The 57,671-nt window shown below is 44.8% G+C and carries 54 protein-coding genes and 1 pseudogene (1 of these 55 running past the window's edge); 36 read left to right on the top strand and 19 right to left on the bottom strand.

Going from position 1 to position 57,671, the window contains the following annotated elements; all coding sequences use genetic code 11:
• Window positions 1-14, bottom strand: the start of a protein-coding gene (locus tag AB6C75_RS02450) for a carboxylate/amino acid/amine transporter (protein WP_017103435.1). The gene continues 865 nt to the left of window position 1, outside the view; the window shows 14 of its 879 coding nt (coding positions 1-14); its start codon is at window positions 12-14; its stop codon lies beyond the left edge, outside the window.
• 52 nt (window positions 15-66) lie between these two features.
• Window positions 67-501, bottom strand: a complete 435-nt coding sequence (gene uspA, locus AB6C75_RS02445) for a universal stress protein UspA (RefSeq protein ID WP_009848061.1) — start codon at window positions 499-501, stop codon at window positions 67-69.
• A 189-nt stretch (window positions 502-690) separates the two neighbouring features.
• Here uspA and ftnA point away from each other — a divergent pair, with 189 nt between their 5' ends.
• From ftnA to AB6C75_RS02425, 4 genes are all read left to right on the top strand, one after another.
• Window positions 691-1,218 carry a non-heme ferritin gene (gene ftnA / locus AB6C75_RS02440; protein ID WP_004735556.1) on the top strand — a complete coding sequence of 176 codons (528 nt, stop codon included), beginning with the start codon at window positions 691-693 and terminating at the stop codon, window positions 1,216-1,218.
• 68 nt (window positions 1,219-1,286) lie between these two features.
• Window positions 1,287-1,610: a universal stress protein UspB gene (uspB, locus tag AB6C75_RS02435; protein WP_009848060.1), complete on the top strand. Its 324-nt coding sequence runs from the start codon at window positions 1,287-1,289 to the stop codon at window positions 1,608-1,610.
• 235 nt (window positions 1,611-1,845) lie between these two features.
• Window positions 1,846-3,039, top strand: coding sequence for an NAD(P)/FAD-dependent oxidoreductase (locus AB6C75_RS02430; protein ID WP_102257540.1), 1,194 nt, complete (start codon window positions 1,846-1,848; stop codon window positions 3,037-3,039).
• A gap of 130 nt (window positions 3,040-3,169) precedes the next feature.
• Complete coding sequence (locus AB6C75_RS02425; RefSeq protein WP_009848058.1) at window positions 3,170-3,577, top strand: hypothetical protein; 408 nt, start codon at window positions 3,170-3,172, stop codon at window positions 3,575-3,577.
• A 148-nt stretch (window positions 3,578-3,725) separates the two neighbouring features.
• Here AB6C75_RS02425 and AB6C75_RS02420 read toward each other — a convergent pair whose 3' ends face one another.
• Window positions 3,726-4,619, bottom strand: coding sequence for a DMT family transporter (locus AB6C75_RS02420; RefSeq protein ID WP_372106722.1), 894 nt, complete (start codon window positions 4,617-4,619; stop codon window positions 3,726-3,728).
• Window positions 4,620-4,757: 138 nt separating this feature from the next.
• On the opposite strand from AB6C75_RS02420, the gene rmuC reads away from it, so the two are divergent.
• The 8 genes from rmuC (at window position 4,758) to AB6C75_RS02380 (ending at window position 11,340) form a co-directional block, all read left to right on the top strand.
• A complete protein-coding gene (gene rmuC / locus AB6C75_RS02415; RefSeq protein WP_372106721.1) occupies window positions 4,758-6,290 on the top strand; it encodes a DNA recombination protein RmuC in 1,533 nt (510 codons plus the stop codon).
• A gap of 65 nt (window positions 6,291-6,355) precedes the next feature.
• Window positions 6,356-7,135, top strand: a complete 780-nt coding sequence (ubiE, locus tag AB6C75_RS02410; RefSeq protein ID WP_029222994.1) for a bifunctional demethylmenaquinone methyltransferase/2-methoxy-6-polyprenyl-1,4-benzoquinol methylase UbiE — start codon at window positions 6,356-6,358, stop codon at window positions 7,133-7,135.
• Between the two features lie 98 nt (window positions 7,136-7,233).
• The gene (locus AB6C75_RS02405) at window positions 7,234-7,839 is read left to right on the top strand and encodes an SCP2 domain-containing protein (RefSeq protein ID WP_017631979.1); all 606 of its coding nucleotides are present in this window, start codon (window positions 7,234-7,236) and stop codon (window positions 7,837-7,839) included.
• On the top strand, window positions 7,836-9,470 hold the full coding sequence (gene ubiB, locus AB6C75_RS02400; protein WP_009848053.1) for a ubiquinone biosynthesis regulatory protein kinase UbiB: 1,635 nt from the start codon (window positions 7,836-7,838) through the stop codon (window positions 9,468-9,470). The genes AB6C75_RS02405 and ubiB overlap by 4 nt, the downstream gene beginning before the upstream one ends.
• A 49-nt stretch (window positions 9,471-9,519) precedes the next feature.
• Window positions 9,520-9,768: a Sec-independent protein translocase subunit TatA gene (gene tatA / locus AB6C75_RS02395; RefSeq protein ID WP_371707189.1), complete on the top strand. Its 249-nt coding sequence runs from the start codon at window positions 9,520-9,522 to the stop codon at window positions 9,766-9,768.
• A 3-nt stretch (window positions 9,769-9,771) separates the two neighbouring features.
• Window positions 9,772-10,179, top strand: coding sequence for a Sec-independent protein translocase protein TatB (tatB, locus tag AB6C75_RS02390; RefSeq protein WP_371707188.1), 408 nt, complete (start codon window positions 9,772-9,774; stop codon window positions 10,177-10,179).
• A gap of 131 nt (window positions 10,180-10,310) precedes the next feature.
• Window positions 10,311-11,051, top strand: coding sequence for a twin-arginine translocase subunit TatC (gene tatC, locus AB6C75_RS02385; protein ID WP_371707187.1), 741 nt, complete (start codon window positions 10,311-10,313; stop codon window positions 11,049-11,051).
• Entirely contained in the window at window positions 11,041-11,340 is a 300-nt protein-coding gene (locus tag AB6C75_RS02380; protein ID WP_371707186.1) for an SHOCT domain-containing protein, read from the top strand. Before tatC ends, AB6C75_RS02380 begins: the two co-directional genes overlap by 11 nt.
• 259 nt (window positions 11,341-11,599) lie before the next feature.
• Here AB6C75_RS02380 and AB6C75_RS02375 read toward each other — a convergent pair whose 3' ends face one another.
• Entirely contained in the window at window positions 11,600-12,361 is a 762-nt protein-coding gene (locus tag AB6C75_RS02375) for a TatD family hydrolase (RefSeq protein ID WP_372106718.1), read from the bottom strand.
• A gap of 208 nt (window positions 12,362-12,569) precedes the next feature.
• Between AB6C75_RS02375 and hemB the strand changes: the two genes are divergently transcribed.
• From hemB to polA, 3 genes are all read left to right on the top strand, one after another.
• Window positions 12,570-13,613, top strand: a complete 1,044-nt coding sequence (gene hemB / locus AB6C75_RS02370) for a porphobilinogen synthase (RefSeq protein ID WP_009848049.1) — start codon at window positions 12,570-12,572, stop codon at window positions 13,611-13,613.
• Between the two features lie 81 nt (window positions 13,614-13,694).
• Window positions 13,695-14,135: a GNAT family N-acetyltransferase gene (locus AB6C75_RS02365; RefSeq protein WP_372106716.1), complete on the top strand. Its 441-nt coding sequence runs from the start codon at window positions 13,695-13,697 to the stop codon at window positions 14,133-14,135.
• A gap of 693 nt (window positions 14,136-14,828) precedes the next feature.
• Entirely contained in the window at window positions 14,829-17,630 is a 2,802-nt protein-coding gene (gene polA / locus AB6C75_RS02360) for a DNA polymerase I (RefSeq protein ID WP_372106714.1), read from the top strand.
• Between the two features lie 507 nt (window positions 17,631-18,137).
• Here the strand turns inward: polA and AB6C75_RS02355 are convergent.
• Both AB6C75_RS02355 and yihA read right to left on the bottom strand, forming a co-directional pair.
• Window positions 18,138-18,743: a GTP-binding protein gene (locus tag AB6C75_RS02355; protein WP_372106712.1), complete on the bottom strand. Its 606-nt coding sequence runs from the start codon at window positions 18,741-18,743 to the stop codon at window positions 18,138-18,140.
• Between the two features lie 230 nt (window positions 18,744-18,973).
• Complete coding sequence (gene yihA, locus AB6C75_RS02350; protein ID WP_102541737.1) at window positions 18,974-19,633, bottom strand: ribosome biogenesis GTP-binding protein YihA/YsxC; 660 nt, start codon at window positions 19,631-19,633, stop codon at window positions 18,974-18,976.
• A gap of 148 nt (window positions 19,634-19,781) precedes the next feature.
• Here yihA and AB6C75_RS02345 point away from each other — a divergent pair, with 148 nt between their 5' ends.
• From AB6C75_RS02345 to hemN, 5 genes are all read left to right on the top strand, one after another.
• Window positions 19,782-20,399, top strand: a complete 618-nt coding sequence (locus AB6C75_RS02345; RefSeq protein WP_009848044.1) for a cytochrome c — start codon at window positions 19,782-19,784, stop codon at window positions 20,397-20,399.
• A gap of 557 nt (window positions 20,400-20,956) precedes the next feature.
• Window positions 20,957-21,595 (top strand): class I SAM-dependent methyltransferase, encoded by a 639-nt coding sequence (locus AB6C75_RS02340; protein WP_004735576.1) that lies wholly within the window; start codon window positions 20,957-20,959, stop codon window positions 21,593-21,595.
• Window positions 21,595-22,152 carry a Der GTPase-activating protein YihI gene (gene yihI, locus AB6C75_RS02335; protein ID WP_004735577.1) on the top strand — a complete coding sequence of 186 codons (558 nt, stop codon included), beginning with the start codon at window positions 21,595-21,597 and terminating at the stop codon, window positions 22,150-22,152. The genes AB6C75_RS02340 and yihI overlap by 1 nt, the downstream gene beginning before the upstream one ends.
• Window positions 22,153-22,158: 6 nt before the next feature.
• A complete protein-coding gene (locus AB6C75_RS02330; protein ID WP_372106709.1) occupies window positions 22,159-22,647 on the top strand; it encodes a DUF2489 domain-containing protein in 489 nt (162 codons plus the stop codon).
• 346 nt (window positions 22,648-22,993) lie between these two features.
• Window positions 22,994-24,385, top strand: coding sequence for an oxygen-independent coproporphyrinogen III oxidase (gene hemN / locus AB6C75_RS02325; RefSeq protein ID WP_269336499.1), 1,392 nt, complete (start codon window positions 22,994-22,996; stop codon window positions 24,383-24,385).
• A gap of 125 nt (window positions 24,386-24,510) precedes the next feature.
• On the opposite strand, the gene AB6C75_RS02320 is transcribed toward hemN, so the two are convergent.
• The 5 genes from AB6C75_RS02320 to glnA all read right to left on the bottom strand — a co-directional run bounded on the left by AB6C75_RS02320 (window position 24,511) and on the right by glnA (window position 32,169).
• A complete protein-coding gene (locus AB6C75_RS02320) occupies window positions 24,511-27,084 on the bottom strand; it encodes an EAL domain-containing protein (RefSeq protein ID WP_372106707.1) in 2,574 nt (857 codons plus the stop codon).
• Window positions 27,085-27,191: 107 nt separating this feature from the next.
• The gene (gene glnG, locus AB6C75_RS02315) at window positions 27,192-28,595 is read right to left on the bottom strand and encodes a nitrogen regulation protein NR(I) (protein WP_372047666.1); all 1,404 of its coding nucleotides are present in this window, start codon (window positions 28,593-28,595) and stop codon (window positions 27,192-27,194) included.
• A 110-nt stretch (window positions 28,596-28,705) separates the two neighbouring features.
• Entirely contained in the window at window positions 28,706-29,782 is a 1,077-nt protein-coding gene (gene glnL / locus AB6C75_RS02310) for a nitrogen regulation protein NR(II) (RefSeq protein ID WP_017099571.1), read from the bottom strand.
• Window positions 29,783-29,950: 168 nt separating this feature from the next.
• Window positions 29,951-30,520, bottom strand: a complete 570-nt coding sequence (locus tag AB6C75_RS02305) for a DUF4124 domain-containing protein (protein WP_135380890.1) — start codon at window positions 30,518-30,520, stop codon at window positions 29,951-29,953.
• 239 nt (window positions 30,521-30,759) lie between these two features.
• On the bottom strand, window positions 30,760-32,169 hold the full coding sequence (gene glnA, locus AB6C75_RS02300) for a glutamate--ammonia ligase (protein ID WP_009848037.1): 1,410 nt from the start codon (window positions 32,167-32,169) through the stop codon (window positions 30,760-30,762).
• 563 nt (window positions 32,170-32,732) lie between these two features.
• On the opposite strand from glnA, the gene typA reads away from it, so the two are divergent.
• Window positions 32,733-34,565 (top strand): translational GTPase TypA, encoded by a 1,833-nt coding sequence (gene typA / locus AB6C75_RS02295; protein ID WP_009848036.1) that lies wholly within the window; start codon window positions 32,733-32,735, stop codon window positions 34,563-34,565.
• A 192-nt stretch (window positions 34,566-34,757) separates the two neighbouring features.
• On the opposite strand, the gene AB6C75_RS02290 is transcribed toward typA, so the two are convergent.
• Both AB6C75_RS02290 and AB6C75_RS02285 read right to left on the bottom strand, forming a co-directional pair.
• Complete coding sequence (locus AB6C75_RS02290) at window positions 34,758-35,288, bottom strand: AAA family ATPase (protein WP_372106703.1); 531 nt, start codon at window positions 35,286-35,288, stop codon at window positions 34,758-34,760.
• A gap of 20 nt (window positions 35,289-35,308) precedes the next feature.
• Window positions 35,309-35,949: pseudogene (locus AB6C75_RS02285) on the bottom strand (DUF2959 domain-containing protein).
• 205 nt (window positions 35,950-36,154) lie between these two features.
• Between AB6C75_RS02285 and AB6C75_RS02280 the strand changes: the two are divergent.
• Genes AB6C75_RS02280 through AB6C75_RS02270 form a run of 3 tightly spaced genes read left to right on the top strand, consistent with a single transcriptional unit; the run spans window position 36,155 to window position 38,454 of the window.
• A complete protein-coding gene (locus AB6C75_RS02280) occupies window positions 36,155-37,096 on the top strand; it encodes a virulence factor BrkB family protein (RefSeq protein WP_012603002.1) in 942 nt (313 codons plus the stop codon).
• On the top strand, window positions 37,068-37,502 hold the full coding sequence (gene dtd, locus AB6C75_RS02275; RefSeq protein ID WP_004735590.1) for a D-aminoacyl-tRNA deacylase: 435 nt from the start codon (window positions 37,068-37,070) through the stop codon (window positions 37,500-37,502). The genes AB6C75_RS02280 and dtd overlap by 29 nt, the downstream gene beginning before the upstream one ends.
• A 16-nt stretch (window positions 37,503-37,518) precedes the next feature.
• Complete coding sequence (locus AB6C75_RS02270; protein ID WP_372100552.1) at window positions 37,519-38,454, top strand: YiiD C-terminal domain-containing protein; 936 nt, start codon at window positions 37,519-37,521, stop codon at window positions 38,452-38,454.
• A gap of 39 nt (window positions 38,455-38,493) precedes the next feature.
• Here AB6C75_RS02270 and AB6C75_RS02265 read toward each other — a convergent pair whose 3' ends face one another.
• The 4 genes from AB6C75_RS02265 to hslR form a co-directional block, all read right to left on the bottom strand.
• Entirely contained in the window at window positions 38,494-40,464 is a 1,971-nt protein-coding gene (locus AB6C75_RS02265) for an AsmA family protein (RefSeq protein WP_372106700.1), read from the bottom strand.
• A 155-nt stretch (window positions 40,465-40,619) separates the two neighbouring features.
• Entirely contained in the window at window positions 40,620-42,245 is a 1,626-nt protein-coding gene (gene pckA, locus AB6C75_RS02260; protein WP_009848030.1) for a phosphoenolpyruvate carboxykinase (ATP), read from the bottom strand.
• Between the two features lie 337 nt (window positions 42,246-42,582).
• Entirely contained in the window at window positions 42,583-43,476 is an 894-nt protein-coding gene (gene hslO / locus AB6C75_RS02255) for an Hsp33 family molecular chaperone HslO (protein WP_009848029.1), read from the bottom strand.
• A gap of 18 nt (window positions 43,477-43,494) precedes the next feature.
• The gene (hslR, locus tag AB6C75_RS02250) at window positions 43,495-43,881 is read right to left on the bottom strand and encodes a ribosome-associated heat shock protein Hsp15 (RefSeq protein ID WP_012603005.1); all 387 of its coding nucleotides are present in this window, start codon (window positions 43,879-43,881) and stop codon (window positions 43,495-43,497) included.
• A 279-nt stretch (window positions 43,882-44,160) separates the two neighbouring features.
• Here hslR and gspC point away from each other — a divergent pair, with 279 nt between their 5' ends.
• The 12 genes from gspC (at window position 44,161) to AB6C75_RS02190 (ending at window position 55,734) form a co-directional block, all read left to right on the top strand.
• Window positions 44,161-45,084 carry a type II secretion system protein GspC gene (gene gspC, locus AB6C75_RS02245; protein ID WP_372106697.1) on the top strand — a complete coding sequence of 308 codons (924 nt, stop codon included), beginning with the start codon at window positions 44,161-44,163 and terminating at the stop codon, window positions 45,082-45,084.
• Between the two features lie 41 nt (window positions 45,085-45,125).
• Window positions 45,126-47,150, top strand: coding sequence for a type II secretion system secretin GspD (gene gspD, locus AB6C75_RS02240; protein WP_372100560.1), 2,025 nt, complete (start codon window positions 45,126-45,128; stop codon window positions 47,148-47,150).
• Entirely contained in the window at window positions 47,150-48,652 is a 1,503-nt protein-coding gene (gene gspE, locus AB6C75_RS02235) for a type II secretion system ATPase GspE (protein ID WP_009848025.1), read from the top strand. Before gspD ends, gspE begins: the two co-directional genes overlap by 1 nt.
• 1 nt (window position 48,653) lies before the next feature.
• Window positions 48,654-49,874: a type II secretion system inner membrane protein GspF gene (gene gspF, locus AB6C75_RS02230; RefSeq protein ID WP_009848024.1), complete on the top strand. Its 1,221-nt coding sequence runs from the start codon at window positions 48,654-48,656 to the stop codon at window positions 49,872-49,874.
• An 88-nt stretch (window positions 49,875-49,962) separates the two neighbouring features.
• Window positions 49,963-50,406, top strand: coding sequence for a type II secretion system major pseudopilin GspG (gene gspG / locus AB6C75_RS02225; protein WP_009848023.1), 444 nt, complete (start codon window positions 49,963-49,965; stop codon window positions 50,404-50,406).
• 78 nt (window positions 50,407-50,484) lie between these two features.
• Complete coding sequence (gene gspH, locus AB6C75_RS02220) at window positions 50,485-51,078, top strand: type II secretion system minor pseudopilin GspH (protein ID WP_009848022.1); 594 nt, start codon at window positions 50,485-50,487, stop codon at window positions 51,076-51,078.
• Window positions 51,065-51,460: a type II secretion system minor pseudopilin GspI gene (gene gspI, locus AB6C75_RS02215; protein ID WP_017099560.1), complete on the top strand. Its 396-nt coding sequence runs from the start codon at window positions 51,065-51,067 to the stop codon at window positions 51,458-51,460. The genes gspH and gspI overlap by 14 nt, the downstream gene beginning before the upstream one ends.
• A complete protein-coding gene (gspJ, locus tag AB6C75_RS02210) occupies window positions 51,447-52,214 on the top strand; it encodes a type II secretion system minor pseudopilin GspJ (RefSeq protein ID WP_372106693.1) in 768 nt (255 codons plus the stop codon). Before gspI ends, gspJ begins: the two co-directional genes overlap by 14 nt.
• Window positions 52,198-53,247, top strand: a complete 1,050-nt coding sequence (gene gspK, locus AB6C75_RS02205; RefSeq protein WP_372106691.1) for a type II secretion system minor pseudopilin GspK — start codon at window positions 52,198-52,200, stop codon at window positions 53,245-53,247. Before gspJ ends, gspK begins: the two co-directional genes overlap by 17 nt.
• Window positions 53,216-54,445, top strand: coding sequence for a type II secretion system protein GspL (gene gspL / locus AB6C75_RS02200; RefSeq protein WP_372106690.1), 1,230 nt, complete (start codon window positions 53,216-53,218; stop codon window positions 54,443-54,445). Before gspK ends, gspL begins: the two co-directional genes overlap by 32 nt.
• 19 nt (window positions 54,446-54,464) lie before the next feature.
• Entirely contained in the window at window positions 54,465-54,947 is a 483-nt protein-coding gene (locus tag AB6C75_RS02195) for a type II secretion system protein M (RefSeq protein ID WP_009848017.1), read from the top strand.
• A gap of 7 nt (window positions 54,948-54,954) precedes the next feature.
• Window positions 54,955-55,734: a type II secretion system protein N gene (locus tag AB6C75_RS02190; protein ID WP_372106689.1), complete on the top strand. Its 780-nt coding sequence runs from the start codon at window positions 54,955-54,957 to the stop codon at window positions 55,732-55,734.
• A 137-nt stretch (window positions 55,735-55,871) separates the two neighbouring features.
• On the opposite strand, the gene cysQ is transcribed toward AB6C75_RS02190, so the two are convergent.
• The gene (gene cysQ, locus AB6C75_RS02185; protein ID WP_009848015.1) at window positions 55,872-56,699 is read right to left on the bottom strand and encodes a 3'(2'),5'-bisphosphate nucleotidase CysQ; all 828 of its coding nucleotides are present in this window, start codon (window positions 56,697-56,699) and stop codon (window positions 55,872-55,874) included.
• A 36-nt stretch (window positions 56,700-56,735) separates the two neighbouring features.
• Window positions 56,736-57,287, bottom strand: coding sequence for an ADP compounds hydrolase NudE (gene nudE / locus AB6C75_RS02180; RefSeq protein WP_009848014.1), 552 nt, complete (start codon window positions 57,285-57,287; stop codon window positions 56,736-56,738).
• Between the last annotated feature and the right edge of the window lie 384 nt (window positions 57,288-57,671).

Below are 57,671 nucleotides of genomic sequence, written 5' to 3'. Positions count from 1 at the left end.
GCTAAATAGCTCATATAAAAACTTCGTTAATAAGATATGAGCTGTATGTTACCTAACCTTAATTCATTAGTCTTCTGAATCTCTTAGAGGCACGACCAGCATATCAACCGGCGAGGCATTGATCAGTTGTCGTGTTGAAGAGAGCAATTTGCTCCAGAAGTCTTGATGGTGCCCACAAACCACTAAATCAACATTGAATTCATTGATGGTGTCACACAGTTCATGACTCAGGTCGCCGCTGCCCACTAAGGTGTGGGTAATAGGGTATTGAGCGTGTTCTGCAAAATTTTGTAGCTGAACTCGAGATGCTTCCATCGCGTTGTGCTGGGTTTCTGCCATGTTGATATCAATAAGGCCGGTATAGAGCTCTGCATAATTAATATCGATATGGATAAAAGAGACTTTGGCTTCCAATGGCTTAGCCAATGCTACCGCTTTATCCACAAGTAATTTGCTGTCATCTGATAAATCGACTGCGACCAAAATATGTTTGTAACTCATATCGCTACCTCTTCTATTCATTGCCTAACTAAAGACTAGCACTATGCAATGCCTTTTTTTGCTGAAGTGATCTCATATCCACTGTCTTGCGTAATGTTTGCTCGAAATATTGGTTAACTAATGGCCTGCGAGATATTCATAAAATAGTGATATAGTAGAGAAAACTGAAGATGTAATTAGGAGTCTTAAATGCTATCAAAAACTATGGTAGAGCAACTGAACGATCAAATTAATCTAGAATTTTTCTCATCCAACCTATACTTACAAATGAGTGCTTGGTGTGAAGATAAAGGATTTGAAGGTGCAGCAGAGTTTCTGCGTGTTCATGCAGTCGAAGAAATGGAACACATGCAGCGTCTTTTTACTTACGTAAGTGAGACAGGTGCAATGCCAATTTTAGGTGCGATTGAAGCGCCAAAACATGAATTTGATAGCCTTGGGGCTGTGTTCCGTGAAACTTACGAACATGAGCAAATGATTACTCAAAAGATCAACAAACTGGCTCACGTTGCTTTCAGCACACAAGATTACTCAACCTTTAACTTCCTGCAATGGTACGTTGCAGAGCAACACGAAGAAGAGAAGTTGTTTAAAGGTGTATTGGATAAGCTAGAGCTTGTTGGTGAAGACGGTAAAGCATTGTTCTTTATTGATAAAGACTTAGCGCAATTGGCAAAAGATGGTTCATCTTCAATTATGGAAGCTCCTGCCGTATAGGTAGTACGAGAAAGACACTGATTATCTTTTTCTTTTGAGTTTTCTTATGAAGATGTAAGGAGGAAAGGATGATCAGCGGCGACACTATTCTATTTGCACTAATGGTTGTGACTTGTGTGAACTGGGCGCGTTACTTTACTGCGCTAAGAACACTCATTTATATTATGCGAGAAGCACACCCTCTACTATATCAACAAGTAGATGGAGGTGGTTTCTTCACAACCCATGGCAATATGACCAAACAGGTTCGCCTGTTTAGTTACATCAAAAGCAAAGAGTATCACCACCATCACGACGAAGTTTTTACGTCGAAGTGCGATCGTGTAAGGCAGTTATTCATACTCTCTTCTGCTCTGTTAGGTGTAACGTTGCTGTCTTCTTTCATCGTCTAAGTCATTTAGTACGATTGAAGTAGAGCTTCGGTTGTTGGTTCGCTAAGCCAAACCAAACAGTGGCTTGCTTATGTCTGTGAATTGTACAATTGAACATCAATTGCAAAGTTTAAAATTACCGCTAAAATAGCGAGCAATTAGTAAGGATGTGCTGTTTATGCACATCCTTTTTTATTGATGGCATTTCGAGAACAGGGCGTACTCGGGCTGCACAAGTGAAGAAAAGCAGAACCACATGAGTGAAAAATTTGATGTAATCGTAATTGGTGCGGGCGCCGCTGGCTTAATGTGTGCTGCGGAAGCGGGCAAACGCGGGCGACGAGTGCTGGTGGTTGATCATGCAAAGAAACCAGGCAGAAAAATTTTAATCTCAGGTGGCGGTCGTTGTAACTTTACTAACTATGATGTTTCAGCCAACAACTTCCTATGTAACAACCCTCACTTCGTGAAGTCAGCTTTATCTCAATACACCAACTGGGATTTTATCTCGATGGTGAGCAAGTACGGCATTGAGTTCGAAGAGCGCGATCACGGCCAGTTGTTCTGTGTGAATGACCACACAGCAAAAGACATCGTGAGCATGCTGCTTGACGAGTGTAAGCAAGCGAAAGTTGAACAGCGCTACCGTTGTGATGTTCACTCCATCGAAAAAACAGACGCAGGCTTCAAGATGCACCTCAATACCGACGAAGTTGAGTGTGACTCACTCGTTGTAGCGACAGGCGGTTTGTCTATGCCTAAGCTAGGCGCAACGCCATTTGGCTATAAGATTGCAGAGCAGTTTGGTTTGTCGGTACTGCCAACTACTGCAGGGCTAGTACCATTCACGCTGCATAAAGAAGACAAAGAAGCTTTCGCTGAGCTTTCTGGTATCGCAATTCCTGCTGAGATCACAGCGCAAGACGGCACTTTATTTAAAGAAGCGTTGCTGTTTACGCACCGCGGCTTATCTGGTCCTTCGGTACTGCAAATCTCTTCATTCTGGAAAGCGGGTCAATCGGTTTCTATCAACCTAGTACCTGAAGTAGACGTTGCCGAGTTGCTTGAAAATTCTCGCGAGAAACACCCTAATCAGAGCCTGAAAAATACCTTGGCGAAAGCACTACCAAAGCGTTTTGTGGAAGTGCTGATTGATCGTAAAGAGCTTGAAGACAAGCCGCTTAAACAGTTCAACGAAAAGCAGCTTAGTGGCATCGTTGAGCACCTAGAGAACTGGAAAATTGCACCCAATGGCACGGAAGGTTATCGAACAGCCGAAGTGACTCTAGGCGGAGTGGATACTGATCACCTATCTTCGAAAACCATGGAGTGTAAGAGTGTGTCTGGCCTATATTTCATCGGTGAAGTAATGGACGTAACGGGTTGGTTAGGGGGCTATAACTTCCAATGGACGTGGTCGTCTGGGTGGGTTGCAGGCCAAAACGTATAGCATACTGGCGATAGCACTGGCTAAGTTTATTCATTTAGAACATTTTCAGTCAGTAGAAAGAATGACTTCGTCACAAATGATAAAGATTATAAGTGATTGATGTTTTAATTATTTAAATGAGGGGTTTGCAATGAATCAGACAAAAGTAAAAAGCATTCTATTGGCAGCAGGAGCGATGAATGTTGGTGCTGTTTTACTGTTTTCACGCTTTTTTACGAATAGTGCCATTAACGAAGCCGATCCCGTTGTAATGTCCAACTTTGGACTGATTATGATCGTCGTTTGGGGTTTTGCGTACCTTGGGGCTGCAACAATCAATGCGAACATCAAATATCTTGCTGGTGCTTTCTTTATTGAAAAGTTGGTTTATGTGGTTGTTTGGGTGAATTGGCTTTCCAATAATACGCTATCACCAGTATATGAAGCGGATACGATGGCTGGCGTGTTTTACACAATTTATGGTGTAAATGATTTCATATTTATGGTCTTGTTTTTCATGATATTTAAGTCCAAATTTGATATGAAAAACAACGGTTGAATATCGAACGTTGAGACTTACAACTTAATGTTATCTTACAGAAAAATGGCGAGTCATATGACTCGCCATTTTTGTATCTAACATCTAATTGAGAAAATTCGACTATATCGATAGCTTTTCGTGCTCAATCGAGTCTTTTAGCTCTTATTTACGTAGGGTTTTTCTTTGAAAACTTGATCTGTTGAATCACCAAACCAGCAATAATCAGCATCAAACCAAACAGTGTCGCTGGGTGAATCTCTTCGCCAATGATGGTTGAAAGTAGCATTAACGAGATAAACGGTGAGGCAAAAATTAGGTTGCTGATACGCGCCGTATTGTTGGTTAGCTTTAGAGCTGATAGCCACAAGACAAAGGTAATGCCCATCTCGAACAGGCCAACATAAGTCACGGCCATCCAACCTTTCGCTGTGATTTGGCTAAAACTCTCGCCTTCGTAAACGGTTAAACCAATTGCGAATGGCAATGCCACTAAGAACCCAAGCAGTACACCCACCACAGGGTCAGCTTTATTTTTGGTATTGAGAATCCAGTAGCCCGCCCAAAGCAAGGTTGAAAGCAGAGCCAGTGCCACACCGAGTGGACTATCGAACTGCATGCCTAGCACATCGCCTTTGGTGGCAATAACTACAACACCCGCATAGCTGAAGGTACACGCAATCCAATCTTGTTTACGAATCTTTTGTCCCAGAAACACCGCAGCCATTAAGGTTAGCGTGATCGCCCAACTGTAGTTGATGGCTTGCGCTTGAGATGCAGGCAGCAGGTCGTATGCTTTGAATAGAATCAGGTAATAGGCCAGTGGGTTAACCAAACCGAGCAGTAAGTAATACCAAGGGTTTGAAAGAAACGTGGTACTCAGTTGAGAAAGCTTACCTTGAAACGCGCAAACGGCGATCAGCGCAATCGACGACACAATGCTGGCGATGGTCAGCATTTGAATCGGTGAAAACTCAGCAAGGGTCAGCTTAAAAGCAGTAGCGACTGTTGACCACAGTAATACCGCAGCAAGGCCAAAGCCCAAGGCACGACGTTCGTTCATAGCAACTCATTCTAATTTGATGGGGCAGAATAGGGAGCGCTTAGTCTATCTGTCGAATTTTAATACGGCAAACTGGACATTTATCCAGTATCAAAATACCATTTAATGAGTTATTTCCAATTAGGCTAAATCATTATCATGCAATGGATTATCGAACATCAGGCAACGCTTATCGCTGCAATTTCTGGCGCGCTCGTCAGCGGCGGTGTCGTGGGTTGGTGGATCAAACAGAAGTTCTCTTTTCAGCAGCGACTTCTTGAACAGCAACTAGAGTCCGACCGTTTGCTGCATGAGTCACAACAATCTCAGCTCAAATCCTCACTCGTAGAGGCGCAACAAGAGCTCAATGAGCTGGATGATGATCGAGATAAAGCGGCATTTGAACTTAAGCAGGCACATGGCAAGGTGATGGCTGCGATGGAGAAGCTGCGCTATTTTGAAGCCGTGAAGCAAGAACGTCAGCAGTATGCCGATGATATCAATGTTCTTAAGGAGCATAAGTCTGAGTTGGAGGCAGAGCTTCGCGAGCAAGAAGCTAGGCACGACCAAGAAAACCTCGCTAACAGTGAAAAACTGCAGCTGTTAGAGCAGGCAGAGTCCCGATTGAAGCAGCAGTTCGAACTGTTAGCGAATCAACTGTTTGAGAGCAAAACCGCCAAGGTCGATCAGCAGAACAAGCAGAGTCTTGAAGGTTTGTTATCACCGCTGAGAGAGCAGTTAGAGGGCTTTAAGAAGCAGGTTAATGATAGCTTCAGTCAAGAAGCCAAAGAGCGTCACACCTTAGTGCATGAGCTTAAAAACCTGCAGCGCCTCAATGAGAGCATGACGCGTGAAGCGGTTAACCTGACCCAAGCACTAAAGGGCGATAACAAACAGCAGGGGAACTGGGGCGAAGTGGTGCTGGCTCGCGTGTTGGCGGATTCAGGCTTACGAGAAGGTCATGAATACCAAACGCAAGTGAACCTACAAAACGATGCCGGCAAGCGTTACCAACCGGATGTGATCGTGCATTTGCCACAAGATAAGCAGGTGGTGGTGGATTCGAAAATGGCTTTGGTGGCATTTGAGCGTTACTTCAACGCTGAGAGCGATCAACAACGCGACGCAGCACTGCGTGATCATTTGGCTTCACTGCGAGCGCATATTAAAGGCTTGAGCCAGAAGGATTATCATCAGCTCAAAGGCATACAGAGCTTGGATTATGTATTGATGTTTATTCCGGTAGAACCTGCGTTTCAAGTCGCGATTCAAGCTGATCCTAGTTTGGTCAAAGACGCGATGGAACAAAACATTATCTTGGTCAGCCCTACGACCTTGCTGGTGGCACTGCGTACCATTGATAACCTGTGGCGCAACGAAAGACAGAACCAGAATGCACAAATCATTGCAGAGCGCGCGAGCAAACTTTACGACAAGCTGCGCTTGTTTGTTGATGATATGGAAGGTCTTGGTAGCTCATTAGACAGAGCCAACCAAAGTTACCAAGGTGCCATGAATAAGCTGGTGACTGGTCGTGGTAATGTGATTCGTCAGGCCGAAAGCTTTAAGCAATTGGGTGTTGAGGTGAAGAAACCTATCTCGGTTGGCTTGGCGGAAATCGCTCAAAATGAGGCTTTTTCAGAAAATGCCTCCTTAGTAGAAAGACAACCCGCTGAGGATAAAGTAAACTAATCGGCCGCAGCGCCTCTAAAGAGAGAGTGTACTGTCGATGAGAACTTACCATGGTAGATAACAGCATTATGGACACAAGCGTGCAGACAAATTCAGCAGTAGAGTCAGAAACCACACACTTTGGTTTCGAAACAGTCGCGAAAGACCAAAAAGTCGCGAAAGTAGCAGAGGTATTTCACTCTGTAGCCGCTAAATACGACATCATGAATGACTTAATGTCGGGTGGTGTTCACCGCTTGTGGAAGCGATTCACGATTGATTGCAGTGGCGTGCGCCCTGGTCAACGTATCCTCGATCTTGGTGGTGGTACTGGCGACCTTACTGCGAAATTCTCGCGCATCGTTGGTGAAAAAGGCCACGTGGTTCTTGCTGATATCAACAACTCAATGCTGAATGTTGGCCGCGATAAACTGCGTGATAGCGGTATTGTTGGCAACGTACATTATGTTCAAGCAAACGCTGAAGAACTGCCTTTCCCTGACAACTACTTCGATTGCATTACCATCAGCTTCTGTCTGCGTAACGTAACCGATAAAGACCAAGCACTGCGTTCAATGTACCGCGTACTTAAGCCGGGCGGTCGTCTGTTGGTTCTTGAGTTTTCTAAGCCAGTGCTTGAGCCTCTATCAAAGGTTTACGATGCATACTCTTTCCACCTATTGCCAAAAATGGGTGAGCTGATTGCTAACGATGCAGACAGCTATCGTTACCTTGCAGAATCAATCCGTATGCACCCTAACCAAGAAACCTTGGAAGGCATGATGCAAGAAGCGGGTTTTGAAAATACTAAATACTTCAACCTAACGGGCGGCATTGTTGCGCTGCACCGCGGTTACAAGTTCTAGTCGAACTTGGTAGCAGGCTCGTAGAGTGTGCTAAAAAATAAGAATAAAGATAGAACGGATAGGTTAACGCTTATCCGTTTTCAAAGGTAAGGACAGTCATGCCATTTGATCCATTGGTCACCGCGGTTATTGAAACCTCTTTAAATACTTTCGTGAACGATGATCCAGCTTTGGTTCGTCGTTTGTCTCGTTTAAAGGGGCAGATCATTCAAGTTAATTTGAAAGAGCTGAATAAAACTCTCACTTTCGTTTTTAGCCAACAAATCGATGTGTTGTCTGAATACGAAGGACAACCTGATTGCTACCTATCTTTGAACCTATCGGTACTGCCAGAACTGCGTGAGCAATCGAACATCACCAAACTGATCAAGCAAGATAAGCTGATCTTAGAGGGTGATATTCAACTGGCTCAGAAATTTGCTCAGCTAATGACAGACTGCAAGCCTGACTTGGAAGAGTGGCTATCGCGCGTGACTGGAGATGTGGTTGCCCATACCTTGGTACAAGGCGTTAAGAATGTTGGTGGCCTTGTGGCTAAGCAAGCGACTAAGCATCAAAACCATCTCGCTCAGGTATTAACTGAAGAGTGGAAGATTGCACCAGCGCCATTAGAAGTGGCACATTTTTGCGATCAGGTTGACGACGTGAAAAGCTCAGCTGCACGTCTTGAAGCTAAACTGAACGCTCTGTTGGAGAAAGCATGACCCCAACAGAACTGAAACGTCTTTATCATATTATCAAGGTACAGTTGGAATACGGCCTTGATGAGTTGATGCCTGAGCACCAGTTGACCAAGGCTCCTTTGCTGGCGAGAAAGTCACTGTTTTGGCTCAAGAACAAACATCAAGATAAAGAATTGGGTCATCGCTTGCGTTTAGCGTTGCAAGAATTAGGGCCTGTTTGGATTAAGTTTGGTCAGATGATGTCAACGCGTCGCGACCTATTTCCTCCTCATATCGCTGATCAGCTAGCACTATTGCAAGACCAAGTGGCGCCATTTGATGGTCAATTGGCTAAACGAGATATGGAAAAAGCGCTCGGTGGTAGCCTAGATAACTGGTTTACCGACTTTGATATCGAGCCATTGGCTTCTGCTTCTATCGCTCAGGTGCATACCGCAAAGCTCAAAGAGAGTGGTCGCGAGATTGTTCTGAAGGTTATTCGCCCTGATATTCGCCCGGTGATTGACGCAGATCTAAAACTGATGCACCGAATGGCGCGTATAGTCGCTAAGTCGCTTCCTGAAGCACGTCGTTTGAAACCGGTTGAAGTCGTTCACGAGTACGAAAAAACGTTACTTGATGAACTAGACCTGCGCCGAGAGGCGGCCAATGCGATTCAACTACGACGTAATTTTGAAGGCAGTGAAGAGCTGTATGTTCCAGAGGTTATCCCTGATCTAAGCAGCGAAACCCTGATGGTGTCAGAGCGTATCTACGGTATTCAAGTATCCGATATTGAAACGCTAAACGCCAACGGCACCAACATGAAATTGCTGGCTGAACGTGGCGTGACGGTATTCTTCACCCAAGTATTCCGAGACAGCTTTTTCCATGCAGACATGCACCCGGGCAACGTATTCGTTAACCCAGAGAATCCAGATAACCCTCAGTGGATTGGTTTGGATTGTGGCATTGTCGGCACGCTCAACAGTGAAGATAAGCGCTATTTAGCAGAGAACCTGTTGGCTTTCTTTAATCGAGATTACCGTAAAGTCGCCGAGCTGCACGTTGATTCGGGTTGGGTGCCACACGACACTAACGTCAATGATTTTGAGTTCGCGATCCGTATGGTGTGTGAGCCAATTTTTGCAAAACCACTTGGCGAGATCTCATTTGGCCATGTGTTGCTAAACTTATTTAATACAGCAAGACGTTTCAACATGGAGGTTCAGCCTCAGTTGGTACTTCTGCAGAAGACCTTGTTGTATGTGGAAGGCCTAGGTCGTCAGTTGTATCCGCAACTTGATTTGTGGGCAACCGCCAAGCCTTTCCTTGAAACCTGGATGATGAATCAGGTGGGGCCGCAAGCTGTGATCAACGCAGTAAAAGAGCGCGCGCCATTCTGGGCAGAAAAACTGCCAGAGCTGCCAGAGCTACTTTATGACAGCTTGCGCCAAGGTAAAGCGATGAACCACAGAATGGATCAGCTTTATCAAGGCTATCGAGATAGTAAGCGTCAGCAAGCAACTGGAAAGTTTTTGTTTGGCGTTGGAGCCACTTTAGTCGTATGCTCCGCAATATTAGTTTCAAGCCCTTATGAGCAGCTATCTATGGGCTGTGGCATCGCAGGTGTCACATTTTGGCTGCTAAGTTGGCGAGCTTACCGTCGTTAGACAGTAGACTCTTTTAAAATTTATGTGTAGATAGCCTGAGGAAGATATTATGATTGGTTGGCAACAGCTACTTATCATCGCCGTTATTGTGATTTTATTATTTGGTACAAAGAAATTACGTGGTGTTGGTGGTGATTTGGGTTCAGCGGTTAAAGGCTTCAAAAAAGCAATGAGCGATGAAGATAAGCCTGCAGATAAGAAAGACGCAGACTTTGAACCAAAGAATATTGAACAGCAAAAGACAGAAGCTAGTGCTGAAACAACTGCTGAAGCAAAGAAAGACAAAGAGCAGGTATAAAAAGTGTTTGATATCGGTTTTTGGGAACTGGTATTAATATCTGTCGTTGGGTTAGTGGTGTTAGGGCCTGAGCGTTTGCCCGTTGCAATTCGCAGTATCTCCCAGTTTGTTGGGCAAGCGAAAAGCATGGCAAACAGTGTGAAAGATGAACTTTCTCATGAGCTTAAGGTGCAAGAGCTGCAAGAAAACCTACGCAAGGCGGAAAAAATGGGTATGGAAGATTTATCTCCAGACCTAAAAGCATCAGTCGATGAACTCAAGCAGGCCGCTGCTGAGGTTCAACGTCCGTACGCTAAGCCTGAGTCTGATAAGCCAAGTGAGACTAAACCTAGTGTCACGGAAACTGTTGAATCTGAAACCATTCAGGTCAACAGCGAAGCTTCAGCGCCGTCAGATAAGAAAGCCGAATAGTTTCGCAAGGAGGAGTCGCCGGATACTTGAGTCGTTAGATGTTTAAGTCGTTAGATGTTTAAGTCGATAGCTATTCAAGTAGATAGATACACGCGCGGCTCCTTTCTATATTTCCTCATAAGAGTTTTGACATGTCCTCGACAGAGCAATCACAACCTTTAATCAGTCATTTACTAGAATTAAGAAACCGCTTGCTGAGAGTGATTCTAGCTGTTCTAGTTGTTTTTGTTGGCTTAATTTATTTTTCTAATGATATTTATGAATTCGTATCAGCACCTTTGGTAGATCGCCTACCGGAAGGGGCGACGATGATCGCAACTGATGTTGCGTCGCCATTTTTTACCCCGATGAAGTTAACCTTAATCGCGTCTATTTTTGTCGCGGTGCCGTTTATTTTGTATCAGGTATGGGCTTTTGTCGCTCCGGGCCTATACAAGCACGAGAAGCGTTTGATCATGCCGTTATTGGCTTCAAGTTCATTGCTGTTTTATTGTGGTGTGGCGTTTGCTTACTTCGTAGTATTCCCGTTGGTGTTTGGCTTTTTTACTGCAATATCATTGGGAGGGGTCGAGTTTGCGACTGACATATCGAGCTATCTTGATTTCGTATTGGCATTATTCTTTGCGTTTGGCGTTGCCTTTGAAGTGCCAGTCGCCATTATCTTGCTATGTTGGACTGGGGCTACGACTCCTCAAAGTTTGGCAGAAAAAAGAGCATATATAGTTGTTGCTGCTTTTGTCATAGGTATGCTTTTGACTCCTCCAGATATGATTTCACAAACCCTATTAGCAATTCCGATGTGTCTATTGTTTGAAGTCGGATTGTTTTTTGCGAAGTTTTATACAAGGAAGGATGAGGAAGATGGGGATTAGCATATGGCAGGCTTTAATAGTTCTTTTGATCGTGATTCCCCCCTTTATCCCTATTATTATTGCTCATAAAAAAAAGCATGCATATAGAGTTGCAATAACCATCTTGTCAGTCGTTGGTCTATTCATATTTTTATGTTGGGTTGCTGCTCTTATTTGGTGTTTTATAGAACCGGCAAGAAAGCAATACCCTATCTCCGATGAGCTTGAGAAATTATACGAGCTGAAGCAGAAAGGTGTCATAACTGATGATGAGTTCATAATGAAGAAAAAAGAACTTCTTCAGACATAATAAAAAAGCGGCCCTAGGCCGCTTTTTTATTATGTCTGTTTATCGAATCTTTAACTGATAACCACAGTTCTGACATATATAGAGCTCTTTGATGCCTCAAATTTTATGCCATAGAGTTCGATGTTGACGTTGTAAGTGTTGTGAATGATCACACATAATCAACTACCACCATATGCAGGCGGTTGATAGTATACATATCACATTGTTTTCTCAAATAAATTGAGGATAAATCCGTAATAATTACTTATTAATAGATTCATCATAGATTAAACAATGATTTAGCATTGATGGTGGTTATATTTTCGACTTCTTCAAGGGTAATTCCGCGTAATTCAGCGATGCGTTTTGCCACCAGTTCGGTGTACGCGGGCTCGTTACGTTTACCGCGATTCGGTGTTGGTGCTAAGTATGGGCAATCTGTCTCTAGGATGACGTAATTCATATCAAGATGTGGAATCACCTTATCCATCCCCGAGTTCTTAAAGGTCGATACGCCGCCTAAACCTAAATGAAAGCCTAGCTCGTTGATCGCTTGAGCTTCCTCTAAGCTGCTGCCAAAACAGTGGAATACGCCGCGTAAGCTGCCATCTTGTTCTTGGCGAAGCAGGGCAAGTGTCTCTTCAATAGAATCACGCGTGTGGATCACGACAGGTAGGTCTAGATCTTTTGCCCACTGCAGTTGGGTCACAAACGCCATCTCTTGTTCGGCCTTAAAGGTTTTATCCCAGTACAAGTCGATCCCAATCTCACCCACGGCGATAAAGTCATGTTTATCAAACCAAGCTCGAATGGTTTTCAGGGTTTGCTCGATATTCGCATCCACATAACAAGGGTGTAAGCCCATCATTGAACGACACACATCAGGAAACTGAGCTTCCGTCGCTAACATGGGCTCGATAGAATCTAAATCGATGTTCGGCAGTAGAATGGTATCAATACCTTGAACCAGTGCGCGCTGCACGACTTGTTCACGGTCTTCATCGAATTCGCTCGCGTAAATATGAGCATGGGTGTCGATCATTATTTTGTCCTGAAAGCAGTCTTTACTGAGTTGTCATGAGTATACGGCAGTGTGAGGAGAAGGTCATTTTTTGCCATTTATCCCTGTTTTTGAGTGGGTTTTATATTTTACTGCTAGCGTCCTGAGCCATCAGTGATATGCTTTTGCCTGTATTTAGCACTTTTCATATCTAAGCATTTCGGTGCTTAGACTAGGCAAGGAGAATCTAGTGTCTGTTTCAATTCAAGGTCAATTCCCAGGTCGCCGTATGCGCCGTATGCGTAAGCACGACTTTAGCCGTCGCCTAATGGCAGAAAATCAATTGTCTGTGGATGACCTCATCTACCCAATGTTTATCCTGATGGGTAAAGACCGCCGCGAGCCTGTCGAGTCAATGCCGGGTGTTGAACGCTTGTCGATCGATCTGATGCTTGAAGAAGCGGATTACCTGTCAAAATTGGGTGTTCCGGCGATTGCTCTGTTTCCGGTCGTGAACCAAGATGCTAAAAGCTTATGCGCGGCTGAAGCTCATAATTCAGAAGGCTTAGTGCAGCGTGCGGTACGTTCATTAAAAGAGCACGTGCCAAATATGGGTGTGATTACTGATGTTGCACTGGACCCATTCACTACTCACGGCCAGGACGGCATCATCGATGAAGATGGTTACGTGATGAATGATGAAACGACTGAAGTGTTGATTCAGCAGGCGTTATCGCATGCTGAAGCCGGTGCAGATGTGGTTGCTCCGTCGGATATGATGGATGGTCGTATTGGTAAGATCCGTGAAGCGTTAGAGGAAGCGGGTTATATTCATACTCAGATTATGGCGTATTCTGCGAAATACGCATCGTGTTATTACGGCCCATTCCGTGATGCAGTCGGCAGTGCTTCGAACCTGAAAGGTGGTAATAAGAAGAACTACCAGATGGATCCTGCCAACAGCGATGAAGCGATTCACGAAGTGGCAATGGATCTTAATGAAGGTGCGGATATGGTGATGGTTAAGCCTGGTATGCCTTATTTAGACATCGTGCGTCGTGTGAAACATGAACTTCAAGCACCAACGTATGCTTATCAAGTGTCTGGTGAGTATGCGATGCACAAAGCAGCAATTCAAAACGGTTGGCTAAAAGAACGCGACACCGTTATGGAATCACTGCTGTGCTTTAAGCGTGCTGGTGCTGATGGCATTCTGACTTACTTCGCTAAAGATGTTGCAGAGTGGCTTGCTGAAGACAATGCACAAGCAGCCAAGCACTTAAAAGAAAAGTAACAACTTAACGTTAACTTAAGTGATATTCAGTAAAAGGGTTGGCCATTGTGTCAGCCCTTTCGCTTATGAGGATGGAAGAAGATGTCAGTCATAGTACGTGAAGGTTCACTGGAAGAGGTTGTGTCTGTTGTCGAGCAGATCTCTGAGTTTGCTAGAAAAGAGAGTGTCGCTTCACTGGCAGCTCGGCTTGAAGGGAAAAAGAGCCTGATCTTAGTGGCTGAAGAGGCGAACGTGTTACTCGGCTTTAAAATTGGTTATGAGCTTAACTCAAATACTTTCTATAGTTGGTTTGGGGGTGTGTCACCGCTTGCAAGAAATAAGGGGGTCGCACAGGCTCAATTAGATGTTCAGGAGCTGTGGGCACAAGATCGGGGTTATGAGCAGCTGAAAGTAAAATCTCGTAACCAGTTCCCTGCGATGCTGTGTTTACTATTGAAAAATGGATATCGAATAGAAAAACTGGAAGAAAAAGAAGAGATTAATGAAAATCGAATCCATTTCATGAAGCAATTATCAGCTTAATGATTTGCTTTATCGGGGGGATAAATCATTTAAAATGAATTTAATGAGATTTATTATCATTTAGTTGTTGACTATTAAATGAGAATCATTATTATTAACCCTGTCTTAGGGAATGAGGAAATGTTCACAAGGATGTTAAGTACTCAAGTATCAACTTGGTTACCCAACAGAATTCTCGCGAACTTGTACTAAGTTCTTTTTGACACGACATTGCTCACATTGCTTCCAGTGTAATTTATAGCTTTTAGGTAAAGCTGTGGTATTCAATTTGAATGGCTTTACCAGTTTTTGCTAGGCGACATCTTCGGGTGTCGCTTTTTTTATACCTCCAATTCAACAATATGCATATTTAGTGGCACGTTTTTTTATGAATAAAACGCCATCAGCATTCTTTTCCACAATGCAGGATCGTAAAAAGATCGTTGATCATCTGCTCGATCTGTAAAATTATTCTTTATTTTCAATGTGTTGTTAGTGTTTTTTGATTTGTTAACCTTACTTCTCAACAGGGTGGATAAATAATATAAACAGAGTTATCCACAGAACGCTTGCGTCTAAGAACAAAAAATAACAACAAATCGATTATAACGAATACAACCGAGTGAACGGATACAGATCGACAACATGGAACCCAACCAACAGACGTGGCATTCTTAACAGATAATTTCTGTACTTACTGGATTCACAAATATTATGGCTCGTATTCCTGATAATCCATTGATTCTGATCGATGGCTCTTCTTACCTATATCGCGCGTTCCATGCTTACCCTGGCACCATGAGCAATGGTGATATCCCAACGAACGCTGTTTATGGTGTAGTTAACATGCTACGCAGCATGATGCGTCAATTTGCTTCTGATCGTATTGCGGTTATTTTTGATGCGAAAGGGAAAACGTTCCGTGATGACATGTACCCAGAGTACAAAGCAAACCGCCCACCTATGCCTGACGATCTTCGTTGCCAGATAGAACCATTGCACAATGTGATTCGTGCGATGGGTTTGCCACTTATCTCTATTCCTGGCGTTGAAGCAGATGACGTGATTGGTACGTTGGCTTCTCAAGCTTCTGCGATGGGGATGCCTGTACTTATCAGTACTGGTGATAAAGATATGGCGCAGTTAGTTGATGACAACGTTACTCTGATCAACACCATGACCAACGTGGTAATGGATCGCGAAGGTGTGATTGAGAAGTTTGGTATCCCGCCAGAACTGATCATCGATTATTTGGCACTGATGGGTGATAAAGTCGATAACATCCCTGGTGTTCCGGGTGTGGGTGACAAGACAGCGACGGCTTTGCTACAAGGCATTGGTAGTATCGAAAAGTTGTATCAGAATCTTGATGATATTGCGGCGCTTGGTTTCCGTGGTTCGAAGACGATGGCTAAGAAGCTGGCTGATAATAAAGCCAATGCTGACATGTCTTACGAGCTTGCAACAATCAAGCTAGATGTTGAGCTTGAAGAGACACCAGAATCATTGGTAAAAGCTCAACCCAATATCGATGAGTTGATCAAGCTATACGGCCAATTGGTTTTCAAATCTTGGCTGAACGAGCTCCTTGAAGGTGGCAGCGGCGTGGTTGAGGCGGATGAGAAATCTTCCGCAGCGGGAGCTGGATCAGTACGTAGCAGCGCTTCTACTGTAGAGATGAATACGTCTGCCGTAACGATTGATCGTAGCAACTACGAAACGATTCTAGATGAAGCGTCATTCAATGTTTGGTTAGAAAAGCTTAAAGCAGCTGAATTGTTTGCTTTTGATACTGAGACAGACAGCCTTGATTACATGGTGGCGAACCTGGTCGGTCTATCATTTGCGACGGACGAGGGCGTTGCCGCTTACGTACCGGTTGCTCATGATTACCTAGATGCACCTCAACAGCTGGATCGTGATTGGGTACTTGAACAACTTAAACCGATTCTTGAAGATGATGCTCAAGCTAAAGTGGGTCAAAACCTGAAGTACGATATGAGTGTGCTAGCGCGCTACGGTATCGAAATGAAGGGTATTAAACATGACACCATGTTGGCGTCTTACGTTTTCAATAGCGTAGGTGGCAAGCATGACATGGACAGCCTAGCGCTGCGTTTCCTTCAGCACAGCTGCATCTCATTTGAGCAAATCGCAGGTAAAGGTAAGAAACAGCTTACTTTCAACCAGATAGAACTGGGTGAGGCGTCTCCATACGCTGCAGAAGATGCTGACGTGACATTACGTCTTCATAACCGCCTGATGGAAAACATTGAGCAAGATGAAAAGCTAAAAACCATCTATGAAGAAATCGAAGTACCACTGATTCCTGTGATGTCTCGCATTGAACGCACAGGTGTATTCATTGATGACATGTTGTTAGGGGCTCAATCGCAAGAGATTGCGGTTCGTCTGGATGAGCTAGAGCAGAAAGCTTACGAGATAGCAGAGCAAGAGTTCAATATGAACTCGCCAAAACAACTGCAAGCGATCCTGTTTGAAAAAATGGGTCTGCCAGTTATCAAGAAAACGCCATCAGGTGCACCTTCAACCAACGAAGAAGTGCTTCAAGAGCTGGCGCTTGATTACCCGCTACCTAAGTTGATCATTGAGTATCGTGGTCTTGCGAAGCTTAAGTCGACGTACACAGATAAACTGCCGAAGATGATCAACGCTGAGACTGGTCGTGTTCATACGTCTTATCATCAAGCGGTGACCGCGACGGGCCGTTTGTCTTCGACTGATCCAAACCTACAGAACATCCCAATTCGTAATGAAGAAGGTCGTCGTATCCGCCAAGCATTCGTTGCACAGCATGGTTGGAAGATTCTAGCGGTCGATTACTCTCAAATTGAATTGCGTATCATGGCGCACCTATCGGGTGATAAAGCGCTGCTGGAAGCATTCCAACAAGGCAAAGATATCCACGCGGCAACGGCTGCTGAGATCATTGGTGTTGATATTGAGAGTGTGACCACTGAACAGCGTCGTCGTGCTAAAGCGGTTAACTTTGGTCTTATCTACGGCATGAGTGCTTTTGGTTTGGCTAAGCAGCTAGGTATTCCTCGTGGCGAAGCACAACACTACATGGATACTTACTTTGAGCGTTACCCAGGTGTGATGCAGTATATGGAAGAGACACGCAGCGCGGCTTCAGAGCAAGGCTTTGTTGAAACCATTTACGGTCGTCGTCTGCACCTTCCTGAGATTCAATCTCGAAATGGCATGCGTCGTAAGGCTGCTGAACGTGCGGCAATCAATGCGCCAATGCAGGGCACAGCAGCAGATATCATTAAGAAAGCGATGCTGTTGGTTGATGAATGGATTCAAGCGGAAGGCGATGGTCGTGTGAAACTGCTTATGCAGGTACACGATGAATTGGTGTTTGAGGTGGAAGAGTCAGCTTTAGCCGAAATTGAAAGTAAAGTACAAGAATTGATGGAATCTGCTGCAGAGCTAGAAGTACCGCTTGTCGCGGAAGCTGGCCACGGTGACAACTGGGATCAAGCCCACTAATCAGTTTTTGACCTTATTGAGTAAATTAGTATGAGCCAGTGCACAAACACTGGCTTTTTTTTGTCTCGAATAAAGTTAAGTCATAAGAAGATTTTGGGTGTTTTAATAAAACGTTCATGAAAAAAAACTACAAAAATGGTTTTCATTTCTGAGCAATTGTTGTACATTAAATCTTGTAGGGTACAGAGGTAAGATGTTCTATCTTTCAGACCTTTTGTTTCACGTTATTGGATTAGGCTGATTCAGCCGCCCCAGTCAGTATTTGACTGGGGCGTTTTTTCTTGTGCGAAAGAAAAATATCTCCAACCTACTATTCCCCCGTAAAATCTCCCATTTTTAGTGCCTTTTGTTACGTTTCCCCTAAGCACCGTGATAAACACTTGATTGCCTTAGATCTGGAATTCAATCAGCAATTGGTAATTTTAATCCGTCTCTAAGTGCATTGTTTTATTCTTGAAAATAACTTTTATTTTACAAGTGACTCATAATGCATTGATCGTTTACGTCTTATTTATCAGTACATTGAGTGGGTGAATGCTCAATGTAGTCCATGATTTCCTGTTGTTTCTCTGTGCTGTATTTCAGAGCTTCGGCCGTGATCTGGATAGATTGCGCCATAGAAGAGATATTGTTGGTCGCTTCCACCAAGGTTTGCTGCATGGGTTTTAGGATAAGTAGATAGATAGCGGTCAACGCGATAACAATGACAGTGATAACGGCTGCCAACGCAATAATGATTTTAGTTTGGATATCATCTAGCAGTAATTGACTGGTTTTCTTAAAGGCGAGTCGAGATTGGTCTAAGACTTGTGGGAGTTGATTGAGTGATGTCTTGGTGGAGCTCGCAAGCTGATTGATGCTTTCAACGGTTTGATTCAAGGCTTGTTGTTGGTCATTGCTGAGGTTGGGGTTGTTGACTATCGCCTGCAAAGATTGCGATATCACCTCAAGGGACTCACTCGCGTCTTTTGCATACTTTTCCATACCATCTAGGTCTAAAGTCATATCAACATTGACTAGAGCGGCCTCGGTCTTGGGCTGTTCCGCTTCAGATGCTACACCGGAAAATGAGATCAATATAAGTGCGATGGTCGCCAAGGGTTTTTTCCACATGAGTATTCCTTTCTCACTGTTTAGTTTGTTAAAGGTTTTCTTTTAGTATGGTTCACTTCTATCGCTTCTAACTGATTAATCTTGTCTTTAATTCTCAAGACTTAGGTTTAACTCACTAATTTTTGGGCAAAAAAATACCCCACCTATATAAGGCAGGGTATTGATAAGGCTAAATCACTTGCTGTAAGTGTTTTAGCCTCTAATTATAGATAAAGATCTATATAGAGGAATTACTCTGAGTCGTTTTGCTCTTCGTCAGCTAATTCATCAAGGATTTGATCGGCAAATACCGGAGCAAACCACTCATCCATCTTGGCACGCAGTTGGTCAACTCCGATGCCCTTCATTGAAGAGAAGACATCAACCGCTACATCACCACCGAAAGATTTCGCATCATTACGGATTTTCAGTAGCTGTGCTTTACGCGCACCGCTTTTCAGTTTGTCTGCTTTTGTTAACAAAACCTGTACTGGGATGCGGCTATCGATAGCCCAGTAGATCATTTGTTGGTCAAGGTCCTTCATTGGGTGACGGATATCCATCAATACCACTAAACCTTTTAGGCTTTCGCGTCGTTGTAGGTATTCGCCTAGCGACTTCTGCCATTTTTTCTTCATTTCAAGTGGTACTTGAGCGAAGCCATATCCCGGTAAATCGACAATATGACAGCCGTCGGTAACCTTAAATAGGTTAATTAGCTGAGTTCGACCTGGGGTTTTACTGGTTTTCGCCAAGCTTTTTTGGTTTGTAACGCGGTTTAGTGCGCTAGATTTACCAGCATTGGAGCGTCCTGCAAACGCAATTTCGATCCCTTCGTCTTCTGGTAAGTGACGAATATCAGGTGCACTGGTAATGAAATGCGTGTTTTGATAATGAATTTTTACGCTCACTGTTAACTCCATCTCGACTTTGTGTAGTCGATTGATTACTTTTTTGTGAATTTGTGTAAAATAACCGTGCTCGGCATAAGGTCGCCTATTGTACCATGAGTGGCAACATAGAGTGGTACTGGAAGCTTGATAATTATAATGGAATGTCATGAAGAAATTAGCGCTAATTTTGAGTCTTTTAGCCAGCTGCTCAGTATGGGCTCAAGGTAGTATTGAAGCTGGTAAAGCCAAATCACAAACATGTGTTGCCTGCCACGGTGCTGACGGCAACAGTCTGATCACTCAGTATCCTAAGCTGGCTGGTCAACATGAGAAGTATCTAGAGAAGCAGTTAAAAGAGCTTAAGCTAGGTATGACGAGTGGTGGTAAACAAGGTCGTTACGAGCCTGTAATGGGTGCAATGGCGATGCCTTTATCTGAAGAAGATATGGCTGACCTAGCGGCATACTACGCATCTCTCCCTATCTCTAGTAACTCTACTCCTGAAAATGTAGTAGATGAAGGTAAGGTTCTTTACACTGCGGGTAACGCAGAACGCGGCGTAACGGCTTGTATTGCTTGTCACGGCCCTCGTGGTAATGGTACCGAACTTTCTGGTTTCCCTAAGATTTCAGGTCAGCACGCAGATTACATCAAGGCTCAACTTGAGAAATTCCGCGATGGTAACCGTAATAACGACATGAATGCGATGATGCGTGATGTAGCTAAAAAGTTAACAGACGCAGATATTGATACCTTATCGAAGTACGTTGGTGGTTTACACTAATATGTCGGTTTCTTGCTCTTAGCCAGAGTAATGAAATGTACGTTCGAGCGAGATTGAAGAGACGCCCCGATCAGTAATGGTTGGGGCGTTTTCTTTTGTATTGATTTTATATATCCGGTTTGTGTTAATGTCTAATTTATCAATGCGTGTTCGAATTGTGTACAGAAGTGTGAGCTCGCACTCTTGTAGTCTTTTTGTAAAAAGGTAAAGTAGCCGTCATCAGCTAGGAGCTGACTTAGATACGGATGGTCATCTAGTCTAACGGTATAGACAGAAACGGATCAGGCTAGGACAGCCCAGCAACAAGGTGTTAGAAAAGGATAGCCAAAACTCATCAGGACGATGAACAACAAACAAATTTGGCATGGAAAGCACCAATAACAAATGGAGATTTGTGTACTAAGTTGAGTATGCAAATTTTGGCCGATATAGGCAGATTTAGAGAGCGATAGGTTTTCCTATCGCTTTTTTTATTGATTTGATGAAAAAACACCCAATACCTCTCCACTATAAACTCAGTTTCTGGTATGTTTCGCATCCCTGTTTAAGGATGTGCTATGTATACTTGTCCCTTATGCCATCACCAAGGCGTGAATCACTATTTTGAAGACAAACGCAGAGCCTATCTGCAGTGTCAGCAATGTGAACTGGTATTTGTTAAACCTGAACAAAGGTTAGAAGCAAAAGAAGAAAAAGCACACTATGATCTCCATGAGAACGATCCTAGTGATGCAGGCTATCGCCGTTTTCTATCTCGCATCGCGGATCCACTAACAGACAAAATTTCATCTAACTCACACGGGTTGGATTTTGGTTGTGGCCCAGGCCCTACGCTATCTATTATGTTAGAAGAAGCCGGACACACCATGGAGTTGTACGATATCTATTACCACCCAGAAGCTTCTGTGTTGGAAAAAACGTATGACTTTATGACTGCCACGGAGGTGATAGAGCATCTTTATCACCCAGACAAAGTGTGGCAGCAATGGTTGAATTTAGTTAAACCCAAGGGCTGGATTGGTCTTATGACTAAACTAGTAATAGACGTAGACGCGTTTGCTGGTTGGCACTACAAGAATGACCCGACACATGTCGTCTTCTTTAGTCGTCAAACATTCCAGTTTTTGGCAGAGCGGGATAAGCTCGAACTAGAATTTTTTGGAAATGATGTAATTTTACTGAGGAAAGTGCAGTAATGGGTCGTAGTAAGAAATCAAGAAAACCGGGAGCACTTGGCGCTCCGGAACCTATGGTTACTCGTAACCGTAGTGAATCTGATGTTGAAGGTCGTGAACGTAAGCGTGTTAAAAAGCGTAAAGGCCTTAAGTCGGGCAGCCGTCACTCAGATGGTAGCGAAGCAAAACAGCGTAAAGCTGCACTAGCTCGCGACCCTCGTTTAGGTAGCAAGAAAAAAATCCCGCTGATTGTTGAACCAGCGAAGAAGTCGACGAAACAAGAGCGCAAGCTATCTAACGAACAAGAGTTAGAGATGCTTGAGAATGATGCTCAATTGAACACATTGCTAGATCGTATCGAAAATGGTGAAAACCTAGGTGCTGGTCTGCAGAAGTTTGTTGATGAGAAACTTGATCGTATCGAACACCTAATGGGCCGCTTAGGTCTGCTAGAACCAGAAGACGATGAAGAAGAGATCTTCGAAGAAGCACCGGTTGCATCTAAGAAGAAAGCAAGCTCTGACGAAGACTTGCTATCTCAATTCGAAGATTTCGACTTAGACAGCTTTAAAGGTTAATAGCCAATGAACGTAACCTTATTAGCAATTGCTGGTGGAATTATCATTCTCGGCTTGGGCTCTTACGCAGGTTACCTTCTACTTCAAGTGAAGAAGCAGACGGAGTTGCAAAAGCAGCATCAAGCACTTGCCATTGAAAAACGTAACGCGACGATTTACGAAAACGTAAATACTTTGTGCTTAGCGGGTATTCAAGGCCAGTGTGACTTACCTGAGATCAGTATCCGAGTGTGTATCATTATGGATAACGTTCAGGGTGATGAGCGTGTCGATTTTGATTCTGAGTATCCTGCTCTTTCTGAGCTGTACCATATCGTAAAAGATATGGCTCGCGGAGACGGAAGGCAGGAACTGACGAAGAAAGAGCGCAGGCAGCAGAATCTCACACGCCATAAGGCGGAGACTCGCTTGAATGATGCGGTCATTGAAGATTTGAAAAGGTTGCAGGAGAAGGTTAAGCCTCTCAACAACCAAATCAACATTCAGATGATCTAGTCACTAAGACTTTTAAATATAGAGGCTTGTTTAACATTCCGTTTTTAGACGCGCTGCTTTTAATACCTATGCATTTAAGACTTTTCATCTTAAATGCATCTTGTTTTTAAGTCGCCTTATCTTTTAATAGACAATGTTAAATGAGCCTTCTTACCTTTTGCGTCTCGTTAATCCCGACGCTTTGTTAGTGATCAAGCTAGCAGTTCTGAGTTTTTGTCTGAAAAATTGATTTTGTCTTGGAACGACCTTACTGGTCGTGTGGCAAAATAACCCGTCTATATTTTAATGTATGTAAAATGATTTGAGAGACCTTAGGTTCTCGCGGATCTAAATTGGAATTACCGCTATGTCGATCAAGCCAGTAACAACGAATCAGCAAATCGTTTGGGATCAAGAGATCTTAAACAAGTACAACTATTCGGGACCTCGTTACACTTCATATCCAACAGCGTTGGAGTTTCATGAAGCGTTTACCGTCGCTGATTACGACATGGCGTGTACTCAGTACCCTGAGCGTCCACTCTCTCTTTACGTGCATATCCCGTTCTGTCATAAGCTTTGTTACTACTGTGGTTGTAATAAAGTCATTACTCGTCACTCGCATAAAGCGGATGAGTACTTGGATGTGATTGAACATGAAATCCGCCAGCGCGCCTCTTTATTGAATGGCCGTAAAGTGACTCAACTGCACTTCGGTGGTGGTACACCAACGTTCTTGACCAAAACACAAATCACTCGTTTGATGGGCATTTTGCGTGAAGAGTTTAACTTCACCGCTGACGCTGAAATCAGTATTGAAGTTGACCCGCGTGAGATTGAGCTAGACGTACTTGACCACCTTCGAAATGAAGGCTTCAACCGCCTGAGCATTGGCGTGCAAGACTTTAATAAAGAAGTACAGAAGCTGGTTAACCGTGAGCAAGATGAAGAGTTCATTATTGCAATGGTTCAACGTGCGACAGAGCTAGGCTTCCGTTCAACTAACCTGGATTTGATCTACGGCCTACCAAAGCAGACTCAAGCTTTGTTCGCTGAAACATTGAAGCAAGTGTTAGAAATGAAGCCGGGCCGTTTATCTGTATTTAACTACGCACACATGCCGCAACTGTTTGCTGCGCAGCGTAAGATAAAAGATGAAGACCTACCTGAAGCTAAAGAGAAGATGGCTATCTTACAAGATACTATCGAGACGCTAACTGGGGCGGGTTATCAGTTCATAGGTATGGATCACTTCGCATTACCTGAAGACGAGCTAGCCGTAGCACAACGTGAAGGTATTCTGCATCGTAACTTCCAAGGCTACACGACCCAAGGTGAAGCTGACTTAATTGGTTTCGGTGTTTCTGCTATCTCAATGGTCGGTGATGCTTACGCTCAAAACCAGAAAGAGCTGAAGAAGTACTACGCTCAAGTGAATGACCTGCGCCATGCACTTTGGAAAGGTGTTGCACTAGACAGTGACGACCTTCTACGTCGTGAAGTGATCAAGCAGCTGATTTGTAACTTCAAGCTTGATAAAACAATGATCGAATCTGAGTTCTCGGTTAACTTTAATCGCTACTTCAAAGAAGATTTAGAGCTTCTACAAACCTTTATCAACGATGAGTTGGTTGAAGTCGATGACAAAGAAATCCGCGTAACTTTGCGTGGCCGTTTGCTGATCCGTAACATCTGTATGTGTTTTGATAAATACCTACGTGCCAAGGCTCGCCAACAGCAATTCTCTCGCGTCATCTAATAACTCGATAGAGAATAGAAACATAAAAAATGCCAGCATCATGCTGGCATTTTTGTATCTGACTCATTCGGTTTCTGCCTGATTTAGGCGAGGCTCTCTTTGGTGCCCTGTTTAGCCTCTGCGTTTTATTCGACTTTGTTATTCGTTTTAAACTTGGCATTTAGCTTACTGCCTAGGTCGGTAGGCCATTGGTCAAACGGAACTGGACGGCTGTATAAGAAACCTTGAGCTAATGGGCATTGAAGCTGCTTGAGTAGTTCAGCTTGTTGTTGTGTTTCAACGCCTTCTGCCACCAAACTCACTTTGAAACCCTTGGTAATGTTGACGATGGCCGCGACGATGGAGCTGTCTAGGTTCTCTTTTTCCAACTTACTGACGAAGCTGCGATCGATCTTTAAGCAATCAAATGGCATTTTGTGTAAGTAAGCCAGTGACGAATAGCCGGTACCAAAGTCATCAATTGCAATCGAGATGCCTAGTGCTTTTAGCGTCAGCATATTATCGATGATGGTTTGGTCATTGTCGACGATGCGTGATTCAGTGATCTCTAGCGTCAGGTTTTGGGCTGGTAATTTGGTGTCACGCAGCGTGGTTTTAACCAATTCAATAAATCCGCTTTCACTCAGTTGGTCGACAGATAAGTTAACGTGAATAGAGAAGTCTTTATTCCATTTTCCAGATTCAATCGCAATTGCAGTATCTCGACACGACTTGTGCAAGATCTGCTTACCAATGTCGTATATCAATCCTGTTTCTTCTGCTAAAGGAATGAACTCCAAAGGTGAGATTATACCCTCGTCCGTTACCCAACGAGCTAAAGCCTCGGCACCTATGGTAGCTCCAGATTCCAGGTCGATTATAGGCTGATAGAAGGGCTCGAACTGCTGAAGCTCAATTGCCTTGTTAAGACGTGCCAGCATCTTGGTACGATATCTCGATGCTTTGCCCATTTCTGGGTTGTAAATACTGACACTGGTTTTGTCTTGCTTTGCGTTGCTCAAGGCTATACTGCTGTTGCGTAGCAGCAGTGTAATGTCGTTGACGTTCGAGACATTCACGACACCCATTGATACTTTGATGACCACGCTTTCTGATTCCATGGCAAATGGGGAGGTAAAGATTCGAAGTAAGCGGCTCGTCAGTAGCTGGACGTCATCTATTTGATTGATGTTAGGAGCGTAAATCGCAAATTCATCCCCGCCAGTTCGAGCTAACAGGAAGTTCGATGGTAGCGTACCTCTTAAACGAGCGGCCGCAATGATAAGCAGTTGGTCACCATTGTAATGGCCGAGGCTATCATTAATATCTCGAAAGCGGTCAATACCAATTAAATAAAGTGTACCTTTTTCGTTTTCAGGGTTTTTCTTGGCTGTATCAATAAAGCCTTCACGACTATACAGTTTGGTTAATGAGTCATAGGTAAGTTGAGCCTGTAACGCCTGAAAAGAAGCCTTTAAATTGTTGGTCATTTCATTAAATGACGCAGTTAACATGCTAATTTCATAGATGTTGCCCGTTTTTGGCATGCTCGTCTCCCAGTCACCTTTGGCGAGGCGCTTTGCTGCCCCTGCAGTTGAAGTGATGGGTTGAGTTACGCGATTAAAGGCAATTAATCCAGCGATAATACCAATGCAACTGAGCGTTAGACCGAGTAACCAACTGTTTCTTTGGTTTTTTGGTAATTCACCAAGTAGGCTACTTTCTGGGATCGACATACCAATAATCCAAGTGATGCCGTACTCATCTTCATAAGGGGTAAGTTGATTGAAATATCGTTCGTTATCTAAATTAAAACTAAAGCGCTGCACATTTAAATCATCGATTAGATGAAACTTATCTACATAACGGGCACTTTCACGTATTACCGCGTTAGCACTCTCTGTTGCTAACAAGCGCTGGCCTTTGTCTGTTTGTCCTGTTCCCCAAGAGACCACGCTGCCTCCGCCCGAATGAGCGACTAAGCGCTGTTGCTTATCAATAATATAAACAGAGGCATCCGTTTTATCTTTGAGATCCTTGAGAAAAGCATTAAAGGTGTTGATCTTAATATCGCTGGCGAGGACACCTTTGAGCTCGTTATCACTATAGATAGGAGCGAGAGCCGATAAAGTGATCTCTTGTCGTTCATCTGCATTGGCATAAATTGATGACCATACAGCCTTGTTCTGTGTCACTACTGGAGTGTACCAAGGGCGAACTCTAGGGTCATAACCTGAAATTATGGTTCGAATGTCTCCGCTAATCGTATTACCACGATAAATGACAAGTTTGCCTTGAGTTCGATCATCCCGGGCCATTAAAGTTAAGCCGCGGTTTGTTTCTTTTCGAAAGCCGACATAGTTACCATCTTCAGAACCAAAGCCGATTACATCAAGCTGAGGGATCGCTTGAAAATGCGCAGAAAACTTGTAAAGAATATAGTCTTGAACCTGACTAAGATTTCCCTCTTTATAAAGGTTGTGATAACCGATGTTATGACTTAGTGAAAGGTTAGCGTGAAATGGCTTTTCTAAAAAATCGGCAAGGCTTTGATGAACGTTATCAGTGAGTGATGTTAGTTGGCGCGCACTAATATCACTCACCATCTCCTTGTAGCTTTGCTTTTGAGTGAAAATCATTACGCCCATAGTGAAGAGAAATATCATCACGAATGGCAGAACCACTGCGGTTCTCAAGGTAATTTGTGTTTTCAAAGACATCTTTAGCTACAGTTTGGATAGATAGTGTACTGTAATTGTACCGATACTATTCAAAGCAAGCGACACTTTTTAGCTTTAAAAAATATGTATGTAGAGGCATATAAAGATCAGTACAACTCTTTGAGTTTACGAGTAAGGGTATTTCTTCCCCATCCTAAAACTTTCGCTGCATCTTGTTTATGGCCATTAGTATGGTTGAGTGCGGCCTCTAATAATATACGTTCAAACTCGGGTAGAGCATAAGTCAGCAGCTCTTTTTCGCCGGAATCAAGCGCAATCTTGGCCCAATTAGCCAGCAGTTGTTGCCAATTACCATCAGTGCCTTCGTTGATCACAACCTTCTCTTCCAACAACTCAGGAGGCAGATCCGAAGGAAGTATTTCACTACCACTTGCCATTACTGTTAACCAACGACAAATGTTCTCAAGCTGACGCACGTTACCCGGCCAATTGAGCTGATTGAGCTTCAGAATGGTCTCTGGGTGTAGTGTCTTCACTTCTACACCAAGCTCTTCAGCGGCTGATGCTAGGAAGTGGTGAGTCAGCTTTTCAATGTCCTGTTTACGTTCGCGCAGTGCCGGAATATGGATTCGGATAACGTTGAGTCGATGGAAAAGGTCTTCACGGAAACCACCGTCATGTACTAAGCGCTCAAGATCTTGGTGGGTTGCGGCAACGATACGAACATCGACCTTAACCGCAGAATGTCCACCTACGCGATAAAACTGGCCATCAGACAGCACGCGCAGTAGTCGAGTCTGAATATCGAGTGGCATGTCGCCAATCTCATCAAGAAACAGAGTACCCCCGTTGGCTTGCTCGAAGCGTCCTTGGCGAACGCTGTTGGCTCCAGTAAAGGCTCCTTTCTCATGGCCAAACAGCTCTGACTCGATGAGATCTTTGGGAATCGCAGCCATGTTCAGGGCGATAAAGGGCTTTTTCGCTCTTGGGCTGTGACGATGTAAGGCGTGTGCGACTAGTTCTTTACCTGTACCTGATTCACCATTGATCAGTACGGAAATGGATGACCGAGACAAACGACCAATGGCGCGGAAGACTTCTTGCATCGCAGGCGCTTCGCCAATGATTTCTGGCGCGTTGGTGTCTTCTACTGCTTCGCTGGCTTGTTCTCGCTTTTGCTCTTGGCTGTGGGCGATTGCTCGCTCTACTAAAGTCAGTGTCTCATCGATATCGAACGGCTTAGGCAGATACTCAAAAGCGCCTTTTTGATAAGCATTGACCGCCGCATCAAGGTCTGAGTGCGCGGTCATAATGATCACTGGCAGGTCGGGAGAGCGTTGATGAACCTGATGCAAAAGCTCAATACCGTCAATGCCGGGCATGCGAATATCAGATACCAATACATCTGGCGTCTCGCGCTCAAGAGCAAGTAATACGCTCTCTGCATCAGCAAATGTTTCACACTTTATATCCGCAGATGAAAGTGTTTTCTCTACTACCCAGCGGATAGAGCTGTCGTCATCGACGACCCAAACGTATCCTTTACTCATAATTCAATTCCTTTGCAGCCAAATCTATTGTGATAATCATTGTTGTTTTTATTGTTCGGTATTCAGTGTTGCTAATGAAACGTTGTTTCCAGTGGGAGACCCAGCTTTGTTTATATCGGCAAATAAATCGTGAATGTGGTGTTGCCCGGCCAGCTTTCAACATCAATTTTCCCATTGTGTTGATCGATCAGGTTTTGAGATATCGATAGCCCTAGCCCTGTGCCTCCTTCTCGTCCGCTGACCATTGGGTAAAACAGGGTGTCTTTCAATTCATCGGGGATACCTGGGCCGTTGTCGCAGATCTCAATGCGAGCGGCGAGTTTGTGTCGCTGACCATGAATGTTTGCTTGATGCACCGTTCTGGTGCGAATGGTGATTTTCCCTGATTCTTGAGCCTTCAGAATCTGAGCTGCGTTGCTCACTATGTTGAGCATGGCTTGTTCTACCTGTGCTGAATCCATCAAGATGTCCGGTAGGCTCGGGTCGTAGTCTCGTTCGATGATGAGTGTTGAGCCTGATTCTAGCTCGACGAGTTGCCTTACTTTTTCAAGTATTTGGTGAAGGTTCTCTTCCGATTTGGTCCCCGGTTTCTGTGGGCCAAGCAGGCGATCGACCAAAGCTCTCAGGCGGTCGGCTTGCTCAATAATGATCTGCGTATATTCATTAAGGGACTGATCAGGGAGCATTTTACCAAGTAGCTGCGCGGCTCCTCTTAATCCGCCCAATGGATTCTTAATCTCATGGGCTAATCCACGCACCAATAGTTTAGCCGCTTGTTGTTGTGCGTGTTGGTTGAGCTCTTGGCTGAGGCGTCTTTGTTGGTCTATCTTGCGCATCTCAACCAATAACAGCGTTTCTCGCTGCCAAGAGATTGGGCTCACCGTTACCTCAAGCATTAGTGGGCGGTTATCAACCACAAAGGTAACGTCACTGTCGGTAATGCTCTGGCCACTTTGTAGCGGTTGAGTCAACAGCGCTAAATCCAGTGAGGCGTGCTGGATAAGCTGGCTCAGAGGGTGATCAACGATACGTCGTGCACTTTGCGAAAAGAGTTGTTCAGCCGCCGGGTTGGCGTATCGGACATACAGTTGCTCATCGAGCATCAATGTTGAGGTCACCATATTGTCGAGAATGGCGCTGGAAAGATGATGTGTATCTATGCTGTCGCTTTTGGCTGATCGATTCACTATTTCGTCCTTGAACTGGTGTTTTTCTCATTGCACCAAATTGGTGCGAAGCTAAGTTCAAGTATGGCGCATATCAACCAGAAGCTAAAGATAATTCATTAGAGTCGCTGAAAGCTGCTTCGATCAGGTGAAAAGTAGAGGTAATTTGGCCTCTTTTAACACATTGGCTTACTTGAGCGTCGCTCGATGTAAATACACGGTGACTGGACTAGTAGATGCAATAAGCTTGCCGCTTCTATGTGCTTGAATTGCAATGGTGTGAGTGCCTCGATCGATACCTTTCAATTCCCAATTAGGTTGGGTTTGTGGAGCGCCATAACGACGACCATCGAGCATCAATTGCAACTGCTCTCCAATACCAAGCTTGCGGTTGAGTTCTATTTTTATTGGGATTAAGCCACGGTTGCTGCGGATGGTTTGATCATGAACTGGAGTCAGCATGCTGAGGGCTAACTGAGCGGGTACCTCTCGTTTCGTGTTATCCGTTTTTTCCTGAGCTTGAGCTGGTGTTGCCGTTTTAGCTGTAGAGGGATCTGCAGCGTCAACAGGCGTTGAGGCCTCAAATTTAGGGGCTGGCGCGGAAGCTTGTACGTCAGGTAGACGAAGAGCCTCCGCACCTTGATCGGTAGGGGTATCACTAAAGTGAAGCACACCATCCTCATCTTCCCAGGTGTACACCGTTTGAGCAGAGCACGAGAATGCGACTGTTAATCCGATTAGGAACAGTATGTTTTTCATATCGTTAGCTTCTTTCCACCGTTAGGTGTTTTCACGTTTGACGTTAGTTTTGTTATTGATTTTATTGTATTTATAGCAACAGCCTCTGAGGGCTTTGTTTAAGATATGGTACGAGGAAGCTGGGGGAGGGAGAATAGAAAAAAGGCCCGCCTGCGAGGCGAGCCTAATATTTTTTAGTGCTTCTTACATGTTGCAATAGCTTTTACTGCAGTAAGAATTACATGCTAACCGACTAAGGGTTAAACTGAGTAGTACAGTTCAAACTCAAGTGGGTGTGTAGCCATGTTCACGCGCTGTACGTCATCAGATTTCAGAGTGATGTAAGAATCGATGAAGTCGTCAGAGAATACGCCACCAGCCGTTAGGAACTCACGGTCTTCGTTAAGTGCTGCTAGAGCACCTTGTAGAGATTCTGCAACTGTTGGGATTTCAGCTGCTTCTTCTGCAGGAAGGTCGTATAGATCTTTATCCATAGCTTCGCCAGGGTGGATCTTGTTCTTAATACCGTCAAGGCCAGCCATAAGCATTGCTGAGTAGCATAGGTATGGGTTAGCTGCTGGGTCACCAAAACGTAGCTCGATACGACGTGCTTTCGGGCTTGGTACTACTGGGATACGGATAGAAGCAGAACGGTTACGTGCTGAGTAAGCAAGCATTACAGGTGCTTCGAAACCAGGTACAAGACGCTTGTATGAGTTCGTTGATGGGTTAGCAAATGCGTTGATTGCGCGAGCGTGCTTGATTACACCACCGATGTAGTAAAGAGCCATTTCAGATAGGCCGCCGTACTTATCACCAGCAAACAAGTTTTGTCCATCTTTGTTCAATGACATGTGAACGTGCATGCCAGAACCGTTGTCACCAACTAGTGGCTTAGGCATGAATGTCGCTGTTTTGCCAAATGCGTGCGCAACGTTGTGTACAACGTACTTGTAGATTTGAGTCTCATCCGCTTTTGTTGTTAGCGTGTTGAAGCGAGTTGCGATTTCGTTTTGACCCGCAGTTGCAACTTCGTGGTGGTGAGCTTCAACAACTAGGCCCATCTCTTCCATTACTAGACACATTGCTGAACGGATATCTTGAGATGAATCGACAGGAGCTACTGGGAAGTAACCGCCTTTAACGCCAGGACGGTGACCTTTGTTACCGCCTTCGATGTCAGAACCTGTGTTCCAAGCTGCTTCTACATCATCAATCTTGAAGAACGAACCAGACATGTCGTTTGAGAACTTAACGTCATCGAATAGGAAGAATTCTGGCTCTGGACCCACTAGAACTGTGTCTGCGATACCCGTAGAACGTAGGTATTCTTCAGAACGTTTAGCGATAGAGCGTGGGTCACGGTCGTAGCCTTGCATTGTTGCAGGCTCAAGGATGTCACAACGGATGTTTAGCGTTGCATCTTCTGTGAATGGGTCCAGTACAGCAGAAGCTGCGTCTGGCATCATTACCATGTCAGATTCATTAATGCCTTTCCAACCAGCTACTGAAGAGCCGTCAAACATTTTGCCTTCTTCGAAGAAGTCTGCATCAACTTGGTGAGAAGGAATAGAGATGTGCTGCTCTTTACCTTTTGTATCAGTAAAACGTAAGTCGATAAATTTAACTTCGTTCTCTTGGATCAGGGATAGTACATTTTCTACTGACATCTTGGATAACCTCCAGTGTTATTAATTCGGTATTAGCTCGATTCGGTTGAAACCAGCATTGATTAATGTCTATACGTGCATTAATCGATGCTGATTTATCTATAGCCAAAAACGTGCCAAAAAAATTATTCCATTAATTTCAATGATTTACTTGTTTCCTTGATTTGCGAACTCTGACTTTTGCACCAAAATGATCTTTGGTTGCACTGTATTGGTGCAACCATTTATCTGTGCACCAATATGAGACATAAGCGAACACCATTCAGCAATGAATTGCCTAAGTTGTCAATCCACTTTTGTTATTTTACCTGAGATTTGGTTGCCCACTTCGCGGGTGATACTTTTCGATAACCCTACGAATTAGTCGACTAGACACTGTACGGAACCAAAGTTAAGCGGATATGAATCGCTAATAAAGAAAAAAGCCTTGGTTCAGATCACATATTTCTGGGTTTTTGTCTAGAATCTGGTATATTATTGACCGTTTTTTAAATCAAGCTAGCGGTTATTATCCAAACTTTTGAGATAAGTGACGGCTACTTTTATGAGTGAATCGAGAATCCATGTCTACTCCACAGATTGATAAGTTAAGAAATATCGCGATCATCGCGCACGTTGACCACGGTAAAACGACTTTGGTTGATAAACTACTACAACAGTCAGGCACTCTTGAGTCTCGTGGTGAAGCTGAAGAGCGTGTCATGGATTCGAATGACATCGAAAAAGAGCGTGGCATTACAATCCTTGCTAAGAACACAGCAATCAACTGGAATGATTACCGCATCAACATCGTAGATACTCCGGGACACGCGGACTTCGGTGGTGAAGTTGAGCGTATCATGTCTATGGTTGATTCTGTTCTGCTTATCGTTGACGCAGTTGATGGCCCAATGCCTCAAACTCGTTTCGTAACGCAAAAAGCATTCGCACACGGTCTTAAGCCAATCGTTGTAATCAACAAGATTGACCGCCCAGGCGCTCGTCCTGATTGGGTTATGGATCAAGTATTTGACCTTTTCGACAACCTAGGTGCTACAGATGAGCAACTAGACTTCACCGTTGTTTACGCTTCAGCTCTAAACGGTTGGGCAACAATGACTGAAGGCGAAACTGGCGAGAACATGGAACCATTGTTCCAAGCTGTTGTTGATACAGTAGAAGCGCCAGCAGTTGACCTTGACGGTCCACTACAAATGCAAATTTCACAACTTGATTACAGCTCTTACGTAGGTGTTATCGGTGTTGCTCGTGTTACTCGTGGTTCTGTTAAGCCAAACCAACAAGTAACTATCGTGAATGCTGAAGGCAAAAAACGTAACGGTAAAGTAGGTACTGTACTTGGTTACCTAGGCCTTGAGCGTCACGAAGTAGAACAAGCTAACGCTGGCGACATCATTGCAATCACAGGTCTTGGTGAGCTGAAAATTTCAGACACTATCTGTGACGTAAACACTGTTGAAGCAATGGAACCTCTATCTGTTGATGAACCAACAGTAACAATGACTTTCCAAGTAAACACTTCTCCGTTCGCGGGTAAAGAAGGTAAGTTTGTAACTTCACGTAACATCCTTGAGCGTCTTGAAAAAGAATTGGTTCATAACGTTGCACTACGTGTTGAAGAAACTGAAAGTCCAGACCGTTTCCGCGTATCAGGCCGTGGTGAACTTCACCTTTCTATCCTGATCGAAAACATGCGTCGTGAAGGTTTCGAGCTAGCAGTATCTCGTCCAGAAGTAATCATCAAAGAAGAAGATGGTCAGAAAATGGAACCGTTCGAAACGGTTACTATCGATGTAGTTGAAGAGCACCAAGGTGCGATCATGGAAAGCATCGGTCTACGTAAGGGTGAGCTAACAGATATGGCACCAGATGGTAAAGGCCGTGTTCGCATGGACTTCATGATGCCTTCTCGTGGTCTTATCGGTTTCCAAACTGAATTCCTTACAATGACGTCTGGTTCTGGTCTTATTTACCACTCGTTCGATCATTACGGTCCTTACAAAGGCGGTATCATTGGTCAACGTAACAACGGTGTTCTAATCTCGAACGCGACTGGTAAAGCACTGACTTACGCATTGTTCTTCCTTCAAGCTCGTGGTCGTCTATTTACAGAGCACGCTGATGAAGTTTATGAAGGTCAAGTAATCGGTATTCACAACCGTTCAAACGACCTTACAGTAAACTGTCTGAAAGGTAAGCAACTAACGAACGTTCGTGCATCTGGTACTGATGAAGCACAAGTTCTTTCTCCACCGATCAAGCACACTCTAGAGCAAGCTCTTGAGTTTATCGATGAAGATGAACTAGTTGAAGTAACGCCACTAAACGTACGTATCCGTAAGAAGCTTCTTACTGAAAACGAACGTAAGCGTGCAGCACGTCCAGCTAAGGCTTAATTGCCAGTTGACTAGCTTCTAGCTATTCAAGCAATACGTTTTAGAATAAATAAGAAAGCCCCGAGTAGCCTAGCTGCTCGGGGCTTTTGTTTTATGTGGTGTTGGAGTAGATACGGGTAAACGAGATGCGAGATACGAAAGGCGTTCAAGTATTCGTCATCTTCAAGAGGGAGGAACGACCGAGTTGGGGATCTAGCTTTTGGTACCTAAGTAACGCTCAACGAATTGAAGCCGCTCATCGACCGACATAAATGGCACCTCGACAACCTTATACCCAAGCTCTTGGTAGACTGTTACTAAAGCGTGGTGAATCTCTAACGCTTTCTCAAACGGATAAGGTCTCACATCATCTTGTACATAAATTGAAGCATCAGGCCGACAGAACAAGACTTGTGAGTGGTAGCCTTGGCTTGCTTCTCGGTAGTTCGCATCAACCTCAAGATTAGCCTGAGACAAGTAACCACAGATATCTGGAATGGCGCGATCAAGAAAAGCAATTTGGTGCTGCTTCGCTTGCTCTTTTTGCTCGCTCATCACGTCTAAGCACAAGTAAGCAAATCCCGGTAGGTCTAACCAAGGTAAAATACCGTTCTCAAGTTGGCTCTGTTGTTCTATCAATTGGCGAGAGGATTCTGCAAATATTGGGTAACCCGCGTTACCCAAGGCATTGAGCAGTGTTGTCTTCCCGGCTCCGGGGCCGCCAGTAATAATGATTGGCTTCATCGTGTTCTGTCTCTGAAGCGTTATTTTTGGTTGAGTTGTGCTAAGAACTTATCCGACTCAGCTATCGCAGCATTCATCTGTGTTATCGCGTAGGCGATGTCTTTTTCTAAGCTCATAAACTCTCCCTGCAATGAACCAACGGCACTCGCATTGAGGTTGTGTTTGAGATAAAGCGTGTTGTCGCGAAGAGTGTTGAGTACCGGATCCATTTTCTTCTCAGCCCGTTTCATCGCTGAAAGCATGGTCTGGTAAGACGATTTGGTTTCACGCAGCTTTTTCTCACTTGAACGACGCAGTGAATCGCTGGTGTAAAGGTCCAACTCTCCCTGCCACTCTTCAAACAGCGCACCCGACACATCTTCAATCGCAGCAATTCGGTCACTGACATTTTGTGCGGCTTTCTCACTGTCTTGGTATTTATCATTAATCTTGTTGTACATGTCTTCAAGGTCGCCGCCACTAAAATTAGTCAGGTTACTCAAAGCTTCAAGTGCGCTAGTAAACCTTCCTGAGCGTCCTGTTGCGACTCTTTAGCGTCTTCCACTCTGTCGACCATAATGTCACGCTTGTGGTAACCCACTTGCTCCATGGCGGAGTAATAAGCTGATTGGCATCCAGTAAGAGTAAAAATAGAGAGGACTATAACTATTAAATAAGGCATCCTAGTTTCCTATAGTTAAATAATATCAATCGTAGTAAATAACTGCTCAACCTAGCTTGTTAAAATGCTCGATAACGGCGTTAGAGTTTTTGATTGTAGAATAACTACTTATCACAAAACTCTGCCTTGTTCTCAAGCCTTTTTCCTACGCTATTTTTGAACATTTACTTACTGTGATTAATATAACGGAATATTAATTAGGACTATGAACGAGTTACCAGGGAGTTACAAGTTGAAGATAAAAAAGGCAGCTACAGGAAGCATCCAGTTTTCCCGCTATCTTCTTACGCGGATGACGCACGATAGAGTTAATGTGAATGCAGGGTACTTGGCGTACATTACTTTGCTCTCGATCGTACCGATGTTGACGGTTTTGCTCTCTATTTTGTCGTCATTTTCAGTTTTTGCTGATGTTGGTTTAGTGATTCAAAACTTCGTTATTACCAACTTTGTTCCCGCTTCCGGGGATGCGGTGCATGGTGCTTTACTGGAGTTTGTTGCCAATACCGGCAAGATGACGGCGGTGGGTAGTGTGTTCTTATTCATTGCCGCTCTGATGCTGATCTCCAATATTGATAAAAACCTAAACTACATCTGGCGAGTAACGGAAAAGCGACGTGCTGTGTTGTCTTTTTCGATGTATTGGATGGTGCTAACTCTTGGGCCTATTTTGATCGGAGCGAGCATTGCTGCAACCTCGTATGTGACATCATTAAACTTGTTACAAAACGAAGTCGTGTCGAGTGCTTTTAATACCGTGATTCGCAAGCTCCCTTTGATTACCTCATTCTTTGCGTTTTTCGGTCTGTATCTGTTGGTTCCCAACAAAAAGATACACTTTTCTCATGCGGCAGCTGGGTCTCTAGTGGCGGCTCTGTTGTTCGAACTCAGCAAGAAAGGCTTTGCAGCTTACATTACTCAGTTTCCGTCTTACCAGTTGATTTATGGCGCATTAGCGGCGATTCCCATTCTTTTTGTTTGGGTCTATTTGTGCTGGTTGATTGTGTTAGTGGGTGCTGAAGTGACGGCCGCGTTGGGCGAGCAGGAACAGTGGAGTGACTCTCAAGAAATGGTACACTCGTCGGATAAAGACAAAATTACAGAGCAAGGAAACAACAGTGATAGCACTGATCCAGAGAGTAAGTGAAGCTGCCGTCCGTGTTGATGGCGAAGTAGTGGGTGAGATTGAGCAAGGCTTATTAGTTCTGTTAGGTGTAGAAAAAGGTGATGACGAAGCCAAAGCCAAACGTTTGATGGAACGAGTGACCACTTATCGTGTCTTTGGAGATGAAGACGATAAAATGAATCTCAATGTAAAGCAGGTAGAAGGTAAGGTATTAGTGGTTTCTCAATTCACTCTGCCAGCTGACACCAAGAAAGGGACACGTGCTGGATTTTCTCGCGGTGCTCACCCAGAAGATGCAGAGCGTCTTTACAACTACTTCTCTGACCAATGTGAATCAGTGTTGCCAACGGAACGTGGCCGATTCGCAGCCGACATGAAAGTGTCTTTGGTTAATGATGGCCCAGTGACATTCTGGCTGCAGGTTTAGGCTTAAAGGAATAAGCATGTTTAAACTCATAACCCCGACCACCGAAAATCAACTGAACAAGTATTACCATTTTCGCTGGCAAATGCTCCGCGAACCTTGGCGAATGCCGGTCGGTTCAGAGCGCGATGAATATGACCCAATGAGTCACCATCGCATGATTGTTGATGGTCGAGGTCGCCCGATGGCGATTGGTCGTCTCTATATCACCCCAGATCTAGAGGGGCAGATTCGCTATATGGCGGTGAAGAACTCTCGCCAAAGCAAAGGCATGGGCTCACTTATCTTGGTTGCGCTAGAGTCACTGGCACGCCAAGAAGGGGCGAAGCGTTTGGTGTGTAATGCTCGTGAAGATGCGATCTCATTCTATGAGAAGAATGAGTTTGAGCGTCGTGGTGAGATTAACGACCAACGCGGGCCTGTGCGTCACCAACAGATGGTAAAACCTCTTGATCCGATGGCTGATGTACTGCGCAAACCAGAATGGTGTAATGAGCTTCAACAGCGCTGGGAGCATCAGATCCCGATCAGTGACAAGATGGGCATCAAGATTAACCAATACACGGGTTATCAGTTCGAGTGTAGTGCTCAGTTGAATCCAAACCTTAACCCTCATAACACCATGTTTGCTGGCTCAGCCTTTACCTTGGCGACCTTAACCGGTTGGGGTATGACTTGGCTACTAATGAAGGAGCGTGGGTTGACTGGTGATATCGTACTAGCAGATAGTAATATTCGTTATCGTCATCCAGTTGAGCAAAATCCAGTGGCATCCACGTCATTGGATGGGATCAGTGGCGATTTAGATCGCCTCGCGTCTGGCAGAAAAGCTCGTATCATCATTCACGTGACCATTAACAGTGGCGACGTGGAGGCGGTTGAGTTTACAGGAACCTATATGCTGATACCTGACTACAAAAAGAGATTATCAATAGAATCCAACGTAAGCATATAGCTGACAATGGCTAGCAGATAAAGATACAGATAGAAGGCGCTACTCTTGTGGAGTGGCGCTTTTTTGTTGGCAGTCGTTAATCTCGGAATATTCAGCTTGGGTGAGCTTTCCTGATATTTGGTGGCACGGGTCGGATAGTGAAATAGAGAGAGTGTGTTGCTCGGTTTTTAGCAAGTCGAGCTCTCCAGACATTTCGCCATTTAACGTTTGAATCCTTTGTTCGCCTTGCTCTGCTGCTGATGCACCAATAATGTGCACTGGTTCGAGTGTGAAGCGTCCACGGTCAAAATTCGCATTGAGCTCTGGGATTTCAAACACGTTATCAGTCGATGTTTCAGAAAGCTTGTCATTAAAGGTCATCACTCCTTGGCGAACGCTACCAGTGAGTTGACCTGTTGTGGAATAGCCGAGCATTAATGAATCGCCGTATAAACCCGCAGCTTGAAGTTCAAACTCGCCATAACCAGTTGCGTCGAGCGGTAGTTCAAGTTGCAGTAACATGGGTGCTATCGGTAATCCATCGGCAGAGATCTCTAAGCTCCATGGCTTGCTGATTTTGTTGAAGTTGAGTGTTGCGTTGGCTTCAATATAGCCGTGCTTTAGTGGGACAAACAGGCGTGTCAGCGTCCATTTTCCTTGCTCGCTATTCATCTCAACCACCGGCTGTGCGCTAATAATGTTTTGGTAGCTGGCATCATTCGCGCTGGCCATCAGCTTTCCTTGCCACAGACCTAGCTTTCTATCCTGTAGAAGTTGAACTTGATACCCCTCGATATGTAATCCTGAGACCTGCCAGTAAGGCTTTTGTGCGAGTTGGATAAGTTGGCTGCGTTCTATGTTAATTCGGCTGATTTCGACATTCTGGAGCTGCGTGAGCCAAGGTATCAAGCGAGTGGCGGGTAGAGGGCTATCTTGGCTTTCCGTAATCCACTTTATACCTTGCAGGTCGAGCTGTGCTAATTGAATGCTGTTAGGGGTTACTTTGCCATTAAGTTGAACAGTGCCCTGTAGGAATTGAGTATAGAAGTCTTCAATCAGAATCTGGTTCGGATCTAAATTGAGCTTGATACTTGGCTCGATGAACATGTCTTCATCAATGGTCACTCCCTCTGCTTGCAGAGAGAAAATGGCTTTCTGTTGCTTCCACAGCTCAAAAGGCAGTTGGATATTTTCTAGTGAGGCATCAAAAGCTGCGAGGTGGCCGTCTTGCCACTCTACATCGCTACGCAGAATATCTAAGCTATTGATGTGATTGATCTGAATACCTGTCACATCCCACTCTTTGCTTAGTAGGCTTTGGGTCTGTTTCTGATTGAGTCGTAAGCCATCGACGGTCACATTCACCAACGACCAATCTTGCTGATACTGCTCTGCTTGACCAGAAATTTTGGCACCACGCCAGTCAAACGAAGCGCCATACAGGGTGCTATCACTTGGTTTAAGATCTAGGTCAATCAACAGGTTATCGAACGCTTCGCCTTGCCAATACAGCTGTGAGGCAGAAAGTTGGGTTTTTCCATAAGGTAGAAGTGAGTTGTCGTTGTTCCACGTTGGGTCGGAGATCTGAAGATCGATGCCTCGCGCGTTAAAGTCTGGGGTTGAAAAGTCGAGATTGTTGATGGCCAGCTGGTGGATCTTAATGCTTGGCTGGGTAAATAAAGAGGCGAGCGTTTCTAGGTCGTCGGCTTCTAACTGCAGTCCGCTGATCAATACAGAGTCCAAAACCAGCTTAGTTTCAAGAATAGAGTCTGAGCTGAACCAAAGGTCAACCTTGTCGATATACAGCGGTGTTTGTTTTTCAGGTTGGCTTTGGGTAATGCCCATTAAGGTGATGTGATAAGGCGCCTGGTACTCAACATCTTCAATGAGCACAGGTTGTTCAATCGCATGTTTGATAAAAAAGTTAGTAACATCCGCGCGGTATTGGGTTTGCAGGCTTAATAGCAATGCTGCGATAGTTGCAACGGCGATAGCCAACGCAATGCCGAACATCATGAATACCTTTTTCATTCCCTGAAAGCCTTAAATTTCAATCGTCTCAAAACAGAGTGGAACAAAAAGGGACAAGCAGCAACAAAAAAGCCCCTCAAAAGAGGGGGCTTGCTACAAAAATATCACTTTAAATTGGACGTTCGCTTTTGGCTAAGCCCGAGCAGATGGTTGTGTTAGTCCAGTTGAGGGCCTGCCGCAACCAGTGACTTACCTTCAGCGTTGTCTGTGTACTTATCAAAGTTGTTGATGAAGCGCTCTGCTAGATCTTTCGCTTTGCTTTCCCATTGTAGAGGGTCAGTGTATGTATCGCGTGGGTCAAGAATCGCTGGGTCAACATCGTGCAACGCTAGTGGTACTTCTAGGTTAAACATAGGGATAACCTTAGTCTCAGCTTGGTCGATTGAGCCATCTAGGATAGCGTCGATGATGCCACGAGTATCTTGGATTGAGATACGTTTGCCAGTGCCATTCCAACCAGTGTTCACAAGGTAAGCTTCAGCGCCAGCTGCTTCCATACGCTTCACAAGTACTTCAGCGTACTGAGTTGGGTGAAGAGTTAGGAATGCCGCCCCAAATGCCGCAGAGAACGTTGGTGTTGGTTCAGTAATACCACGCTCTGTACCTGCTAGTTTCGCAGTGAAGCCAGATAGGAAGTGGTACTTCGTTTGCTCTGGAGTCAGTTTAGAAACAGGTGGTAACACACCAAATGCATCAGCAGTCAGGAAGATAACCTTTTGAGCGTGACCGGCTTTTGATACTGGCTTAACGATGTTGTCGATATGGTGAATCGGGTAAGAAACACGAGTGTTCTCGGTTTTTGAGCCGTCATCAAAATCGATAGAACCATCGCCACGAACCGTTACGTTTTCTAGTAGCGCATCGCGACGGATTGCATTGTAGATTTCAGGTTCTGCTTCTTTAGATAGGCGAATGGTCTTGGCGTAACAACCACCTTCGAAATTGAAGATACCATCGTCATCCCAACCGTGCTCATCATCACCGATTAGCTCACGTTTAGGGTCGGTTGAAAGGGTTGTTTTACCTGTGCCTGATAGACCGAAGAAAATCGCCACATCGCCTTCTTCACCGACGTTAGCACTACAGTGCATTGAAGCAATGCCTTGCAGAGGAAGTAGGTAGTTCATCATTGCGAACATGCCTTTCTTCATCTCACCGCCGTACCAAGTACCACCGATGATTTGAACGCGTTCTGTTAGGTTGAAAGCAACGAAGTTTTCAGAGTTGAGACCCTGCTTTTCCCAGTTAGGGTTAGTTGTTTTAGCACCGTTCATTACCACGAAATCAGGTTCGAACGTTGCTAGCTCTTCGTCTGTTGGACGAATGAACATGTTCTTAACGAAGTGCGCTTGCCATGCTACTTCAGTGATAATACGTACACTTAAGCGCGTATCAGGGTTAGCACCACAGTAACCGTCAATGACAAACAGGCGCTTGCCAGATAGCTGAGTTGTCACAAGCTCTTTAAGCTCATCCCATACTTCAGTTGTAATCGGTTTGTTGTCGTTTTTGCCTTGATCTGACCACCACATGGTATCGCGCGTGGTGTCATCTTTAACAATGTACTTATCTTTTGGTGAGCGGCCAGTAAAGATACCAGTGTCAACCGCAACAGAGCCTAGTTCCGTTACTACGCCTTTTTCGTAGCCTTCCAAACCTGGCAGTGTCTCTTCAACGAATAACTGCTCGTAGCTAGGGTTACGAAGAACTTCAGTAACGCCAGTCAGTCCGTGCTTAGTTAGATCAATTTGTGCAGCCTTAGTATGTTCCATAACGGTCATAGGTGCTCCTTGTAGGATATTTTGTAGGGATTTTGTATTAATTTTTTATTGTTATCTGCTCACCATGCTAGCAACGAGGCTCGGGGGAAACAGGGATATAGCTCAAAAAATATCCATATTAACCATGGGGTTTTAAGCGCCTCATCACATATTGGCCTGACTAGTCTATCCTGTACGCAAACCTTTGCGCTAGAGGAGAGAACATTATTAATTGATTAAAATTAAGAGGTGATTTTATTACGAGATGTTACGGGGTTTGCGATATTTTGATCACAAAAAAGGCCAGCGTTGCGCTGACCTTTTTGGGGTAAATTACGTGTTTTTGGTACGCCGTAAATTAATGAACCGTATTGCTGCCTTTATCTGCTGCTTCTGCATACAGAGCGTCAACATCATTCTTGTCGAACGAGTAGTTTGTGCCACAGTAATCGCAGTGTAGAGCAACGCTACCTTCCGTGCTAAGAATGTCGTAGATCTCTTCTTGAGCGACAGTAATGATAGCGGCACCGCTTCGGTCACGTGAACAACCACAGAAGAATTCAACCGGTTGTGGTGTGAACAGTTGTACTTTCTCTTGGTTGTACAAACGGTAAAGCAGTTCGTTTGCTTCTAGAGTGAATAGCTCTTCATTTTTAACTGTGTCAGTTAGCTGCTCTAGGTGCTCGAAGTCGTCTGGCGTACCAGTGCCATCTGGCATCACTTGTAGCAACATACCAGCAGCGTGTGCTTTACCTTCATGCTCGCCCGTGCGCAACCATAGACGTGTCTTTAGCTGTTCAGAGTTTGCGAAGTAACCTTCAAGGACTTCAGCTAAAGTGTCACCTTCAAGACCAACGATACCTTGGTAACGCTCACCTTTCTTAGGATCGATAGTGATCACTAGGTGACCTTTACCTATTAGATCGTGCAGGCCAGCGTCGTCGGCAATGTCACCATCAAAGCGAGCAACGCCACGGATCTTCTGATCGTTATCGCCATTGATAACAGCTAGAGATACAGGGCCATCACCTTGCAGTTGCATCGTGATAGAGCCTTCAAACTTTAGAGTCGCTGTGAGTAGCGTCGTTGAAACCAGTAGCTCACCCAACAGCTTTTGTACTGGCGCTGGGTATTCCTTGCTAGAAATAATCTGTTGGTACGCTTCGTCCATCTGTACCAATTCACCACGAACTGATAGGTCTTCAAATAGGTAGCGATTTAAAACATTACTTGTAGACATTGGGTTGGCCATTTGGCTATTCCTTCTAGCTTATTGAGTCTTGAACTTGATGATGTCACGACGTTGCTTTTTATCTGGGCGACGTTCTGGTGCTGGGCTATGAGCGTTCAGTTTACGTTGTGTTGCAAACTCTTCTCTCTTTGCCAAGCTCTCGGTGGTTTCTTCATAGAGGGTTTGAGCTATAGGAGCTCCACCACGATGGGCCGAGATTTTCTCGATTGTCACCGTCTTTTCTTCATTACCTTGGCGCAGGGTAATCACTGCTCCAAGTTCGACAATTTTACTTGGCTTGCTGCGCTGACCATTATAGTGGACTTTGCCACCATCGACCATATTGCGAGCAATCGACCGGGTTTTGTAAAAACGAGCTGCCCACAACCATTTATCGAGTCTGACAGCTTCATTAGTAGTTTTCATATAGGGCTGCGCCTTATTAAGTGAGAAATGAATGCGGTTTAACTGTAATGAACAGTGCGCAACATGCTTTTAATTACATTAAGTAGAAGCTTAAAGTGGAGGCGGTTGGCATTTTTTTCAAGTCATAATACAAAATAGCCATGTAATGCCGCTTTATAGATTTGCTATGATATAGTTCAGGATCTTATGCTTAAATAAGCTTGGTATCGAACGAATGAATAAAAAAGCTGAAAGTTTAATGATTTGCAGCATTTGTCGTCATGAAAAGGGGCAAGGAAAGTGAACTTTTTAGAGCTCAAGAATCGCGCAGGAAATTCTCCTGTGTTGAGCCGCTTATTAGAAAATGGATTTGTACTTCAGCAGAAACTAAGCCTAGCGATGTGTTGTATGTTGATTGCAGCTTCCGCATGGATTTTAGGGCAGCTTGCATGGTTTATTGAACCTGCTGAGCAAACCGTCGTGCCTTGGAAAGCAACAGCTTCATCATTTTCTACTCCTCAATCGACCCTTGATATCTCTTCTTTGCAGCGGAGCAACCTTTTTGGTGCCTATAACCCAACCACGCCAGTTGTGGTTGAACAGCAAGTTATCCAAGATGCGCCAAAGACACGATTAAATCTAGTTTTGGTCGGTGCTGTTGCCAGTTCTAATCCAAAACGGAGCTTAGCGGTGATCGCTAATCGCGGTACGCAGGCGACCTACGGAATTAATGAAGAGATAGAAGGCACTAGAGCTAAGCTTAAAGCCGTATTAGTCGACCGTGTCATTATTGATAACTCTGGGCTAGACGAAACCCTGATGCTTGAAGGTATTGAGTACAAGCGTTTGTCTGTATCAGCGCCTGCGCCACCTCGTACCTCTTCTTCTGTGCGTGGCAACAACCCAGCTTCTGCAGAAGAGAAGCTAGATGAAATTAAAGCGAAGATAATGAAAGATCCGCAACAAATCTTCCAATATGTTCGACTGTCTCAGGTGAAACGCGACGATAAAGTGATTGGTTATCGTGTGAGCCCTGGCAAAGATTCAGAACTTTTTAACTCTGTTGGGCTCCAAAACGGAGATATTGCCACTCAGTTAAATGGACAAGACCTGACAGACCCTGCTGCTATGGGCAACATATTCCGTTCTATCTCAGAGCTGACAGAGCTAAACCTCGTCGTCGAGAGAGATGGTCAACAACATGAAGTGTTTATTGAATTTTAAAACTTTGCGTCTAACGAAGGACGAAAGTGTAGGAGAAGTACGTGAAGCATTGGTTTAAGAAAAGTGCATGGTTATTGGCAGGAAGCTTAATCTGCACACCCGCAGCCATCGCGAGTGATTTTAGTGCCAGCTTTAAAGGCACTGATATTCAAGAGTTTATTAATATTGTTGGTCGTAACCTAGAGAAGACGATCATCGTTGACCCTTCGGTGCGCGGAAAAATCGATGTACGCAGCTACGACGTACTCAATGAAGAGCAATATTACAGCTTCTTCCTAAACGTATTGGAAGTGTATGGCTACGCGGTTGTCGAAATGGACTCGGGTGTTCTTAAGATCATCAAGGCCAAGGATTCGAAAACATCGGCAATTCCAGTCGTTGGAGACAGTGATACGATCAAAGGCGACAACGTGGTGACACGTGTTGTGACGGTTCGTAATGTCTCGGTGCGTGAACTTTCTCCTCTGCTTCGTCAACTAAACGACAATGCAGGCGCGGGTAACGTTGTGCACTACGACCCAGCCAACATCATCCTTATTACAGGCCGAGCGGCGGTAGTAAACCGTTTAGCTGAAATCATCAAGCGTGTTGACCAAGCGGGTGATAAAGAGATTGAAGTCGTTGAGCTAAAGAATGCCTCTGCGGCAGAAATGGTACGTATTGTTGATGCGTTAAGCAAAACCACAGATGCTAAAAACACCCCTGCCTTCCTACAGCCTAAATTAGTTGCCGATGAGCGTACCAATGCAATTCTTATCTCAGGCGACCCTAAAGTACGCAGTCGTTTAAGAAAGTTGATTGAACAGCTTGATGTGGAAATGGCGACTAAGGGTAACAACCAAGTTATCTACCTTAAATACGCAAAAGCGGAAGACTTAGTCGATGTGCTGAAAGGCGTGTCTGACAATCTGCAATCAGAGAAACAAACATCAACTAAAGGCAGTTCATCGCAGCGAAACCAAGTGATGATTTCCGCTCATAGTGATACTAATTCGTTGGTGATTACCGCACAGCCAGACATCATGAACGCGCTGCAAGACGTGATCGCTCAACTCGATATCCGTCGTGCTCAAGTTTTGATTGAAGCCTTAATTGTTGAAATGGCAGAAGGTGACGGCGTTAACCTAGGTGTGCAGTGGGGCAACCTAGAAACGGGTGCCATGATTCAGTACAGCAATACCGGTGCATCGATTGGCGGTGTGATGGTAGGTCTAGAAGAAGCAAAAGACTCGACAACAACTAAAGCTATTTACAATAAGGATAATAAGTTCCTACGTAATGAAACCACGACAAAAAAGGGTGACTATTCAACCTTGGCTTCTGCACTGTCTGGTGTTAATGGTGCAGCTATGAGCGTGGTCATGGGTGACTGGACTGCCTTGATCAGTGCGGTAGCAACCGATTCAAACTCAAACATTCTGTCTTCTCCAAGTATTACGGTGATGGATAACGGCGAAGCGTCGTTTATCGTTGGTGAAGAGGTGCCTGTTTTAACCGGTTCGACAGCGGGTTCAAGTAACGACAACCCATTCCAAACGGTTGAACGTAAAGAAGTGGGCATCAAGCTTAAAGTGGTGCCACAAATCAATGAAGGTGACTCGGTTCAACTGCAAATAGAACAAGAAGTATCGAACGTATTAGGGGCAAACGGGGCCGTAGATGTTCGTTTTGCTAAGCGTCAGCTAAATACGTCAGTGATTGTTCAAGATGGTCAAATGCTGGTGTTGGGGGGCTTGATTGACGAGCGTGCACTGGAGAGTGAGTCTAAGGTCCCATTCTTGGGTGATATTCCTGTTCTTGGACACCTGTTCAAATCAACCAGTACTCAGGTTGAGAAAAAGAACCTAATGGTATTTATCAAGCCAACCATTATTCGGGATGGCATGACTGCAGATGGTATCACACAACGCAAATACAACTTTATCCGTGCTGAGCAACTGTACAAGGCAGAGCAAGGCTTGAAACTGATGGATAACGATAATATTCCAGTACTTCCTAAGTTTGGCGATAGCATGAATCATCCTGCTGAAATCCAAGCCTTCATCGATCAAATGGAAGCAGAATAATGGCTGAATTGGTAGGGGCGGCACGTACTTATCAGCGCTTGCCGTTTAGCTTTGCGAATCGCTACAAGATGGTGTTGGAATATCAGCACCCGGAGCGCGCGCCAGTACTTTATTATGTTGAACCTCTGAAATCGGCGGCGATCATTGAAGTGAGCCGTGTTGTGAAAAATGGCTTCACGCCACAAGCGATCAGCGCAGACGAATTTGATAAAAAACTGACGGACGCGTATCAGCGTGACTCGTCGGAAGCTCGACAGTTAATGGAAGATATTGGTGCCGACAATGACGACTTTTTCTCGTTAGCGGAAGAGTTGCCACAAGACGAAGACTTGCTTGAATCAGAAGACGACGCACCGATCATCAAGTTAATTAATGCGATGTTGGGTGAGGCGATTAAAGAAGGCGCTTCGGATATTCATATCGAAACCTTCGAAAAGTCACTGTCGATCCGTTTCCGTATTGATGGTGTGCTGCGCGATGTATTAGCACCAAGCCGTAAGTTGGCTCCGCTGTTGGTTTCGCGTGTCAAGGTTATGGCTAAGCTGGATATTGCGGAAAAACGCGTGCCACAAGACGGTCGTATTTCTCTACGTATCGGTGGCCGAGCGGTTGATGTGCGTGTATCTACCATGCCTTCTTCACACGGTGAACGTGTGGTAATGCGTCTGTTGGATAAAAACGCCACTCGTCTAGATCTACACAGTTTGGGTATGACGGCAGAGAACCACGAGAACTTCCGTAAACTTATTCAGCGCCCACACGGTATTATCTTGGTTACCGGTCCTACGGGGTCGGGTAAATCAACGACCTTGTACGCTGGCCTGCAAGAACTCAACAGTAACGAACGCAACATCCTTACCGTTGAAGATCCAATCGAATTTGATATTGATGGTATTGGTCAAACACAGGTAAACCCTAAGGTTGATATGACCTTTGCGCGCGGCTTACGTGCGATTCTTCGTCAAGACCCGGATGTGGTAATGATTGGTGAGATCCGTGATTTAGAGACTGCTGAGATCGCTGTTCAAGCCTCTTTGACGGGTCACTTAGTCATGTCGACTCTTCACACCAATACGGCAATCGGTGCGATCACGCGTCTGCGTGATATGGGCATTGAACCTTTCTTGATCTCTTCTTCTCTGCTGGGTGTTTTGGCTCAGCGCTTGGTTCGTACTCTGTGTAACGACTGTAAAGAACCTTACGAAGCAGATAAAGAACAGAAAAAGCTGTTTGGTATGAAGAAGAAAGAGAGCCTCACACTTTACCATGCAAAAGGTTGTGAAGAGTGTGGCCATAAAGGTTATCGAGGTCGTACCGGTATTCATGAGCTACTGATGATTGACGATTCGGTACAAGAGCTGATTCACAGTGAAGCTGGAGAACAGGCAATTGAGAAAGCGATTCGTGGCACAACCCCAAGTATTCGAGATGATGGCTTGAGCAAAGTTCTGAAAGGGGTAACGTCCTTAGAAGAAGTGATGCGAGTGACTAAGGAAGTCTAGTATGGCGGCATTTGAATACAAAGCGCTGGATGCCAAAGGTAAGAGCAAAAAGGGTTCGATTGAAGCGGATAATGCTCGTCAGGCTCGCCAACGTTTAAAAGAACAAGGTTTAATGCCGGTTGAGATGACCGAAGCTAAGGCGAAAAATGCGAAAGGTACTCAGCCTTCGACCAGCTTTAAGCGTGGTATCAGTACGCCAGATCTTGCGTTGATTACTCGTCAAATATCCACGCTCGTTCAATCAGGCATGCCGCTAGAAGAGTGCTTGAAAGCGGTCGCTGAGCAGTCTGAAAAGCCACGTATTCGAACTATGTTACTGGCAGTCCGATCTAAAGTGACAGAAGGTTACTCGCTAGCGGATAGCTTGTCTGATTATCCACACATCTTCGATGAACTGTTTAGGGCCATGGTTGCGGCGGGTGAGAAGTCTGGTCACTTAGATGCGGTATTGGAGCGACTGGCCGATTACGCAGAAAATCGTCAGAAGATGCGCTCTAAGCTGCTACAAGCGATGATCTACCCTGTGGTGCTGGTGGTGTTTGCGGTGACGATTGTTTCGTTCCTGTTGGCAACCGTGGTACCTAAGATCGTCGAGCCTATTATCCAAATGGGCCAAGAGCTTCCTCAGTCGACACAATTTTTATTGGCATCGAGTGAATTTATCCAGAATTGGGGCATCCAATTACTGTTGTTGATCATTGGTGTGATTGTGTTGATTAAGACCGCGCTCAAAAAGCCGGGTGTTCGCATGAGCTGGGATCGCAAACTATTGAGTATTCCGCTGATCGGCAAGATTGCGAAAGGGATCAATACCTCTCGTTTTGCACGAACACTCTCAATTTGTACCTCGAGTGCGATTCCAATCCTTGAAGGGATGAAGGTCGCGGTTGATGTGATGTCGAATCAACATGTGAAACAGCAAGTATTACAGGCTTCAGACAGTGTTAGAGAAGGCGCAAGCTTACGTAAAGCGTTGGATCAAACCAAACTCTTTCCACCGATGATGCTGCATATGATCGCCAGTGGTGAGCAGAGTGGTCAGTTGGAACAGATGCTGACAAGAGCGGCAGACAATCAAGATCAAAGCTTTGAGTCGACGGTCAATATCGCGTTAGGCATTTTCACCCCAGCGCTTATCGCGTTGATGGCCGGTTTGGTGCTGTTTATCGTGATGGCGACGCTGATGCCGATGCTTGAAATGAACAATTTAATGAGTGGATAACCTACTGCTCATCAGGCGTTAGTTTTTGGATTATCGAGAAGAAGGGCATTATTACCTTCAACTCGCTATCTGTAATTTGGAGAAAATAATGAAAAATAAAATGAAAAAACAGTCAGGCTTTACTCTATTGGAAGTGATGGTTGTTGTGGTTATTCTTGGTGTTTTAGCTAGCTTTGTTGTTCCTAACCTTTTGGGTAACAAAGAGAAGGCGGATCAACAGAAAGCCATCACGGATATCGTGGCGCTAGAGAACGCGCTAGATATGTACAAACTGGATAACAGTGTTTACCCAACAACGGATCAAGGCCTTGATGGATTGGTTTCTAAGCCAAGCAGTCCAGAGCCTCGTAACTACCGTGACGGTGGCTACATTAAGCGTCTGCCTAACGACCCATGGGGCAATGAGTACCAATACCTAAGCCCAGGTGATAACGGTACTATCGATATCTTTACGCTTGGTGCTGATGGCCAAGAAGGTGGTGAAGGTATCGCTGCGGATATCGGTAACTGGAACATGCAAGATTTCCAATAAGCTTCGGCTTATTGTTTTATAGGTTATTGAGCTTGATACGTTATTGATGGTAGGACGTAAACAGATGGAGTCTACAAGGTGAAAACTAAGCAAACACAGCCAGGTTTCACCTTGATTGAGATTCTTTTGGTGTTGGTATTACTGTCAGTAACGGCGGTCGCGGTGATCGCGACTATTCCGACCAATAGCAAAGATGTCGCCAAAAAATACGCTCAAAGTTTTTATCAACGAGTTCAATTACTCAATGAAGAGGCTATTTTGAGTGGCTTGGATTTTGGCGTTCGTGTCGATGAAAAGAAATCGACTTACGTTCTGATGGCTCTGAAGTCAGAAGGTTGGCAAGAAGTCGAATTTGAAAAAATCCCCTCTTCAACTGAATTACCGGAAGAACTCGCGTTGTCACTGACTTTAGGTGGTGGCGCATGGGAAGACGATGATCGTTTGTTCAATCCCGGAAGCTTGTTTGATGAAGATATGTTTGCGGATCTTGAAGAGGAAAAAAAGCCCAAGCCACCTCAGATATACATCTTGTCGAGTGCTGAAATGACGCCATTTGTATTATCGTTTTATCCAAATACCGGAGACACCATACAAGATGGTTGGCGTATTCGGGTGTTGGATAATGGTGTGATTCGACTGCTAGAGCCGGGAGAAGAAGATGAAGAGGAATAACCGTTCTCCTTATCGTTCTCGTGGTATGCCTTTTGGTTCTCGAGGAATGACTCTGCTTGAAGTATTAGTTGCGCTCGCTATCTTCGCTACGGCGGCGATCAGTGTGATTCGTGCTGTCACCCAACACATTAATACCCTCAGTTATTTAGAAGAAAAAACCTTCGCGGCGATGGTTGTTGATAACCAGATGGCCTTAGTCATGCTGCATCCTGAGAAGCTTAAAAAAGCGCAGGGCACGCAAGAGTTAGCGGGAAGAGAGTGGTTCTGGAAGGTGACTCCCATCGATACCAGCGATAATTTATTAAAGGCGTTTGATGTGAGTGCAGCAACCAGTAAGAAAGCGTCTCCAGTGGTCACGGTGCGCAGTTATGTGGTCAATTAAAAGCGTGTCGTTAGCTAAGAGCAAGTCGCCAAGCGAGAGCATGTCCGCCAATAAGCGAGAGCCTCGTAAACAAGGTCTATCTTCAAAAGGGAGAGGCTTTACTTTAATCGAAGTTTTGGTCTCGATTGCCATCTTTTCCACGTTAAGCATGGCGGCTTATCAGGTAGTAAATCAGGTCCAACGAAGCAATGAACTCTCTATTGAGCGCAGTGCTCGTTTAAATCAACTGCAACGCAGTTTAGTCATTTTAGATAATGATTTTCGCCAGATGGCGGTACGACAATTTCGTACCAATGGTGAAGAAGCATCATCTAAGCTGATCCTAATGAAAGAGCATTTACTGGATTCCGACAGTGTTGGCATTATGTTTACTCGCCTTGGTTGGCACAACCCACAGCAGCAGTTCCCTCGCGGAGAAGTCACCAAAGTAGGCTACCGCATAAAAGAGGAAACGCTTGAGCGTGTATGGTGGCGTTACCCCGATACACCTGCCGGCCAACAAGGTGTGATTACTCCTCTGCTTGATGATGTTGAGAACCTGGAGTTCGAGTTTTATGACGGAAGCCGCTGGGGCAAAGAGTGGCAAACCGATAAATCACTGCCTAAAGCGGTGAGACTTAAGCTGACACTGAAAGATTACGGTGAGATAGAACGTGTTTATCTCACACCAAGTGGCGCCTTAGATCAGGTCGATGATTCTGCAAATAGTGACTCTTCAGGCAGTAATGAGGGGAATAATGATTCATCAAACTAATAAGCCTGCACTGACAAGGTCTGCTGTGGGTCGTAAACAGCGTGGTGTCGCGCTGATCATTATTCTGATGCTTTTGGCGATCATGGCAACAATAGCTGGCAGTATGTCGGAGCGTCTGTTTACGCAATTCAAGCGCGTTGGCAATCAACTGAATTACCAACAGGCTTACTGGTATAGCATTGGTGTAGAAGCGCTTGTCCAAAACGGTATTAGGCAAAGTTATAAAGATAGTGATACGGTGAACTTAAGCCAGCCATGGGCGTTAGAAGAGCAGGTATACCCATTGGATTATGGCCAAGTTAAAGGGCGTATCGTTGATGCGCAGGCTTGTTTCAATCTTAATGCGCTCGCTGGGATTACGACGACATCAAGTAACCAAACCCCTTATTTAGTGAAGGTTTGGCAAACCTTGCTGGAAAACCAAGATGTGGAGCCTTATCAGGCTGAGGTTATCGCAAATTCAAGTTGGGAATTTCTGGACTCTGATACTCGAGCCTCCTCTTCTACGGGTGTAGAAGACAGCACTTATGAGGCGATGAAGCCAGCTTATTTGGCGGCGAATGGCTTAATAGCAGATGAATCGGAGCTGCGAGCCGTTTATCAGGTCTCTGGTGAGGCAATGGAAAAGGTACATCCATTTATTTGCGCTTTGCCCACTGATGATTTCCGATTAAACGTGAATACCATCTCGGAAAAGCAGGCATCTTTACTGGAAGCAATGTTTGCACCCGGTCTAAGTGAATCGGACGCCAAACAGCTGATAGACAAGCGCCCATTTGATGGCTGGGATTCGGTGGATGCGTTTATGGCTGAGCCTGCTATTGTAGGTGTGAGTGCAGAAGTCAGCAAACAAGCGAAAGCATATTTAACTGTAGATAGCGCCTATTTTGAGCTAGATGCAGAGGTATTAGTTGAGCAGTCTCGTGTACGTATACGAACGCTTTTCTATAGTAGTAATAGAGAAACAGTGACGGTAGTACGCCGTCGTTTTGGAGGAATCCGTGAGCGAGTTTCTGACCGTTCGACTGAGTAGCGAGCCACAAAGCCCAGTGCAGTGGTTGGTTTGGTCGACAAGCCAACAAGAAGTGATAGCAAGTGGTGAGCTGTCTAGCTGGGATCAGCTTGATGAGTTAACGCCTTACGCTGAAAAGCGTAGCTGTATCGCTTTATTGCCGGGAAATGAGTGCTTAATTAAGCGTGTTGAAATTCCGAAAGGTGCTGCTCGCCAGTTCGACTCTATGCTGCCATTTTTGTTAGAAGACGAAGTGGCACAAGATATCGAAGACTTACATCTAACCATTTTAGATAAAGATGCAACGCACGCTACTGTGTGTGGTGTAGATCGCGAGTGGTTAAAACAAGCTTTAGACCAGTTTCGCAAAGCCAATATTATTTTCCGTAAGGTGCTACCAGATACACTAGCCGTGCCTGTTGAAGATCAAGGCATCAGTGCATTGCAAATCGACCAGCATTGGCTATTACGTCAAGGTCATTATCAAGCGGTATCGATCAGCGAAGCATGGTTACCGATGTTTATGCAAAGTGATTGGGTTGTAGCTGACGACGAAGAACAACCTACGACTATCTTCAGCTACACCACAATGCCGAGCGATGATGTACAGCAGCAAAGCGGTATGGAATGGCAAGCAAAGCCTGCGGAATTGGTGATGTCCTTATTGAGCCAACAAGCGATCACAAGCGGCGTAAATTTACTGACTGGCACCTTTAAAACCAAATCTTCTTTCAGTAAATATTGGCGTGTATGGCAGAAGGTGGCGATTGCTGCTTGCTTGCTGGTGGCCGTGATTGTGACTCAACAAGTGTTGAAGGTGCAGCAATACGAAGCACAGGCACAAGCCTATCGCATGGAGAGTGAGCGTATCTTTAGAGCCGTTCTGCCAGGCAAACAACGAATTCCTACAGTAAGCTACCTTAAGCGTCAGATGAATGATGAAGCTAAGAAATACGGTGGCTCAGGCGATGGTGACTCCTTACTTGGTTGGTTAGCATTGCTGCCAGAAACGTTAGGACAAGTGAAATCGATCGAAGTCGAAAGCATTCGCTATGATGGCAATCGTTCTGAAGTTCGATTACAAGCTAAAAGCGCTGATTTTCAACATTTTGAGACGGCTAAAGTAAAACTTGAAGAGAAGTTTTCCGTTGAACAAGGGCCATTGAACCGTAATGGCGATGCCGTATTTGGCAGTTTTACCCTTAAACCCCGTCAGTAACTGCGCAAGGAGATCAGTGATGAGAAATATAATTGAACCACTCCAAGCGTGGTGGACTTCAATAAGTCAAAGAGAGCAACGATTAGTCGTTGGTTGCTCAATTTTATTGGTAGTAGGTATCATTTATTGGGGGCTAATACAGCCCCTCAGTCAGCGAGCTGAACTGGCACAGAGTCGCATTCAAAGTGAAAAGCAACTACTGGCTTGGGTTACCAATAAAGCCAATGAGGTGGTTGAACTAAGAGGCAATGGTGGCATTAGTGCTAGTCAGCCTCTGAATCAATCCGTGCCCGCATCTATGCGTCGCTTCAAGATTGAATTGATACGAGTGCAACCACGTGGCGAGATGCTGCAAGTGTGGATTAAACCTTTGCCATTTAATCAATTTGTTGATTGGCTGACATACCTGAAAGAAAAGCAGGGTGTTGAGGTTGAGTTTATGGATATTGATCGCTCTGATAGCCTTGGGGTTATTGACGTCAACCGACTACAGTTTAAATGAGGTTAATGTGAAACGCGGTTTATCTTTTAAGTATGGTTTGTTATTTAGCAGCATCTTTATCGTTTTTTTCTCGGTAAGTTTGTTGCTGCACTTGCCAGCTTCTTTTGTTCTCAAACATGCGCCCGTTGTACGTGGTTTAAGCATTGAAGGTGTTGAGGGTACGGTTTGGCAAGGTCGCGCTAACAATATTGCGTGGCAGCGTGTCAATTACGGCTCAGTGCAGTGGGACTTCCAGTTCTCTAAGCTATTCCAAGCCAAAGCAGAACTTGCGGTTCGCTTTGGACGTAACAGCGACATGAACTTATCTGGTAAAGGGCTTGTCGGGTATAGCATGAGCGGTGCTTACGCGGAAAACTTAGTGGCATCAATGCCTGCTAGTAACGTGATGAAGTATGCGCCTACTATCCCAGTGCCAGTGTCTATTGCAGGACAAGTTGAACTGACTATCAAACATGCGGTTCATGCTCAACCTTGGTGTCAATCGGGTGAAGGTACGCTTGCTTGGTCGGGCGCTGCGGTTGATTCTCCGGTTGGCTCGTTAGATTTTGGCCCTGTGATTGCTGACATCAGTTGTGAAAACAGCACTGTTTCAGCGCAAGGTAATCAGAAGAGTGCTCAAGTTGATAGTGAGTTTTCTGCGAGCGTAACGCCAAATCAAAGCTACACCTCGGCTGCATGGTTTAAGCCGGGCGCTGAATTCCCACCTGCGATGCAGAGTCAGCTTAAGTGGTTGGGCAACCCTGACAGCCAAGGTAAGTACCAGTTTACCTACCAAGGTCGTTTTTAATCCGGTATCTACTTCTGAACTAGCATCCGTTGGTTATCAAATAACGAGATATAAAAAATGGGCACCTCAATGAGGTGCCCATTTTATTTGTTCTGAGAATCTAGAGGATATCTGACGGTTAAAGAGAGCAAACAAGCCTAGTCTTTACCTTGTAAGATTTCTGCCCACGGTAAGTCAGCATCACCAAGCACAATGAAGTTCGGGTTCTCAAGCGTCTCTCTTTCATTGTACGAAAGCGGCTCTAACTGGGTACTTAAGATTCGTCCGCCAGCTTCTTCAACAATGCACTGGGTTGCTGCGGTATCCCACTCTCCGGTTGGTCCAATACGTAGATAACAGTCCACAGCACCTTCTGCGACTAAACATGCCTTAAGCGCAGCAGAGCCAAGAGGAACTAAGTCGTAGTTCCAAGCAGAGCTCATACGGTTAGTTATTCGATTGATGTCTTGGCGACGGCTGATTGCCATCGCGATCGATTGGTTTGGCAGCTCGTGACGATGCGTTTTGATTTTAACGCTGTCATTAAGGTCTGGAATTTTCCATGCACCTTTACCACTGTAAGCGTAATAACTCACACCTGAAACCGGTGCGTATACCACGCCCATTACTGGCTTGTTGTGTTCGATTAGGGCAATAATTGTCGCGAAATCGCCACTTCTTGCAATGAACTCCTGCGTACCATCCAGCGGATCAACCAACCAGTAGCGATCCCATTGAGAACGTTGTTCTAGGCTGATATCAGCGGCTTCTTCCGATAACACCGGAATATCAGGTGTCAGTTCGCTAAGTTTTTTCGAGATCAGTTTATGAGCGGCGAGATCAGCACTAGTGACGGGCGTATCATCACTCTTGGTAAACTCTTCGTAATCTTTTTTCTCGTAGATTTCTAAGATCAGTTGCCCAGCAGAGCGAGCAATCTCAATGACAGAGGGCAGCAGGTGAGACAAATCTTTTGTTATTGGCATAAATATTCTCTTACTCTTCGAGTGATTCTGACTGTTTTAATTATTGTTTAATACGCGAAGGGCTAATAGTAGGGCGGTAATACTGCGAGCCTCACAGAAGTCGAGATGCGTTAACAGTTCTTCGGCTTGAGCAAGTGGCCAGCGCACAATGTCTAGTGGCTCTGGTTCATCACCTTCTAGTTTCTCTGGGTAGAGCTCTTCTGCGATAAACAGCGTCATCTTGCTAGAGAAGTAAGAGGGTGCAAGGATCACTTCTTTTAGAGGAGTAAGCTTGTTGGCACCAAAGCCAATCTCTTCTTTTAGTTCACGAACGGCGGCTTCATTTGGTTGTTCGCCGGGATCAATTAGACCTTTTGGGAAGCCGAGTTCATAGCGCTCTGTACCCGCAGCGTATTCACGCACTAACAGAATATCGCCTTGTTCAGTAATCGGAACCATCATGACTGCGTTTCGGCCGCTGGGCTTCATACGTTCGTAAGTGCGCTCTTCACCGTTTGAAAAGCGTAAATCGAGAGACTCGATAGAGAACAGTTTTGATTGAGCGACAGTTTGCTGAGCCAAAATTTCTGGTTTGGTCCTTTTTGTCATTGCGCTCACTCCTTAACTCATTGGAATTCTTTCTTATAAAGTCATTCTAATATAGGGGAAATGACGGTGAGTTCCTAGATCCTAGATTTCATATCCTAGAATTATTGGAGCAGGAACCGATTGCGATCACTTGAATACCTTACTGCAAATGGTAACGCCTCACTATTGTTGGCATTGAACGGGAAATATACGGTTCAGGAGTGCTTCTGCTGTTTTAAACACAAAAAAAGGTTGATGCTTGCGCATCAACCTTTTGATTGAATCTTTAACTATCTACTGGCTAAGACTGTATGAGTGCTTAGTCGTAGGAGCACTTAGTTGTAAAGTGCCTAGGGCGTGTTGATCTTTGCTGTACATTTCGCGTTCAACAATACATCGGTAGCC

Source organism: Vibrio sp. 10N.237.312.B06 (assembly GCF_041464685.1).
GTDB lineage: Bacteria > Pseudomonadota > Gammaproteobacteria > Enterobacterales > Vibrionaceae > Vibrio > Vibrio tasmaniensis_A.
This window is presented reverse-complemented; position numbering and strand designations above follow the sequence as displayed.

Excerpts from the sequence above, each read along its gene's own strand:
- AB6C75_RS02365 (WP_372106716.1), top strand. The coding sequence starts at position 13,695 with ATGTCAGTCATAGTACGTGAAGGTTCACTGGAAGAGGTTGTGTCTGTT.
- uspB (WP_009848060.1), top strand. The coding sequence starts at position 1,287 with ATGATCAGCGGCGACACTATTCTATTTGCACTAATGGTTGTGACTTGT.
- tatA (WP_371707189.1), top strand. The coding sequence starts at position 9,520 with ATGATTGGTTGGCAACAGCTACTTATCATCGCCGTTATTGTGATTTTA.
- typA (WP_009848036.1), top strand. The coding sequence starts at position 32,733 with ATGTCTACTCCACAGATTGATAAGTTAAGAAATATCGCGATCATCGCG.
- AB6C75_RS02330 (WP_372106709.1), top strand. The coding sequence starts at position 22,159 with ATGAACGTAACCTTATTAGCAATTGCTGGTGGAATTATCATTCTCGGC.
- ftnA (WP_004735556.1), top strand. The coding sequence starts at position 691 with ATGCTATCAAAAACTATGGTAGAGCAACTGAACGATCAAATTAATCTA.
- gspK (WP_372106691.1), top strand. The coding sequence starts at position 52,198 with ATGATTCATCAAACTAATAAGCCTGCACTGACAAGGTCTGCTGTGGGT.
- gspF (WP_009848024.1), top strand. The coding sequence starts at position 48,654 with ATGGCGGCATTTGAATACAAAGCGCTGGATGCCAAAGGTAAGAGCAAA.
- pckA (WP_009848030.1), bottom strand. The coding sequence starts at position 42,245 with ATGACCGTTATGGAACATACTAAGGCTGCACAAATTGATCTAACTAAG.
- rmuC (WP_372106721.1), top strand. The coding sequence starts at position 4,758 with ATGCAATGGATTATCGAACATCAGGCAACGCTTATCGCTGCAATTTCT.
- AB6C75_RS02375 (WP_372106718.1), bottom strand. The coding sequence starts at position 12,361 with ATGATCGACACCCATGCTCATATTTACGCGAGCGAATTCGATGAAGAC.
- AB6C75_RS02355 (WP_372106712.1), bottom strand. The coding sequence starts at position 18,743 with ATGTGGAAAAAACCCTTGGCGACCATCGCACTTATATTGATCTCATTT.
- AB6C75_RS02270 (WP_372100552.1), top strand. The coding sequence starts at position 37,519 with ATGTTTAAACTCATAACCCCGACCACCGAAAATCAACTGAACAAGTAT.
- AB6C75_RS02345 (WP_009848044.1), top strand. The coding sequence starts at position 19,782 with ATGAAGAAATTAGCGCTAATTTTGAGTCTTTTAGCCAGCTGCTCAGTA.
- polA (WP_372106714.1), top strand. The coding sequence starts at position 14,829 with ATGGCTCGTATTCCTGATAATCCATTGATTCTGATCGATGGCTCTTCT.
- AB6C75_RS02425 (WP_009848058.1), top strand. The coding sequence starts at position 3,170 with ATGAATCAGACAAAAGTAAAAAGCATTCTATTGGCAGCAGGAGCGATG.
- AB6C75_RS02290 (WP_372106703.1), bottom strand. The coding sequence starts at position 35,288 with ATGAAGCCAATCATTATTACTGGCGGCCCCGGAGCCGGGAAGACAACA.
- gspI (WP_017099560.1), top strand. The coding sequence starts at position 51,065 with ATGAAGAGGAATAACCGTTCTCCTTATCGTTCTCGTGGTATGCCTTTT.
- AB6C75_RS02195 (WP_009848017.1), top strand. The coding sequence starts at position 54,465 with ATGAGAAATATAATTGAACCACTCCAAGCGTGGTGGACTTCAATAAGT.
- cysQ (WP_009848015.1), bottom strand. The coding sequence starts at position 56,699 with ATGCCAATAACAAAAGATTTGTCTCACCTGCTGCCCTCTGTCATTGAG.
- gspE (WP_009848025.1), top strand. The coding sequence starts at position 47,150 with ATGGCTGAATTGGTAGGGGCGGCACGTACTTATCAGCGCTTGCCGTTT.
- AB6C75_RS02420 (WP_372106722.1), bottom strand. The coding sequence starts at position 4,619 with ATGAACGAACGTCGTGCCTTGGGCTTTGGCCTTGCTGCGGTATTACTG.
- hemN (WP_269336499.1), top strand. The coding sequence starts at position 22,994 with ATGTCGATCAAGCCAGTAACAACGAATCAGCAAATCGTTTGGGATCAA.
- gspG (WP_009848023.1), top strand. The coding sequence starts at position 49,963 with ATGAAAAATAAAATGAAAAAACAGTCAGGCTTTACTCTATTGGAAGTG.
- AB6C75_RS02280 (WP_012603002.1), top strand. The coding sequence starts at position 36,155 with ATGAACGAGTTACCAGGGAGTTACAAGTTGAAGATAAAAAAGGCAGCT.
- tatC (WP_371707187.1), top strand. The coding sequence starts at position 10,311 with ATGTCCTCGACAGAGCAATCACAACCTTTAATCAGTCATTTACTAGAA.
- AB6C75_RS02340 (WP_004735576.1), top strand. The coding sequence starts at position 20,957 with ATGTATACTTGTCCCTTATGCCATCACCAAGGCGTGAATCACTATTTT.
- ubiB (WP_009848053.1), top strand. The coding sequence starts at position 7,836 with ATGACCCCAACAGAACTGAAACGTCTTTATCATATTATCAAGGTACAG.
- AB6C75_RS02305 (WP_135380890.1), bottom strand. The coding sequence starts at position 30,520 with ATGAAAAACATACTGTTCCTAATCGGATTAACAGTCGCATTCTCGTGC.
- AB6C75_RS02405 (WP_017631979.1), top strand. The coding sequence starts at position 7,234 with ATGCCATTTGATCCATTGGTCACCGCGGTTATTGAAACCTCTTTAAAT.
- uspA (WP_009848061.1), bottom strand. The coding sequence starts at position 501 with ATGAGTTACAAACATATTTTGGTCGCAGTCGATTTATCAGATGACAGC.
- glnA (WP_009848037.1), bottom strand. The coding sequence starts at position 32,169 with ATGTCAGTAGAAAATGTACTATCCCTGATCCAAGAGAACGAAGTTAAA.
- AB6C75_RS02430 (WP_102257540.1), top strand. The coding sequence starts at position 1,846 with ATGAGTGAAAAATTTGATGTAATCGTAATTGGTGCGGGCGCCGCTGGC.
- glnG (WP_372047666.1), bottom strand. The coding sequence starts at position 28,595 with ATGAGTAAAGGATACGTTTGGGTCGTCGATGACGACAGCTCTATCCGC.
- yihI (WP_004735577.1), top strand. The coding sequence starts at position 21,595 with ATGGGTCGTAGTAAGAAATCAAGAAAACCGGGAGCACTTGGCGCTCCG.
- AB6C75_RS02265 (WP_372106700.1), bottom strand. The coding sequence starts at position 40,464 with ATGAAAAAGGTATTCATGATGTTCGGCATTGCGTTGGCTATCGCCGTT.
- hslR (WP_012603005.1), bottom strand. The coding sequence starts at position 43,881 with ATGAAAACTACTAATGAAGCTGTCAGACTCGATAAATGGTTGTGGGCA.
- AB6C75_RS02320 (WP_372106707.1), bottom strand. The coding sequence starts at position 27,084 with ATGTCTTTGAAAACACAAATTACCTTGAGAACCGCAGTGGTTCTGCCA.
- gspJ (WP_372106693.1), top strand. The coding sequence starts at position 51,447 with ATGTGGTCAATTAAAAGCGTGTCGTTAGCTAAGAGCAAGTCGCCAAGC.
- nudE (WP_009848014.1), bottom strand. The coding sequence starts at position 57,287 with ATGACAAAAAGGACCAAACCAGAAATTTTGGCTCAGCAAACTGTCGCT.
- hslO (WP_009848029.1), bottom strand. The coding sequence starts at position 43,476 with ATGGCCAACCCAATGTCTACAAGTAATGTTTTAAATCGCTACCTATTT.
- AB6C75_RS02380 (WP_371707186.1), top strand. The coding sequence starts at position 11,041 with ATGGGGATTAGCATATGGCAGGCTTTAATAGTTCTTTTGATCGTGATT.